Origin of the sequence: Pseudomonas oryzihabitans (genome assembly GCF_007665395.1) — a bacterium.
GTDB lineage: Bacteria > Pseudomonadota > Gammaproteobacteria > Pseudomonadales > Pseudomonadaceae > Chryseomonas > Chryseomonas psychrotolerans_C.
The window spans coordinates 283,075-339,569 of sequence record NZ_VDND01000001.1 but is presented as its reverse complement, the minus strand read 5'-3'; the positions used below and the strand labels follow the sequence as shown (position 1 = coordinate 339,569).

At 65.9% G+C, this 56,495-nt stretch carries 50 protein-coding genes (2 of these 50 only partly in view); 16 read left to right on the top strand and 34 right to left on the bottom strand.

All coding sequences use genetic code 11. From position 1 onward, the window contains the following. On the top strand, positions 1-596 hold the 3' portion of the coding sequence (locus tag FSV73_RS01540) for a helix-turn-helix domain-containing protein (RefSeq protein WP_186309135.1). Its footprint begins 289 nt before the window's first position; 596 of the gene's 885 nt are visible here — the last part of the coding sequence; its start codon lies off the left edge, out of view; it ends in the stop codon at positions 594-596. Here the strand turns inward: FSV73_RS01540 and FSV73_RS01535 are convergent. Continuing rightward, positions 556-3,627: a hybrid sensor histidine kinase/response regulator gene (locus FSV73_RS01535; protein WP_145002869.1), complete on the bottom strand. Its 3,072-nt coding sequence runs from the start codon at positions 3,625-3,627 to the stop codon at positions 556-558. The two genes, FSV73_RS01540 and FSV73_RS01535, sit on opposite strands and share 41 nt — an antisense overlap. A 33-nt stretch (positions 3,628-3,660) precedes the next feature. After that, on the bottom strand, positions 3,661-4,932 hold the full coding sequence (locus tag FSV73_RS01530) for a 3-phosphoshikimate 1-carboxyvinyltransferase (protein ID WP_145002866.1): 1,272 nt from the start codon (positions 4,930-4,932) through the stop codon (positions 3,661-3,663). Between the two features lie 203 nt (positions 4,933-5,135). Between FSV73_RS01530 and FSV73_RS01525 the strand changes: the two genes are divergently transcribed. From FSV73_RS01525 to FSV73_RS01515, 3 genes are all read left to right on the top strand, one after another. After that, positions 5,136-6,713: an alkaline phosphatase D family protein gene (locus FSV73_RS01525; RefSeq protein ID WP_145002863.1), complete on the top strand. Its 1,578-nt coding sequence runs from the start codon at positions 5,136-5,138 to the stop codon at positions 6,711-6,713. Between the two features lie 95 nt (positions 6,714-6,808). Further along, positions 6,809-7,753 carry a DNA replication terminus site-binding protein gene (locus tag FSV73_RS01520; protein WP_145002859.1) on the top strand — a complete coding sequence of 315 codons (945 nt, stop codon included), beginning with the start codon at positions 6,809-6,811 and terminating at the stop codon, positions 7,751-7,753. 577 nt (positions 7,754-8,330) lie between these two features. Further along, the gene (locus FSV73_RS01515) at positions 8,331-8,924 is read left to right on the top strand and encodes a DUF1349 domain-containing protein (protein ID WP_145002856.1); all 594 of its coding nucleotides are present in this window, start codon (positions 8,331-8,333) and stop codon (positions 8,922-8,924) included. Positions 8,925-8,935: 11 nt separating this feature from the next. On the opposite strand, the gene FSV73_RS01510 is transcribed toward FSV73_RS01515, so the two are convergent. Further along, positions 8,936-9,709 carry an L-iditol 2-dehydrogenase gene (locus tag FSV73_RS01510; RefSeq protein ID WP_145002853.1) on the bottom strand — a complete coding sequence of 258 codons (774 nt, stop codon included), beginning with the start codon at positions 9,707-9,709 and terminating at the stop codon, positions 8,936-8,938. A gap of 69 nt (positions 9,710-9,778) precedes the next feature. Further along, positions 9,779-11,086 (bottom strand): ABC transporter substrate-binding protein, encoded by a 1,308-nt coding sequence (locus FSV73_RS01505; protein WP_145002850.1) that lies wholly within the window; start codon positions 11,084-11,086, stop codon positions 9,779-9,781. A gap of 259 nt (positions 11,087-11,345) precedes the next feature. Between FSV73_RS01505 and FSV73_RS01500 the strand changes: the two genes are divergently transcribed. Then, entirely contained in the window at positions 11,346-12,272 is a 927-nt protein-coding gene (locus FSV73_RS01500) for an AraC family transcriptional regulator (protein WP_145002847.1), read from the top strand. Positions 12,273-12,355: 83 nt separating this feature from the next. On the opposite strand, the gene mgrA (FSV73_RS01495) is transcribed toward FSV73_RS01500, so the two are convergent. Together mgrA (FSV73_RS01495) and FSV73_RS01490 are read right to left on the bottom strand one after the other, a co-directional pair. Next, positions 12,356-13,393 carry an L-glyceraldehyde 3-phosphate reductase gene (gene mgrA / locus FSV73_RS01495; protein ID WP_145002845.1) on the bottom strand — a complete coding sequence of 346 codons (1,038 nt, stop codon included), beginning with the start codon at positions 13,391-13,393 and terminating at the stop codon, positions 12,356-12,358. Between the two features lie 517 nt (positions 13,394-13,910). Beyond that, positions 13,911-14,930, bottom strand: coding sequence for a LacI family DNA-binding transcriptional regulator (locus FSV73_RS01490; RefSeq protein ID WP_145002843.1), 1,020 nt, complete (start codon positions 14,928-14,930; stop codon positions 13,911-13,913). A 149-nt stretch (positions 14,931-15,079) separates the two neighbouring features. Between FSV73_RS01490 and FSV73_RS01485 the strand changes: the two genes are divergently transcribed. The 5 genes from FSV73_RS01485 (at position 15,080) to FSV73_RS01465 (ending at position 21,081) form a co-directional block, all read left to right on the top strand. Further along, entirely contained in the window at positions 15,080-17,296 is a 2,217-nt protein-coding gene (locus tag FSV73_RS01485) for a TonB-dependent receptor (protein ID WP_145002841.1), read from the top strand. Positions 17,297-17,298: 2 nt separating this feature from the next. Beyond that, on the top strand, positions 17,299-18,621 hold the full coding sequence (locus tag FSV73_RS01480; protein ID WP_145002839.1) for an LLM class flavin-dependent oxidoreductase: 1,323 nt from the start codon (positions 17,299-17,301) through the stop codon (positions 18,619-18,621). An 11-nt stretch (positions 18,622-18,632) separates the two neighbouring features. Next, the gene (gene mgrA, locus FSV73_RS01475) at positions 18,633-19,670 is read left to right on the top strand and encodes an L-glyceraldehyde 3-phosphate reductase (protein ID WP_145002837.1); all 1,038 of its coding nucleotides are present in this window, start codon (positions 18,633-18,635) and stop codon (positions 19,668-19,670) included. Next, positions 19,667-20,605, top strand: a complete 939-nt coding sequence (locus FSV73_RS01470) for an aliphatic sulfonate ABC transporter substrate-binding protein (protein ID WP_145002835.1) — start codon at positions 19,667-19,669, stop codon at positions 20,603-20,605. The genes mgrA (FSV73_RS01475) and FSV73_RS01470 overlap by 4 nt, the downstream gene beginning before the upstream one ends. A 176-nt stretch (positions 20,606-20,781) precedes the next feature. Continuing rightward, the gene (locus FSV73_RS01465) at positions 20,782-21,081 is read left to right on the top strand and encodes a cupin domain-containing protein (protein ID WP_145002833.1); all 300 of its coding nucleotides are present in this window, start codon (positions 20,782-20,784) and stop codon (positions 21,079-21,081) included. Between the two features lie 61 nt (positions 21,082-21,142). Here FSV73_RS01465 and FSV73_RS01460 read toward each other — a convergent pair whose 3' ends face one another. From FSV73_RS01460 to FSV73_RS01450, 3 genes are read right to left on the bottom strand one after another with little or no spacing between them, the layout of a single operon-like run. After that, complete coding sequence (locus FSV73_RS01460; protein WP_145002831.1) at positions 21,143-21,544, bottom strand: ExbD/TolR family protein; 402 nt, start codon at positions 21,542-21,544, stop codon at positions 21,143-21,145. Position 21,545: 1 nt separating this feature from the next. Next, on the bottom strand, positions 21,546-22,259 hold the full coding sequence (locus FSV73_RS01455; protein ID WP_145002829.1) for a MotA/TolQ/ExbB proton channel family protein: 714 nt from the start codon (positions 22,257-22,259) through the stop codon (positions 21,546-21,548). Positions 22,260-22,285: 26 nt separating this feature from the next. Next, a complete protein-coding gene (locus tag FSV73_RS01450; protein ID WP_145002826.1) occupies positions 22,286-23,125 on the bottom strand; it encodes an energy transducer TonB in 840 nt (279 codons plus the stop codon). Between the two features lie 465 nt (positions 23,126-23,590). On the opposite strand from FSV73_RS01450, the gene FSV73_RS01445 reads away from it, so the two are divergent. Then, the gene (locus tag FSV73_RS01445; RefSeq protein ID WP_260856017.1) at positions 23,591-24,493 is read left to right on the top strand and encodes an aliphatic sulfonate ABC transporter substrate-binding protein; all 903 of its coding nucleotides are present in this window, start codon (positions 23,591-23,593) and stop codon (positions 24,491-24,493) included. A 6-nt stretch (positions 24,494-24,499) separates the two neighbouring features. Here the strand turns inward: FSV73_RS01445 and FSV73_RS01440 are convergent, their stop codons facing one another. The 4 genes from FSV73_RS01440 to FSV73_RS01425 all read right to left on the bottom strand — a co-directional run bounded on the left by FSV73_RS01440 (position 24,500) and on the right by FSV73_RS01425 (position 28,993). Next, complete coding sequence (locus FSV73_RS01440; protein ID WP_145002820.1) at positions 24,500-25,540, bottom strand: substrate-binding domain-containing protein; 1,041 nt, start codon at positions 25,538-25,540, stop codon at positions 24,500-24,502. Between the two features lie 28 nt (positions 25,541-25,568). Then, a complete protein-coding gene (locus FSV73_RS01435; RefSeq protein WP_145002817.1) occupies positions 25,569-26,600 on the bottom strand; it encodes an ABC transporter permease in 1,032 nt (343 codons plus the stop codon). After that, positions 26,597-28,102, bottom strand: coding sequence for a sugar ABC transporter ATP-binding protein (locus FSV73_RS01430; protein WP_145002814.1), 1,506 nt, complete (start codon positions 28,100-28,102; stop codon positions 26,597-26,599). Before FSV73_RS01430 ends, FSV73_RS01435 begins: the two co-directional genes overlap by 4 nt. Before the next feature lie 429 nt (positions 28,103-28,531). Continuing rightward, on the bottom strand, positions 28,532-28,993 hold the full coding sequence (locus FSV73_RS01425; RefSeq protein ID WP_145002811.1) for a DUF3574 domain-containing protein: 462 nt from the start codon (positions 28,991-28,993) through the stop codon (positions 28,532-28,534). 477 nt (positions 28,994-29,470) lie between these two features. Here FSV73_RS01425 and FSV73_RS01420 point away from each other — a divergent pair, with 477 nt between their 5' ends. The 4 genes from FSV73_RS01420 to FSV73_RS01405 are packed head-to-tail and all read left to right on the top strand — an operon-like array spanning position 29,471 to position 32,409. After that, entirely contained in the window at positions 29,471-30,136 is a 666-nt protein-coding gene (locus tag FSV73_RS01420; RefSeq protein WP_145002808.1) for an amino acid ABC transporter permease, read from the top strand. Further along, a complete protein-coding gene (locus tag FSV73_RS01415) occupies positions 30,117-30,776 on the top strand; it encodes an amino acid ABC transporter permease (RefSeq protein ID WP_145002805.1) in 660 nt (219 codons plus the stop codon). The genes FSV73_RS01420 and FSV73_RS01415 overlap by 20 nt, the downstream gene beginning before the upstream one ends. Next, positions 30,773-31,534 carry an amino acid ABC transporter ATP-binding protein gene (locus tag FSV73_RS01410; protein WP_145002802.1) on the top strand — a complete coding sequence of 254 codons (762 nt, stop codon included), beginning with the start codon at positions 30,773-30,775 and terminating at the stop codon, positions 31,532-31,534. Before FSV73_RS01415 ends, FSV73_RS01410 begins: the two co-directional genes overlap by 4 nt. Then, entirely contained in the window at positions 31,531-32,409 is an 879-nt protein-coding gene (locus FSV73_RS01405) for a transporter substrate-binding domain-containing protein (RefSeq protein WP_145002799.1), read from the top strand. The genes FSV73_RS01410 and FSV73_RS01405 overlap by 4 nt, the downstream gene beginning before the upstream one ends. A 54-nt stretch (positions 32,410-32,463) precedes the next feature. Here FSV73_RS01405 and FSV73_RS01400 read toward each other — a convergent pair whose 3' ends face one another. The 7 genes from FSV73_RS01400 to FSV73_RS01370 all read right to left on the bottom strand — a co-directional run bounded on the left by FSV73_RS01400 (position 32,464) and on the right by FSV73_RS01370 (position 42,599). Further along, positions 32,464-33,663, bottom strand: a complete 1,200-nt coding sequence (locus FSV73_RS01400) for an acyl-CoA dehydrogenase family protein (protein ID WP_145002796.1) — start codon at positions 33,661-33,663, stop codon at positions 32,464-32,466. A 14-nt stretch (positions 33,664-33,677) separates the two neighbouring features. After that, complete coding sequence (locus tag FSV73_RS01395; protein ID WP_145002793.1) at positions 33,678-35,381, bottom strand: dipeptide ABC transporter ATP-binding protein; 1,704 nt, start codon at positions 35,379-35,381, stop codon at positions 33,678-33,680. Further along, positions 35,374-36,228 carry an ABC transporter permease gene (locus FSV73_RS01390; protein WP_145002790.1) on the bottom strand — a complete coding sequence of 285 codons (855 nt, stop codon included), beginning with the start codon at positions 36,226-36,228 and terminating at the stop codon, positions 35,374-35,376. Before FSV73_RS01390 ends, FSV73_RS01395 begins: the two co-directional genes overlap by 8 nt. Next, complete coding sequence (locus FSV73_RS01385) at positions 36,225-37,217, bottom strand: ABC transporter permease (RefSeq protein WP_145002787.1); 993 nt, start codon at positions 37,215-37,217, stop codon at positions 36,225-36,227. Before FSV73_RS01385 ends, FSV73_RS01390 begins: the two co-directional genes overlap by 4 nt. Continuing rightward, complete coding sequence (locus FSV73_RS01380; RefSeq protein ID WP_145002783.1) at positions 37,214-38,938, bottom strand: ABC transporter substrate-binding protein; 1,725 nt, start codon at positions 38,936-38,938, stop codon at positions 37,214-37,216. Before FSV73_RS01380 ends, FSV73_RS01385 begins: the two co-directional genes overlap by 4 nt. Further along, complete coding sequence (locus tag FSV73_RS01375) at positions 38,935-40,425, bottom strand: NtaA/DmoA family FMN-dependent monooxygenase (RefSeq protein WP_222119431.1); 1,491 nt, start codon at positions 40,423-40,425, stop codon at positions 38,935-38,937. Before FSV73_RS01375 ends, FSV73_RS01380 begins: the two co-directional genes overlap by 4 nt. A 95-nt stretch (positions 40,426-40,520) precedes the next feature. Beyond that, on the bottom strand, positions 40,521-42,599 hold the full coding sequence (locus FSV73_RS01370; protein ID WP_145002780.1) for a TonB-dependent receptor family protein: 2,079 nt from the start codon (positions 42,597-42,599) through the stop codon (positions 40,521-40,523). 514 nt (positions 42,600-43,113) lie between these two features. On the opposite strand from FSV73_RS01370, the gene FSV73_RS01365 reads away from it, so the two are divergent. Then, entirely contained in the window at positions 43,114-44,415 is a 1,302-nt protein-coding gene (locus FSV73_RS01365) for an LLM class flavin-dependent oxidoreductase (protein WP_186309146.1), read from the top strand. Positions 44,416-44,458: 43 nt separating this feature from the next. Here FSV73_RS01365 and FSV73_RS01360 read toward each other — a convergent pair whose 3' ends face one another. The 14 genes from FSV73_RS01360 to FSV73_RS01295 all read right to left on the bottom strand — a co-directional run. After that, positions 44,459-45,244, bottom strand: coding sequence for an amino acid ABC transporter ATP-binding protein (locus FSV73_RS01360; protein ID WP_145002774.1), 786 nt, complete (start codon positions 45,242-45,244; stop codon positions 44,459-44,461). Next, positions 45,237-45,887, bottom strand: coding sequence for an ectoine/hydroxyectoine ABC transporter permease subunit EhuD (ehuD, locus tag FSV73_RS01355; RefSeq protein WP_145002771.1), 651 nt, complete (start codon positions 45,885-45,887; stop codon positions 45,237-45,239). Before ehuD ends, FSV73_RS01360 begins: the two co-directional genes overlap by 8 nt. A 3-nt stretch (positions 45,888-45,890) precedes the next feature. After that, positions 45,891-46,559 carry an ectoine/hydroxyectoine ABC transporter permease subunit EhuC gene (gene ehuC / locus FSV73_RS01350; protein ID WP_145002769.1) on the bottom strand — a complete coding sequence of 223 codons (669 nt, stop codon included), beginning with the start codon at positions 46,557-46,559 and terminating at the stop codon, positions 45,891-45,893. A 46-nt stretch (positions 46,560-46,605) separates the two neighbouring features. After that, complete coding sequence (gene ehuB / locus FSV73_RS01345; RefSeq protein WP_145002766.1) at positions 46,606-47,478, bottom strand: ectoine/hydroxyectoine ABC transporter substrate-binding protein EhuB; 873 nt, start codon at positions 47,476-47,478, stop codon at positions 46,606-46,608. Between the two features lie 208 nt (positions 47,479-47,686). Beyond that, entirely contained in the window at positions 47,687-48,508 is an 822-nt protein-coding gene (locus FSV73_RS01340; protein WP_145002763.1) for an NADPH-dependent oxidoreductase, read from the bottom strand. Positions 48,509-48,653: 145 nt separating this feature from the next. Next, on the bottom strand, positions 48,654-48,944 hold the full coding sequence (locus FSV73_RS01335; protein ID WP_145002760.1) for a DUF971 domain-containing protein: 291 nt from the start codon (positions 48,942-48,944) through the stop codon (positions 48,654-48,656). Beyond that, positions 48,941-49,909: a HEAT repeat domain-containing protein gene (locus FSV73_RS01330; protein ID WP_145002757.1), complete on the bottom strand. Its 969-nt coding sequence runs from the start codon at positions 49,907-49,909 to the stop codon at positions 48,941-48,943. The genes FSV73_RS01335 and FSV73_RS01330 overlap by 4 nt, the downstream gene beginning before the upstream one ends. Further along, positions 49,906-50,763: an ABC transporter ATP-binding protein gene (locus tag FSV73_RS01325; RefSeq protein WP_145002754.1), complete on the bottom strand. Its 858-nt coding sequence runs from the start codon at positions 50,761-50,763 to the stop codon at positions 49,906-49,908. The genes FSV73_RS01330 and FSV73_RS01325 overlap by 4 nt, the downstream gene beginning before the upstream one ends. Continuing rightward, complete coding sequence (locus FSV73_RS01320; protein ID WP_145002751.1) at positions 50,763-51,548, bottom strand: ABC transporter permease; 786 nt, start codon at positions 51,546-51,548, stop codon at positions 50,763-50,765. The genes FSV73_RS01325 and FSV73_RS01320 overlap by 1 nt, the downstream gene beginning before the upstream one ends. A 42-nt stretch (positions 51,549-51,590) precedes the next feature. Beyond that, positions 51,591-53,009, bottom strand: coding sequence for an ABC transporter substrate-binding protein (locus FSV73_RS01315; protein ID WP_145002749.1), 1,419 nt, complete (start codon positions 53,007-53,009; stop codon positions 51,591-51,593). 165 nt (positions 53,010-53,174) lie between these two features. Next, the gene (locus tag FSV73_RS01310; RefSeq protein WP_145002748.1) at positions 53,175-53,420 is read right to left on the bottom strand and encodes a 4Fe-4S dicluster domain-containing protein; all 246 of its coding nucleotides are present in this window, start codon (positions 53,418-53,420) and stop codon (positions 53,175-53,177) included. Positions 53,421-53,459: 39 nt separating this feature from the next. Continuing rightward, on the bottom strand, positions 53,460-55,193 hold the full coding sequence (locus FSV73_RS01305) for a fumarate reductase/succinate dehydrogenase flavoprotein subunit (RefSeq protein ID WP_145002745.1): 1,734 nt from the start codon (positions 55,191-55,193) through the stop codon (positions 53,460-53,462). Then, positions 55,190-55,936: a GntR family transcriptional regulator gene (locus tag FSV73_RS01300; protein ID WP_145002742.1), complete on the bottom strand. Its 747-nt coding sequence runs from the start codon at positions 55,934-55,936 to the stop codon at positions 55,190-55,192. The genes FSV73_RS01305 and FSV73_RS01300 overlap by 4 nt, the downstream gene beginning before the upstream one ends. 450 nt (positions 55,937-56,386) lie before the next feature. Continuing rightward, positions 56,387-56,495: the 3' portion of a gamma-glutamyltransferase family protein gene (locus FSV73_RS01295; RefSeq protein WP_186309134.1), read on the bottom strand. It continues 1,511 nt past the right edge of the window; 109 of the gene's 1,620 nt are visible here — the last part of the coding sequence; its start codon lies beyond the right edge, outside the window; it ends in the stop codon at positions 56,387-56,389.

Here is a 56,495-nt window from a genome sequence, read left to right as displayed (position 1 = left end):
TCACGCTGCCGGTACCCCAGGTGGAGCGCCTGAAATTGCGTTGCCAGAGAGCCGGACCAGGGCTGTTCCTCGCTGCCGAATGCCTGGCCCTGGCGGGGGCGGACGCCGTTTGGCTCGAGCAACTGATTGGCCAGCTCGTCGCCGAATACGAGGGCCGCAAGCCAGGGCGCGAAGTGTTGCTCGAAGCCCTGCTCGACAGCCTGGCGATCTGGCTGGTGCGCCAACATCGCCAGCAACAGGGAACGGCCTTGCCGCGGCGCGCCGAGCAGCACCTCGGCCGCTTCCTGGCGCTGGTGGAGCAGCATTACCGCGAGCACTGGAGCCTGGGGCGCTATGCGGCGGCCCTGGGTATCTCCGGGGTCCACCTGAACAGCCTGTGCCGCCAACTCGCCGGCGCCTCGGCCCTGGCCATCGTCCACGAGCGCCTGCTGCTGGAAGCACGCCGGACGCTGAGCTATACCCAGGCGTCGGTAGGCGAAATCGCCGATGCCCTGGGCTTCGCCGATCCTGCCTACTTCGCGCGCTTCTTCCGGCGTGGGACCGGACAGAGCCCGGTCAATTATCGGCGTCTGGCAGGAGCGGACCTGCCGGGGTGAGCGGGTGGTTCTCACCAGCCAGGGTGTCCGCGACCCGGGCCGCCAGGGCATCGAGGTTGAAGGGCTTGGTGATCAGGGTCATGCCCGGCTCCAGATAGCCCTCGAGGTGGGCGCCCTCCGCATAGCCGGTGGCGAACAGGACCTTGAGTCCCGGCCGGCGCTGGCGCGCGATCTCGGCCAGTTGCCGCCCGTTCATGCCCGGCAAGCCGACATCGGAGAGCAGCAGGTCGATCGGCCGGGTGCCCTCCAGGATCGGCAGGGCGCCACGGGCGTCTTCGGCCTGCAAGGTCGCGTACCCGAGCTCCCGCAGCAGATCCACCACCATCTGCCGGACCACGGGTTCGTCCTCCACGACCAGCACGGTCTTGCCGGCGCCATGGGGGGTGAGGGTCGGCGAGGTCAGGCGCGGCGCCTCGACATCGGCACCGAGGTAGCGGGGCAGATAGAGCCCCACGGTGGTACCTTTGCCAGGCAGCGACTCCAGCCGGACATGACCCTTGGACTGCTTGGCATAGCCGTAGATCATCGACAGGCCCAGCCCGGTGCCCTGGCCGATGGGCTTGGTGGTGAAGAAGGGGTCGAAGGCCCGCGCCATCACCTCGGGACTCATGCCCGTCCCATCGTCTTGCACCAGCAGCGCCACGTAGTCGCCGGCACTCACCGCATCCAGGCCATTGCCGCTCTCGGCCAGGTAGACGTTGTGGGTTTCGATGCGGATGGTGCCGCCGTGGGGCAGGGCATCGCGGGCATTGAGGACCAGGTTGAGCAGGGCGCTCTCCAGTTGGTGCGCATCCGTCAGCGCTTGCCAGAGGTGTTCGTCCAGGTCGAGCACCAGGGTGATATCGCCGCGCAGGCTGCGCAGCAGCAACTCTTCCATGGAGCTAACGCAGGCGTTGACGTGGATGGGCTGGAGGTCCAGCGCCTGACGCCGGGAGAAGGCCAGCAGGCGCTGGGTCAGGGCGGCCGCGCGCTGGGCGGAGGTCAGCGCCGAATGCAGGTACTGGTCGAACTTGTCCTGCCGGCCAGCCTTCTGGTGGCGCTGCAGCATGTCCAGGCTGCCCATGATCCCGGTGAGCAGGTTGTTGAAGTCGTGGGCGATGCCGCCAGTGAGCTGGCCGACCGCCTCCATCTTCTGCGCCTGGCGGAGCTGCTCCTGCAGTTCCTGCTGCTCGGTGACATCCCGGCCCACGGCATAGATGAGGTCGTCCTCGGCGCTGGCCGTCCAGTCGAGGATACGGTAGCTGCCATCACGGCCGCGCAGGCGTGCGCGCAGTCCGGCCGAGCCCTGCAGGGCGCCCAGGCTGCGCAGGGTATCGAAGACTTGGCGCTGGTCGTCCGGATGGATCAGCTCGGTCAGCTGGATGCTGGCCAGATCGGTTTCGCGGCGCCCCAGCAGTCGCGTGGCGGCGCTGTTGACCGTCTTCACCTCGCCATCGGCACGGCAGATCACCATCAGGTCATGGCTGATGCGCCACATCCGGTCGCGCTCGCGGGTCCGCAGCTCGATCTGCCGTTCCAGCTCCAGGCGCGAGCGGGTGAGTACCTCGCGGGCGTCGACGATGCTCTGGATATCGGTGCAGGTGCCGAACCACTGTTCGATGCGGCCCTGGGCGTCCCGGACCGGCTGCGCCCGCCCGAGCACCCAGCGGTAGCGCCCTGACCGATGCCGCAGGCGGTATTCGATGTGGTAGGGCTCGCCGGTGCTGAGGCTGTGGTGCCAGACCTTCCAGGTCCTTTCCTGGTCGTCCGGGTGGAAGACGTTGGCCCAGCCTTCGCCCTCGGTGGAGCCCAGGGGGACGCCGGTGAATTCGTACCAGCGGTCGTTGAAGTAGAAGTGATGGCCATCCGGGCGCGTGGCCCAGACCATCTGGTCGATGGAGTTGATGATGGCGCGCAGCTGGGCTTCGTTGCGCGCCAGCTCCTGGGCCTGGCGCCGGTGCCCGCTGATATCGATGAACAATACCGCGAAGCGGTCGCCCGGCAGCCGGTGCGCGCGCACCTCGTACCAGTGATCCCGCTGCAGCTGCAGCGGAATGTCGAACTGGGTGAACTCGGCGTCGGAGTTCATGAAGTCGATGTAGGCGGGTAGCAGGGTCGCTTCCAGCTGGGGCAGGGATTCGCGCAGCGTCCTGCCCAGCACCTGGTCCAGCGGGATGCCGGTGAGGGTCGCGAAGATCGGATTGACCTCCAGGAAGCGGAAGTCTTCCATCAGCCCGTCGCCAGCGCGGATCGCCTGGGCCATGTAGAAGCCCTCGCGCATGCCGTGGTACAGCTCCTGCAGCCAGAGATCCCGCTCGGTGATGGCCGCCTCGTGGCGCTTGCGCTCGGTGATGTCGTAGCACACCCCCAGGTAGCGTCCGCTGCCCTCGCTGGTCATTAATTGCCCACGCCGGCCCAGCCAGCGTTCTTCGCCGGTATCGGCACGGCGGATGCGGTATTCCAGATAGTCGAGGGCATCGTTGTCGGGGGCGGGCGACAGGGTGCGCAGACTGGCGACATCGTCCGGATGCAGCAGCCTGACCAACTCGTCTAGCGGATAGCTGCGTCGCTCCGGCAAGCCCCAGAGCTGGCAGAAGCCCGAGGAGACCAGCAACCGGGCTTCGCCTGGCAGCAGTTCGAAGGTGCCGACCCGGCCCACTTCCTGGGCGAGGCGCACGCGCTCCTCGGACACCAGCTGTTCGGTTCGGTCCTGCAGGATATGCACGAAGCCACGTAGGGCGTCGGCGTCCCTGAGCGCCGAGGTGGCGATCTCCACCCAGCGGGAGGCTCCCCCCTGGACGGCGATCCAGCCGGCGCCACGGCCGTGCTCATCGACCTGGGCCTGATGCTGGGCCGTCGCCAGGAAAGCGGGATCGCGACCGCCCAGCAGCAAATCGGCGAAGTCCCGGCCCCGGGCTTCGCCAGCCGTCCAGCCACAGAGCAGTTCCGCCCCCCGGTTCCAGCGCTCGATAGCCCCATGCCGGTCGGTGATGACCAGGGCATGGGAGGTCACCTGCAGCAGGGCCTGTTGTTCGAGCGAAGACATCGACATGCTGAAATTCCGTTGCGCAGGCGGGAGCCGCCGTTACTGGTCTTCGATACCCTCGGTCAGCTGGACGTTCAGACTGCGCAGGGCATTCCAGTACTCAGGATAGGTCTTGCCCACGCAGTCGGGGTCGAGAATGCGGATACCCGCGACCTTGAGGCCGGCCAGGGCGAAGCACATGGCGATGCGGTGATCGGCATGGGTCTCGATCACGGCGTCGACCTGGGTACCGGCCAGGGCGGGATCGGCGGCGACCAGCAGATCGTCACCCTCCACCTCGGCCAGGCCGGGGCGGATGGCATTCAGGCCATCCTGGAGCGCGGCCACCCGGTCGCATTCCTTGACGCGCAGGTTGGCCAATCCCACGAAGCGCACCGGGGTCTCGTTGAAGGCCGCCAGTACCGCCAGGGTAGGGATGGCGTCCTGCATCTGGGAGCCGTCGATGACCGCCGGCAGGTGCGGGAAGGCCGCGATGAAGTCGCGCGCCTTGGCGTCGGGCTGGGTGAAGCCGTCGTCGGCGACGCCGAGGTCGATGGCGCCCCCGGTCAAGGCCTGGGCGGCCCAGAGGTAGGTGGCGGCGGAGGCGTCCGGCTCGATGAAGTAGTCCCGGGCGACATAGCCGGTGGGCGCCACGCGCCAGGTAGCGGCGTCCAGTTGCTCGACCTCGGCCCCGAAGGCACGCATGGCGGCCACGGTCAGGTCGACGTAGCCACGCGCACCGATCTCGCTGCCGCGCAGCGCGACTTCCACCGGCTCGGTGCCGAGCGCCGCCAGCATCAACAGCGCCGAGACGTATTGACTGGACAGGCCGGCATCCACCTCGAAACGGCGAGCGGTGAGCTGACCCTGGCCGTTGACCGTTACCGGTGGGCAACCGGTGGGGGCGTCGACTTGGATACCGTTGGCGCTCAGGGTTTCCAGCAGGGGCGCGATGGGACGCTTCTGCATGTAGGCGTCACCGGTCAGGGTGACGGCGCCGTCGACCGTGGCGACCGCGGCGGTGAGGAAGCGCACCGCGGTGCCGGCGTTACCCAGGAACAGGGGCTGCGCGGGTTGCTGCAGGCGGCCACTGCCGGTGACCACGAAGGTGGTGCCATCGGGCTCGTCGATGGTGACGCCCATCAGCCGCAGGGCCTCGGACATATGCCGGGTGTCATCGCTCTTGAGGGCACCGGAGAGCCGACTCGTCCCCTTGGCCAAGGCCGCCAGGAGCAGCGCTCTATTGGTGATGGACTTGGAACCGGGCGGAGCGATGCGGCCACGCAACGCGACGTTGGGAGGGGTGACGGTGATACAGGGTCTGGCGGACATGAGGGCTCCAAGCAACTTCGCGACAGCCATGGCGGCGGATCGTAACAGGGGCGCCATGATGCCATTCCAGCCCCCGGTGCCCAAGTACCTCCTGTGTTAATACCACCCCTATAGACGCAGGTAAGTCCGCCGATCAGTCCTGCTGTCACAAACAGGTAATCAAGGAAGGGTAGTGCTAGCTGCTTTCGAAAGGAGCACCTGCCATGTCCTTGTTTCGTCGTGATCGTCGCCGTGTCCTCCAAGGCCTGGGGGCTACGCTGCTGTTGCCAGCGCTCGGCGCGCGCACCTGGGCGGCGCCGTCCGGACGGCCGGGCGTGCCCGATGGGGTCCAGGCCGGTGACGTCACCGAGGGTCGCGCGCTGATCTGGAGCCGTACGGACCGACCGGCGCGACTGCTGGTGGAGTGGGATACCCAGGCCAGCTTTCGCTCGGCCCGCAAGGCTGCCGGCGCGGTCACCACGGCCGCCCAGGATTACACGGCGCGCCTCGATCTGACCGGGTTGCCCGCCGACCAGCGCATCTTCTACCGGGTGCGATTCGAGGATCTGGACACGGGAGCGCTCAGCGAGCCCGTCGCCGGCCACCTGCGTTCGGCACCGACGCAGCGCGGCGACATTCGCTTCGTCTGGGGCGGTGACACCGTCGGCCAGGGCTTCGGCATCAATCCCGACATCGGCGGTATGCGCATCTACAGTTCCATGCGCGAACGCCAGCCGGATTTTTTCCTGCACAGTGGCGACACCATCTACGCCGATGGCCCGGTGCCGGCGCAATTGACCGTCGAGGAGGGGCGTATCTGGCGCAACCTCACCACGGAAGCCAAGAGCAAAGTGGCCGAGACGCTGGACGAATTCCGAGGCAACTATCGCTACAACCTGCTGGATACCCATCTGAAGCGCTTCAATGCCGACGTTCCCCAGGTCTGGCAATGGGACGACCACGAAACCACCAACAACTGGTCGCCGAGCAAGACGCTGGACGAGCGCTACCAGGTGAAGGACATCAATGTCCTCAGCGGCCGGGCCAGACAAGCCTTCCTGGAGTACGCGCCCATGCGTGGCGTCTCGGCGGATGGGGCAGGGCGGATCTACCGCAAGATCGCCTATGGCCCGCTGCTCGACCTCTTCGTACTGGACATGCGCAGCTATCGCGCCGGTAACGACGCCAATCTGGGCGCGGAAGAAGGCGGGCAGGGCGCCTTCATGGGTCGTGAGCAGCTCGATTGGTTGAAACGTGGTCTGCAGGCATCCCAGGCGACCTGGAAGATCATCGCGGCCGACATGCCGATTGGCCTGCAAGTCCCGGATGGCAAGGACGCCCAGGGGCAGGCCCGCTGGGAAGCCATCGCCAATGGCGACCCGGGCGCGCCCAAGGGGAGGGAACTGGAAATGGCCGATCTGCTGGGCTTCATCGCCCGGCAGAAGATCGCCAATACCCTATGGCTGACCGCCGACGTGCACTACTGCGCAGCCCATCATTATCACCCGGACCGGGCCGCCTTCCAGGAATTCGAGCCGTTCTGGGAGTTCGTGGCGGGCCCACTCAACGCCGGCAGTTTCGGTCCGAATCCCTTGGACGCCACCTTCGGGCCCGAAGTGGTGTTCCAGAAGGCACCGCCCCAGGCCAATACCTCCCCGCTAGGGGGTTTCCAATTCTTCGGAGAGGTGGAAATCGACGGAAAATCAGCCGAGTTGAAGGTAACCCTGAGAGACCAGGATGGGCGTGCCCAATTCACGCAGGCCTTGCAACCTGTACAGGTTAATACCACCCCTATAGTCTAAGTATGTCATCATTTAGCACTGTGCCAAAGAGCAAACATTGAGCCGAAAACTGGTCGAAATGCTACAATCTAGTAGTCAACAGGTTGGGGCTGGCTGTGCACGAAGACATCAAGAGCGCTTTCGAAGACCTCAAGCGGAGCATCGCGACCTTCAACGAGCGTTGGCCTAGCCGAGTCGTGGCGGCACGCGTTTGGCGTCTGCCGTTGCTGACGCAACAGCGGGTACCCGATCACATCCTGGCGGAAAGCTTCGAGGGTAGCGAAGCCGTGGAGCTCACGCGCGAGGCCTTGCTGGCCTTCCACCTGCAGCCTGGCCAGGCGCCGGGTACCGTCAGCCGTCTGCCGGGTTACATCGCCCTGGCCGAGCCGCTGATGGAGGAGGTCCTGGCCATCAATGACAGCAAGGCCGCCTTCAGCGCCGCGATCGAACAGACCCGGCTGGAGTTGGAGCTGGCTCCGGAAGCGCGGCCACGGATCATGCGCAAGGCGCTGGGCGGGGCCTTCAACACCAAGCAGCTAATTCGCAAGGTGCATGGCTTTCCCGACCCGGTCCGGCAGTTGACCTTTACCTGGGCAGGCCACACCGCAGGCGGGGAGAGGGTCAAGGTGTCCAAGGTCCGGGAACAGCTAAAGACGCTCGCCATGGCCCGCGCGGATCGTGAGCGGATCGCCCTGGATCGCACCCCTGAATGGCAGGAGCACCAGGCGCTGAATCGCATGGCGGACGACGACATCCTGGTCCGCCACAAGAAGATCGCACCCCATCCCCGGGCCATGCTCTGGTTCGGGGAGGAGAGCCGTTACGACGCCATGATCCATGCGAATCTACCGGTGTTCGTGGTACCGGCCGAGGATGGCATGGAGGTGGTCGACCTGCGCGACTTCGACCGTACCCAGCGCGGGGCCCTGCGACCGGACATCAAGCCACGGCGGGAGGTGCTGGCTACGCGACTGCTGTACCTGCCCACGGAGAACCCGGAGCGACCCAGCGCTCCGCGTAACAACGAGGCTACGCTCAAGCGATCGACCTACAGCCGCTAGGGGCGGCGGGCATCCGCCGCGTTACCGCGCCGGCGGTTGTCGTAACCGGATACATCCCTGACCGAGTGAAAAGGTAACGAAAATCTGCGGCGTGACGGGTCGTAGCTGTAGCGTAAAATAAAAAACCCATACAAATCAAAGGCTTATAAATGTTGGCACAGTGCCTGCTTTATTATTGGCACAAGAACAACAAGATGCGCCGCTAACGCCCACAACAAAAACAATACGGCCAAGGCTCGCGAACCGATCATTTTGGAACTCCTCGGAGCCACCAAAGTAATCTGTTCACTTCCCACCTCCTGGTGGGGCGTACTCGACATCGATGACGCTGACGTCCAACAATAACAACAAGAGGACAGCAGCGTGTTTGGATAAGGGAGCCTAGGCTCCCTTTTTTCATGCCTGGTGGAAAGGGGCGATGGCATTGGCTGCCCGCTCAACCCTCCTGTTCATGCTCATCGAGCGCCGTTCCTGTTGGCTTTTGGCTTACCACCTCCGGTATTCCACCGATCCGCTTTGGCGCCTTTCCCGCCCTTGATCTATGGTGTTGGCAGCCCCTTCCTGCGGATGCCAGTCCATGAACCTTGCGAAGTCCTTACCCGCCCGATGGCTGAACGAGCCGAGGCACTGGTCCGACACGGACGGCCTGCTGCACGTGCGTACCGAGCGCAACAGCGATTTCTGGCAAAAGACCCAGTACGGCTTCGAACGCGACAGCGGGCACTTCCGCGGCTACCAGGTGGGAGAGGAGTTCACCGCCCAGGTGCGGATCACCGGGACCTTCACCGAACTCTATGACCAGGCCGGATTGCTGGTCCGCCAGGACAGTGCGCACTGGTGCAAGACGGGGCTCGAGATCAACGACGGTATCGCTCATCTGGGCAGTGTGCTGACCCAGGGGCATTCGGATTGGGCCCTGGGGCCCATGCCCGATGCGCTGCGCGGTTTCTGGCTGAGGATGACGCTCCAGGCCCAGGTCCTGCGCCTGCAATATTCCCTCGACGGGGTGGTCTGGCCGTTGTTGCGGCTGTGCCGATTCGCGGCGGAAGAGGGCGCGCCGCTGGAGATCGGTCCCTATTGCTGTTCCCCGCAGCGCGAAGGCCTGGAAGTCAGCTTCACCGACCTCCAGATCGGCCCGGTGGTGGCCAAGGCCTTGCACGACCTGAGCTAGCCGCCGCTTGCTCAACTCATCCAGTTGCCGCCATCCACATTGTAGGTCTGGGAGACCACGAAATCGCTGTCGCCGGACGCCAGGAACACCGCCATGCCGACCAGGTCTTCCGCCGTGCCCATGCGGCCATAGGGCACGGCTTCGCCGACCAGGCGTTTCTTCTCGCCCAGCGGACGCTGCTCGTAATGGGCGAAGAGGGCGTCGACGCCTTCCCAATGCTCTCCGTCGACCACACCCGGGGCGATGGCATTGACGTTGATGCGGTGCTTGATCAGGTCGAGGCCGGCCGACTGGGTGAGGCTGATCACCGCGGCCTTGGTCGCGCAGTACACGGCTACCAGGGCTTCGCCACGGCGGCCGGCCTGGCTGGCCATGTTGATGATCTTGCCGCCATGGCCCTGGGCGATCATCTGCCGGGCCGCGGCCTGCAGGGTGAAGAGGGTGCCGGCCACGTTGATCGAGAACAGCCGCTCGTAGCTTTCACGGGTGATCTCGACGATGGGCGCCAGGTCGAAGAGGGCGGCATTGTTGATCAGGATGTCGAGTTTACCCGCGGTGGCGACCACCTGGGCGATGGCCGTGTCGATGGAGGTCTGGTCGGTGACATCCATGGCCAGGGCATAGGCGCCTTCGCCCAGCTCCGCCGCGGTCTCCCGCGCTCTTTCGATGTTGATGTCGGCGATGGCCACCGTCGCGCCTTCCCTTATATAGGCCTGGGCGAAGGCCTTGCCGATGCCGCGGGCGGCGCCGGTGATCAGGGCGCTTTTGCCTTCCAGTCTGTTCATGCTCGTTGCTCCGCTCGGTAGGGTGCGGCTGCCGATACCCTCAGGGCATCAGGCAGCCGCTGCGTATCGTTACTTCAAGTAGCCCGCGCGTTTCATCTCGCGCGTGGTCGACGTCTGGGCCGCTTCCAGGGCTTGCTGGACGCTCATCTGTCCGGTGAGGGCAGCGGAGAACAGCTTGCCAACCGAGGTACCGATGGCCTGGAATTCGGGAATGGTCACGTACTGGATGCCGACATAGGGCACCGGCTGGGCCGAGGGATGCGCCGGGTCGGCGTGCTGCATCATCTCGAGGGTGATCTTGGCGAAGGGCGCCGCGCTCAGGTACGCCTGGCTGTAGGTGGATTGGCGAGTGCCCGGCGGCACGTTGCTGATGCCATCCTGGTCGGCGACCAGCTGGATGTATTCCTTGGAAGTCGCCCAGGTGATGAAGGTCCTGGCGGCGTCCTTGTGCTTTGCACTCGCCGGGATGGCCAGCGACCAGGCATATAGCCAGGAGGAGCCCTTGTCGGTCACCTCGCGGGGCGAGGCGGCGAAACCGACCTGATCAGCCACCTTGCTCTGGCTCTTGTCCGTGGTGAAGGATCCGGCCACGCTGGCATCGACCCAGAGTGCGCACTTGCCACTGTTGAACAGGGCCAGGTTTTCGTTGAAGCCGTTGCTGGACGCACCCGGCGGCCCGTATTTCTTCAGGGTGTCGACATAGAAGGTGGCCGCAGCCGTCCATTCGGGGCTGGTCAATTGGGGCTGCCAGCGCTCGTCGAACCAGCGCGCGCCGAAGGCATTGCCCATCAGGCTGAGCAGGGCGACGTTCTCGCCCCAGCCAGCCTTGCCTCTCAGGCAGAGGCCGTACTGATCCTTTTCCGGCTGGTTGAGCTTGCCAGCGAACTCGGCGAGCTGCGACCAGGTCGGTTTGTCCGGCATCTGCAGGCCGGCGGCCTGGAACAGGTCCTTGCGGTAATAGGTCACGGTGCTTTCACCATAGAACGGCAGGGCATAGAGGCGATTGTTGACCGATAGCCCCTGGCGGACCGCCGGGAAGATGTCGTCGACGTCATAGCTGGCCGACAGATCGTCGAGGGGCTCGAGCCAGTTCTTGGCGCCCCAGAGCGGCGTTTCGTAGGTCCCTATGGTCAGCACGTCGAATTGGCCGCCCCCGGTGGTGATGTCGGTGGTCAGGCGCTGCCGCAGGACGTTCTCCTCGAGTACGACCCAGTTCAACTTGATGTCGGGATGCTGCTTTTCGAATACCTGGGACAGCCGCTGCATGCGGACCATGTCGCTGTTGTTGACGGTGGCGACGGTGACCGATTCGACGGCCTGGGCCACGCCGGTCAAACCGAGGCCAGTGCAAAGCAGCAAGGCGAGGGGGTGCTTCATCGAGGTCTCTCCGTGACTGCCGCGGCGGGCAGCTTGTTGTTGTTATGGCTGGTACACCGCCGATGGAAATTTGATTCGGCCCCGACGGCTGAGGATGATTACAGCAGGAGCCCCGATGCCTTTGCTAACCTGCCATTGACCAGGCGCCGATACTTTTTTGATCTCCAGCGGTCGCCTGGCCCAGGTCAAAAAAGCATCGATGGGACCTCAACGCCGAGTAGCCCGGCCAGAACAAGCCAGAACACCTTGAGGTAACGCCATGAAGGCCACCGCCTTCCTCGAAGCCCGGCCGGCGGAGCTGGAAGTCATCCTTGCCGAACCGGAGCAGAGCTTTCGCTGGTACGAGCACGACTATCCCTACGCCTTGGCGCGCTGGAACCACCACCCCGAATACGAGATCCATCTGATCCGTCAGGGTAGCGGACGGTTACTGGCCGGGGACTATGTCGGGCCTTTCGCGGCCGGCCATGTCGCCATGATCGGGCCGGACCTGCCGCACGACTGGATCGGCGATCTGCCTCAGGGCGAGGTGCTGAGCGGCCGCGATGTGGTCATCCAGTTCAACGGCGAGTTGCTGCGTTCGCTCAGCGCCCTGGCTCCCGAACTTGGCGACTATCTGCCGCTGCTGGAGCAGGCCAGACGCGGACTGGAGTTCACCGGCGACACCGCGCGGCAGGCCGCCGCGCTGATCGAGGCGATCGGCAGGGTCCAGGGCGCCGAGCGCCTGCTCAGGCTTTTCGCCTTGCTTGGCTTGCTGTCCCGGGCACCGAACGGCGAAAAGCGCGTGCTGGCCAGTGCCTGTTACGCGCCGGCATTGGACGACCGCAGCTCCGCGCGCGTCCATCAGGCCTTCGACTATCTGCTGAGCGAGCTCACCGAGGACATTCGGCTGACCGTGATCGCCCAGCGCGTCGGCATGAGCGAGGCCGGCTTTTCTCGTTTCTTCAAGAAGATCACCGGCCACGGTTTCATCGAATTGGCGCGCAAGCTGCGTATCCAGCGGGCCTGTCGGCTGCTGCTGCAGGCGGAGCTGTCCATCGCCGCCATCTGCTTCGAGGTGGGTTATTCCAATTTGTCGAACTTCAATCGGCATTTTCGCAACGAGACGGGACAGACGCCGAGCCAGTATCGACGTGAAGCGCTGACGACCAGGCGGCAGCCGGAACCGAAGGGTGAGGGCGGGTGAGGGTGGTCGTACCCGTCAAGGGCCAGGCGAGCGGATGACTGGCGTGCCCGACGTCGATGACGTCAGGCACGCCAGCGAAGGCCTTACTCGGCGCTCGACGGCTTGGCCCAGAGGTTGATGTCGCCTTCGACCGCATGGGTATCGATCTCGGCCAGTTCCTCGGCGGTGAAGGCCAGGTTGTCCAGCGCGGCCACGTTCTCGACGATCTGCTCGGGTCGACTGGCACCGATCAGGGCACTGGTGATACGCGGATCGCGCAGGGTCCAGGCCAGCGCCAGCTGCGCCAGGCTCTGGCCACGGCGTTGGGCGATGGCATTCAAGGCACGGACCCGTTCGAGGTTTTCGGCGGACAGGTGGCCTCGCTGCAGGGACTGGCCACCGGGCTGGTTGACCCGCGCCTCGGCCGGCACGCCCTTGAGGTACTTGTCGGTCAGCAGTCCCTGGGCCAGCGGCGTGAAAGCGATCACGCCGCTACCGACTTCCTCGGTCGCGTCTAGCAGATCCTTTTCGATCCAGCGATTAAGCAGGTTGTAGGCTGGTTGATGGATCAGCAGCGGGATCTTCCAGTCGGCCAGCAGCCTGGCCATCTCGCGGGTCTTGGTCCCCGAGTAGGAACTGATGCCTATATAGAGCGCCTTGCCTTGTTGGACCGCGCTGGCCAGAGCGCCGGCGGTTTCTTCCAGCGGCGTATGCTCATCGAACCGGTGCGAATAGAAAATATCGACGTAATCGAGACCCAGGCGTTGAAGGCTCTGGTCCAGGCTGGCCAGGACGTATTTGCGCGAGCCGCCACCTTGGCCGTAGGGACCGGGCCACATGTCCCAGCCGGCCTTGCTGGAGATGATGAGTTCGTCGCGGTAGGCAGCGAAATCTTCGCGCAGCAGCCGACCGAAATTGATCTCGGCGCTGCCATAGGGCGGCCCGTAGTTGTTGGCCAGGTCGAAATGGTTGATACCCAGGTCGAAGGCAGTCCGCAGCAAGGCGCGCTGGCGATCCAAGGGCGTGGTGTCGCCGAAGTTGTGCCACAGGCCAAGGGACAGCGCCGGCAGCACCAGGCCGCTGCGGCCAACGCGGCGGTAAGGAATACGGTCATAGCGATCGGAAGCGGCTTGATAAGCCATTGAACACTCCTTGGGATGGAATACTTGTTGGAAGCCCAGGATGGTCGCGCAGCCTGGCGCAGGCAGAGACAGGCGACCACCGGAAAGAGATTTGGGAAAAGACGCCATCCGATTAAAGCTGCCGGCGACGTCTTGTACAAACAGCTGCTGCGGATTTTGCGGTGCAGGTGTGCGGTTGGCGGCGATCCGGATCTCTGAAGCCGTGAGGTCGGGCAAACTGGCAGGTCGTAGCGAATTGGAGAAAGCAGCCAGCGTGAAAAGGCAGACACTCGGTGCAGCGCTCCATAACCATAACTTCGCATAATGTATATTATGTTAAATAGGATATGGATGATTCCCTGGGTCTGCCCTTTGCCTCCTGACCAGGATGATTAGCCAACGGGCTACGCCAGGCAATCAAGGCGTAACTGGTAGCTGTGTTGGCGACTCTGCGGCAGCACCTGTGCAGCCCTACCCGGCTACTCCTCGAATTCTGCCGCCGCAACCCGAGCAGTCACCGCGACAGCGACTGCTGGTCCTACAGGCTATCGCGCTTGATCAATTCACAGTGAAGCGGTCCCGTCATGCTGGAAACCTGAGCGCCGCCGACTGCCTCAAGTATCTGCTGAGCCGCCAAGGTGCCAATCTCCAGCGCTGGCGGTCGTATGGTCGTGAGCCGCGGCATCAGCATCCGCGCAAAGGGATAGTCGCCGAAACCCAACACCGCACAGTGCTCCGGGACGCGGATGCCGGCATGCTGGGCCGCCAGCAGTCCGCCTGCCGCGAGGTTGTCGTTGGCGAAGAAGATGACGTCCACCGGCGCCGATCCAGCGAGCAACACCTGCATCGCCTGCTCGCCGGCTTCGAAAGGCGCCAGTTCCGCAGCGGGTGCATGGACCTGAATAGTGATGCCCTTGGCTGACAAGCCGTCCTTGAATCCCTGGCAGCGCTCCAGGGCGCTCAAGTCGCCCGTCGCACTGTTGAGGACGAACGCCGGCCGGCCATAGCCTGCCGCGTGCACGGCTGCCGCCGCCAGCATGCCGACGTCGTAGTGGGAAAAACCGATCTGCACGGGCTGGCGTTCCGGTCGATAGTCCCAGGTCTCCAGCACCGGCAAGGCGGCCTGTTCGAGCATCCGCTCGGTCGCCTCGGTATGGAAATGGCTGGTCACCACCAGTGCCGCCGGGGCCCAGCCGAGAAAGGCCCGCACCGCGCGTTCTTCCTGCTCGGCGGAGAAATAGCTGGACGCCAGCAGTACCTGGTAGCCGTGCTCGCCGAGGGTATCGCTGAACGCCTGGATGGTCGGCGCGAAGATGGGGCCGGAGATGTTGGGTACCACCATGCCGACGATGCGGTTATGGGCCGATGCCAGGCCGCCGGCCGCCTGGTTGGGCACGTAGCCCGTCTCGGCGACCACCTGGGCGATGCGTTCACGCTGGGCGGGCGAGACCTTGTCGGGGCTGTTGAAGAACCGCGAGACGGTCATGGTGGAGACCCCGGCGCTCGCCGCCACCTCGGCCAGGGTCACGCGCCCTGCCCCGCGTCTTTTGCGTGCCATTCGTTATAACCACCTGACTTTTCAATATTGGACCGCCACGACGGCGACATCGGAACATAGTGATGTTAGCGCTAACAAGGAGGCGAGGAAAGCCGGTTGCAGCGCGACCGCCCGCTCAGGGCGCAACGGAATCAGGACCAGAGATCGTCATGTCGACCAGACCCACTGCGCGCTTCACCCTTCGTCCCCTGCCACACGCCATCGCCCTGCTCGCCGCCATCAGCCAGGCGCCCCTGGCCGCTGCCGCCGATACCGATGGCGAGACGGTGACCCTGGACGCAGTCACCGTGACGGCCACGCGCCGTGAGGAAACCCTGCAGTCGGTCCCCGTGGCCGTCAGCGTGGTGGACGGCGAGCAGCTCGAACGCGACAACCGCAGTGGCGTCGCCGGTCTCGCCCAGCAGGTGCCGACGCTCAACTTCCGCACCAATGCCTCGAACAAGGATACCGCGCTGTTCATCCGCGGCGTAGGCACCATCTCCACCTCGCCCGGTGTGGAGCCGACCGTGGCCACGGTGGTGGATGGCGTGGTGCTGGCGCGTCCTGGCCAGGCCACCCTGGAGTTGCTGGACCCGGAGCGGGTGGAGGTGCTGCGCGGCCCCCAGGGCACTCTGTTCGGTAAGAACGCCTCGGCCGGCGTCATCAATATCGTCACCCGCCAGCCGCCCGCGGAGACCCACGGCTACGTGCAGCAGGATTGGTACCAGGGCAACGAGAGCCGGACCCGTTTCGGCATCGGCGGTACGCTGGTACCGGGGGTGCTGCGTGGCTCGCTCACCACCCTGGTCAGCAGCTACGACGGCAACGTCGACAACCAGAGCAACGGCCACGAGGTCAACGGCTATAACCATCGCGGTGCCCGGGGCAAGCTGGAATTCACCCCCAACGACGATCTCACCGTGACCCTGGCGGCGGACTATCTGCAGGCCAACGACGACATCCCCAATGGGGTGGTGGCCAGGACGCTCAATGCCTCCTTCGCCAACGCCCTCGCCCCGGTCAGTGCCAGCGACCACAACCGCGATATCGTCAGCGACTATCGCAGCCGGGTGGAGGATGCCAACAAGGGGGTCTCGGCCCAGGTGGATTACCGGCTGGGCGACTTCACCCTCACCTCCATCACCGCCTGGCGCGGCTGGGACAACACCCAGTGGCAGGACGGCGACCGCCTGGGCACCATTAGTGCGGCTTTTCCCGGCATTGAAGACAAGGGCGACCTGGCCTTCGACCAGTATTCCCAGGAGCTGCGGCTGGCCTCGCCCAAGGGCGGCTTCGTCGAATACGTGGCCGGTGCCTACTATATGCACGGCCATGACGAAGAAACCTATCGCCGGAACCTGCGCAGCCCCACCAGCACCCAGACCGGGGTGGCGGACTATGGCACCCGCAGCGACAGCACGGCGCTGTTCGGCGAAACCACCCTCAACTTAACCGAGCGGCTGCGCGGCATCGCCGGCCTGCGCTACACCCACGACTACCTGAGCTACGACCATCGCCGTACCTCCACCTCGCCAGTGGCGGTCAACGGTATCCAACCGAGCACGGCCAGCAGCGGCTCGGTGAACGAAGACGGCTGGTCCGGCCGCCTGGGGGTGCAGTACGACCTGACCGACGACCTCATGGCCTATCTAACCTACTCCCGCGGCTACAAGGGACCGGCCTACAACGTCTTCTTCAACATGCAGCCGCGGGATACCGATCCGCTCAAGCCCGAGACCTCCAACACCTGGGAGCTGGGCCTCAAGGCCACGGTGTGGAATGGCCGCCTGACCGCCAATGGCGCCCTCTTCCACAGCACCTACGATAATTACCAGGCCAACTTCTTCGACACCGTGGCCAGCCAGGTGGTGACCCGCCTGATCAATGCCGGCAGCGTCACCAGCGAGGGGGCCGAGTTCGACCTGGCGCTGCAGGCGACCCGAGCACTCAAACTCTCGGCGGCCCTCGCCTATACCCACGCCCGCATCGATAGCTTCAGCTGCCCGAGCGGCGCGGCCGCTTCCTGCAACGTCAACGGCAAGACCCTGCCCTTCGCCCCCGACTGGAAGAGCTATGTGCGCGCCGACTATAGCGTGCCACTGGGTAACGGCCTGGACCTGGAGCTGGCCACCGACTACAGCTGGCAGAGCGAGGTGCAATACGACCTGTCGCAGAATCCCGACACCAAGCAAGGCGCCTACGGAATCTGGAATGCCAGCCTGGCGGTGGCCGACTACGATGCCGGCTGGCGGGTGGCGCTGATCGGCAAGAACCTGGCGGACAAGTCCTATTCGCCACTGCTGGCCAGTGGCAGTGGCTATATCTATCGCCAGGTACCACGGGACGACAGTCGTTACTTCGGCGTGCAGCTGCGCAAGGACTTCTGAGCATGAGCCGACACCTGCACCTGGGCGCCTTTCTCATGGCCACCGGTCACCATATCGCCGCCTGGCGCCATCCGTCGGTGCCGCGCGGCGCCGGGGTCGACATCGCCCACTACCGGGCGCTCGCCCGCCTGGCGGAAGCCGCCTGCTTCGACCTGCTGTTCATCGCCGATAGCGTGGCCGCCGCCGAAGGTCCCCAGGCCGCGCGCATGGCCCGCTCCGATCTGTTCGAGCCGCTCACCTTGCTGGCCGCGCTGTCCGGGGCGACCGAGCGCATCGGCCTGGTGGCCACGGTCACCACCAGCTACCACGAACCCTATTCGTTGGCCCGCGCCTTCGCCTCGCTGGACCAGCTGTCCGCAGGGCGCGCCGGCTGGAACCTGGTCACCTCCGATGCCGCCGCGGAAGCCGGCAATTTCGGCCGCGACAGTCATCTGGGACATGCCGAACGCTATGCCCGTGCCAGCGAATTCCAGCAGGTGGTGAACGGCCTCTGGGACAGCTGGGCGGACGATGCCTTCGTCCGCGACCAGGCCAGCGGCCAGTACTACCGCGCCGATGGCGTCCGCGCCCTGGACCACCGCGGCGAGCACTTCGCCGTGCGCGGTCCGCTCAACGTGCCGCGTTCACCCCAGGGGCGCCCGGTGCTGGTCCAGGCCGGCGCCTCGCCCGCCGGGCTCGAGCTGGCGGCCCGCAGCGCCGAGGTGGTCTTCACCGCCCAGCCGGACCTCGCCAGCGCCCAGGCCTTCTACGGCGAGCTCAAGCGGCGCGTGGCCGCCGCCGGGCGCTGTCCGGACTCGCTCAAGATCATGCCGGGTGTCTACGTCACCGTGGCCGCCACCGCCGCCGAGGCTCAGGCCAAGGAAGCCGAACTGCGCGAGCTGGTCAATCCCCAGGTCGGCATCGCCCTGCTCGGACGCATGCTGGGCAACTTCGATCTTTCCGGCTATCCACCCGACGGCCCGCTGCCGGAACTGCCCCTGACCGACAGCGGCCAGCAATCCCGCCAACGCCTGCTGACCGACCTGGCCCGGCGCGAAAACCTGAGCCTCGCCCAACTCGGCCAGCGCATCGCCGGCGGCCGGGGTCATTTGAGCCTGGTGGGCACGGCCAGCGAGGTCGCCGATGTGTTGCAACGCTGGTTCGAACAGGGCGCCGCCGACGGCTTCAATCTGATGGCGCCGCTGCTGCCGAGTGGCCTCGAAGACATCGTCCAGCACCTGGTTCCCGAGTTGCAGCGCCGCGGCCTGTTTCGCAGGGCCTACCAGGGCCGCACCCTGCGCGAGCATCTGGACCTCGCGCGGCCCGCCAACCCCCATTTCACCTAGAGGAGCCCCTTATGGCCTATCACGCCGCGTCTGACCGCTACGACCGTATTCCCTATCGCCGCGTCGGCCGCAGTGGCCTGGTGCTACCGGCCCTGTCGCTGGGGCTATGGCACAACTTCGGTGACAGTACGCCACTGGAGCGCCAGCGCGCCCTGCTGCGCACCGCCTTCGACCTGGGCATCAACTACTTCGACCTGGCCAACAACTACGGCCCGCCCTATGGCAGTGCCGAAATCAACTTCGGGCGGCTGCTGCGCGAAGACTTCGCCGCCTATCGCGACGAACTCATCATCTCCAGCAAGGCCGGCTGGGACATGTGGCCCGGTCCCTACGGCCAGGGCGGCGGCTCGCGCAAGTATGTCCTGGCGAGCCTCGACCAGAGTCTCAAGCGCCTGGGGCTGGACTACGTCGACATCTTCTATTCGCACCGTTTCGATGAGCATACGCCGCTGGAGGAAACCGCTGGCGCCCTGGCCAGCGCCGTCCAGCAAGGCAAGGCGCTGTACGTGGGGATCAGTTCCTATTCCGGCACCAAGACCCGCGAGATCGCTGCGCTGCTGGCCGAGTGGAAGATCCCGCTGTTGATCCATCAGCCGGCCTACAACCTGTTTAATCGCTGGATCGAAAAGGATCTGCTGGACGCGACCGCGGAACTCGGCAGCGGCGTGATCGCCTTTACCCCACTCGCCCAGGGGCTGCTGACGGACAAGTATCTCAATGGCGTACCGGCCGACGCCCGGGTCAACCAGCCGGGTGGTCAGTCGTTGCAGCAAGGCCATCTCTCTGCCGAAAACCTGGAGCGCGTCCGCGCCCTGAATGCCATCGCCCAGCGCCGTGGCCAGAGCCTGGCACAACTGGCGCTGGCCTGGACCCTGCGTGACCCGCGCGTGACCAGCGCCCTGATCGGTGCCAGTCGGCCGGAGCAGATCGTCGAGAACGTGGCGGCCCTGGACAACCTGGCCTTTACCGCCGAAGAGCTGGCCGAGATCGACACCCATGCGGTCGAAGGCGGCATCAATCTCTGGGCCAAGCCATCGAGTGCCGAATGAAGCGTCGCACCCTACTCAAGCAACTGGGCGCCGTCGTCGTGGCGGCGCCCCTGGCCCGCGCCTGGGGCGAAACGGCCAGACCGGCGCGACTGCGGTTGGGTTACCAGAAGGGCTCCATCGCCCTGGTACTGGCCAAGGAGCACCGGCTGCTGGAACGCGCCTATCCGCAGCTCGCCCTGGACTGGCTGGAATTCCCCGCCGGACCGCAAATGCTCGAGGCGCTCAATCTCGACCGCCTCGATGTCGCCTCCACCGGCGACCTGCCGCCGCTGTTCGCCCAGGCGGCCGGTGCCGACCTGGTGTACATCGGTGCCGAGCCGGCCAAACCCAGGGCCGAAACGCTGCTAGTGCCTGCGGGCAGTCCGCTGCACGGCGTGGCCGAGCTCAAGGGCAAGCGCATCGGCCTGCAGAAAGGCTCCAGCTCCCACAACCTGGTGCTGCGACTGTTGCAGCGCGAAGGCCTGGCCTTCAGCGACATCCAGCCCGTCTACCTCGCCCCGGCGGATGCCAATGCCGCCTTCAGCCAGGGCAGTCTGGATGCCTGGGCGATCTGGGACCCCTATTCGGCCCTGGTGCTGCACCAGGGGCAGGCGCGCCTGCTGGCGGACGGCACGGGCCTGGGTCTCAACGGCCCGCTGTATACCGCACGGCGCGACTATGCCCGCGCCCATGGCGCCTTCCTGAACGAGCTGTTGGCCCAGCTCAGCCAGGCCGAAGCCCTGACCCGCAGCGACCGCGAAGGCAGCCTGGACATCCTGGTCCGGGTAATGGGCCTGGACCGGCAGGTGGTGGCTGACTACCTCGACCATCGCCCGCCCTCGCCTATCGGCCCCATCACCCCCGAGATACTGGCCGCGCAGCAGCGGACGGCTGACCTCTTCGTCAGCAACGGACTCTTGCCACGCAAGATAGAGGTGAAGGCCGCGCTTATTTGATAAGAAAGTTCTGACACAGCCTATACAGCGGATCATTATCCCAACGCCGGACGGACAACTTCCGCCCGGCGCTTCAACGCCTGCCTTTTATATCTAGCCAGCGAACCTTCAGTTATTGGGCAAGAGTCATTCGGCGCGGCTATTGTCATGCTCCCGCTGTCCTTTTTGGATTATCCATGTCGTCCCTAGATATCACTGCCTTCGCCAATAAGTTGCCCGCTGCCTGGGAGTCGCGTGTCATCTCGCGAGTAGGTTCTGCCGCCATCAAGATCCTGCGCATGGATGGCCAGGCGCTGCCCGAGGAAGTCCATGGCTATACCGAGGTGCTGCTGGTTATCGACGGTGTCTTGCACTTGGAGAGCGAGGGCCGCGCGCTCGCAATAAGCGCCGGCGAGCTCTTCGAGGCTCCCCCTGGCGTACCTCATCGGGTCTTGCCTGGTAGCCAGGGTACTCTGCTGATCATCGATCAGGATTGAGCTATGCAGACGAAAACGCCCTGGTCGAGGGCGCTCGACCAGGGCGTCGGCTCCATATCGCTCAGCGGGCGGTGATCACCGCCAACTTGGTGATACCCGCCTTCTCGATAGCCGCCATGGCCTTGGCCACCTGGCCGTAATTGGCACTGTCGTCGGCCTGTAGCTGCACCCGTAGCTGGGGGTCTTGCTGCTTGGCGCTCTCCAGGTTGGTGCGCAACAGCTCCGGCTGGATCTCGTCTTTGTTGAGGAACCACTTGCCGGCGCCGTCGATGCTCACCACCAGGGGGTCCTTCTGCTCCACCGGCGCCACGGCTTCGGTCTTGGGCAGGTTGATCGGGATGGCATTGGTCAACAGCGGCGCGGTGACGATGAACACCACCAGCAGCACCAGCATCACGTCCACCAGCGGCGTGACGTTGATCTCGCTCATCACCTCATCGTTGTCTTGGGTCGAAAAGGCCATGTCACACCGCCTCCTTTACCGCGTGGCCAGCCGAGCTGCGCCGGGCATTGGGATGCACCAGCACCTTGAAGGCACTCTTTTGCGCCAGGCTGTAGAAGTCATGGGCGAAATCGTCGAGATCGGCGGCCTTGAGCTTGAGACTGCGCACGAAGTAGTTGTAGACCAGCACCGCCGGCACGGCGACGGCGATGCCCACGCCCGTGGCGATCAGCGCCGCGCCTATGGGGCCGGCCACGGTTTCCAGGCTGGCACTGCCCGCGGCACTGATGCCCTTGAGCGCTTCCATGATGCCCCAGACGGTGCCGAACAGACCGATGAAGGGCGAGGTGCTGCCAATGCTGGCTACCACCGCCAGGCCCGATTCCAGCGAGCGACGCTCCCGCACGATCTGCTGGCGCAGGGCGCGCTCCAGCCGATCCTGGTGATTGATCGCCTGGGCCAGGTCCGCCGGGGTGCCCTGGTCGTTGACCGCGATGGCGGCGTAACCCGCGGCGGCTACCCGTGCCGCGGCGCCGGGCTGGTTATGGCTGAGTTCGGCGCCGGCCGTGAGGTTGGGCGCGGCCCAGAACAGCTTCAGGAAGCGTCTATCCTGCCCGCGTAGGCGGCCGAACTGGGCGCCCTTGAGCAGCGCCAGGCCCCAGGTGACGACGGAGAAGCCGATCAGCAGCCAGATCACGGCGCCTTCGACGGATTGGGTGGGAGACAGTAGCGTCATGATGGATATCCTCGAATGATGGCGGATCAGCGAATCTTGAAGTCGATGGGGACAGTGACCCAGCCTTCGATGGCCTGGTCACCCTTCTTGGCGGGCACGAAGCTCCAGCGCCGGACCGCCGCCACGGCGGCCTCGTCGAGTTGGCTGCGCCCGGCGCTCTTCTGGATCTGGATGTCACCGGGACGCCCGTTGGGCAGCACCCGCACCCGCAGCAATACCGTGCCTTCCCAATTGCGGCGCAGGGCCAGCGCGGGATACTCGGGCGCCGGATTGCGCAGGTAGCCGGCGGTTGCCGACGCTGGGGTTTCCCTGACCGGTGCGGGTGGCGGCGCGGGCGGAGCCGGCTGGGGCGCCGGGGCCGCGGCCTGGGGCGGTGGCGAGGGCGGCGTCTCCTGCTTGGCTACTGGCTTGGGCACCGCTTGGGGTTTGGGCTTGGGTGGATGCCTGACCACGGGTTTGGGCTTGGGCGGCGCCGGCTTGGCCGCCAGCTCGTCCACCACCGGTGGCGGCGGTTCCGGTGCCTCTACCACCGGTTCGGGCAACGGCGGAGGAGGTTCAGGGGGTGGCGTCTCCACTACCGGCGGCGCCGGCGCGGCGAACTCGATGGTCATCGGCGGTATCTGTGGCGGCACTTCCGGCAGCACCGTTTCCGGCTGCCGGGCGAGCCAGTAGAAGACCGCGCCATGCAAGGCCACCGCCAGGGCCAGCAAGGCCAGGGCTTCGGGGCGCTTGAGCGGGGGGCGGGGTCGCTGATCGTGGGTGAACTCGGCCAGCGCCAGCGGGCTGGCGGCGCCGACAACGGGGCTGGGTTCGGGGGGCGTAGCCGACCACGCCGGTGCAGCGCGAGCAGCCTGAAGATTCGCCATGAACGAAGTTCCTTCCTATACGGATTGACCCGGGCAGCCAATAAAGTTGCCAAGGGAGTGCGATGATGCAGAACTCGCTAGCCGTATCGAAGTAACTTATTTCGCGCTCAGGCGAACGAAAAGTTATTAAAAAATGCTATCGCGCATGGAGGAGAGAAATTTGCCGAGCACAGGTGGAAATCGCTGGAAAGGTAAATTAAAAAGGTATAGCGCACGACGTCTAAAGATTGATTTCCAACCGTAGCCTGAACGCCATCCAACTATCCTTATTTCTTTTTTATCTAATATGTGGATGGGCTTTTGATTGACGAAACAAGACACCCGCCTTTACAACCTGCACTCGGTTGAATGCCCCTGCCATAAAGAACTTCTGACCGATTGATTCGTCGATCACCTTTCCCGCAAGGACGCCCCATGACCCCACTCACCCTCCTCCGCCGCCTCACCGTTGCCCTGTTCGCCGTCATGATCTTCACGGGCTCCGCCCAGGCCGAGCAGACCCTGCGCATCGGCTACCAGAAATTCAACAGCCTCAACATCCTCAAGGGTACCGGCGCCCTGGAGCGAGCCCTGGCGCCGGAGGGCATCCGGGTCGCCTGGTACGAATTCGCGGCCGGTCCGCAATTGCTCGAAGCCCTGAGTACCGGTGCCATCGACCTTGGCCATGCGGCAGATGCACCCTCGGTTTTCGCCCAGGCCGCCGGCAAGCCGGTGGTCTACCTGGCCGCCGAACAGCCCTATCCGAAGGGCATCGGTATTCTGGTCAGCAAGGATTCGCCGATTACCGACGTCGCCGGTCTCAAGGGGCAACGCGTCGCCACCGGCCGCGGCTGGAATGCCCAGTATCTGCTGGCAGTGGCCTTGCAACAGGCCGGACTGAGCTACCAGGACATCCAGCCGGCGTACGTGGCCAACGCAGCCGATGCCGTGGCCGCCCTGCAATCCGGCAGCGTGGCCGCCGCTACCCTCTGGGACCCCTTCCTCGCCGCCGCCGAGCAACAGCAGCCGGTCCGTAACCTGCGCGACGGCGAGGGGCTGACCAACAACCGCACCTTCTATCTCTCCACCGCCGCCTTCGCCGACACCCACCACCCCCTGCTGCACACCTTCTTCAGTGAATTGGCCAAGGCCAGCACCTGGGCCAATGCCCATCCAAAGGACGTCGCGCAACTGCTCGCGCCGCAACTGGGTATCGACGCCAGCGTCCTGGAGGTGGCCAGCAGCAGACGCAACTACAACGCCGTGGCCATCACCCCCGCTATTGTCGCGGAACAGCAGCGTCTGGCCGATACCTTCCAGGGACTGGGCTTGATCCCGCACGCCATCCGTATCCAGGACGCGGTCTATCCGGCGACGGTGGTGCCCTAGCGCACCCTACCGCGGCAGCGGAATCCAGGCCGATCCGGCCACCTGGCCGTCGTCGCGGAAGGCCGGTAGCTTCTCGGCCAGTTGCTTGAGGTTGCGCACCTGCAGATCCAGCAGCTGCTGACGGGTGATCAGCGTGGGCGGTACCAGTACCTGGGCGCCCTGCTCTTCACCCGTCAGCCGCCGCGCCAGGGTGCGCAGGCTGATGGCGCCCGCAGTCTCGGCATTCACCGCGGCGCTGGCCACCCAGGCGCTGTCGGGCTCGGTCATGGCCTGGATGTCGGCCGTGGAGATATCGGCGCTGTAGATGCGCGTCGTCTTGTTGCGACCGGCCTCGTCCACGGCGAGCTTCACGCCCTTGGCGAATTCGTCGTAGGGCGCGAAGAACACCGAGATGTCCGGATGAGCGCGCAGCACGGCACCAGCGGCATTGGCGATGGAGTTGGGGATGGGCGCGGTCATGCTGCCGAAACGAGCCTGCTCGACGATCCCCGGGTGGTCACGCTTGAGGGCTTCCCAGATCTCGAAGCGTTGCTCCATGGGGGTAAGGCCGGGTACGTAGGCCACTCCGGCCTGGAACTGCTCGCGGTTGTCCTTGAGCGCCTGACCCAATACCAGGCGCGCCAGTTGCCGATGATCCTGGACGACCTGGGTCACCCCCGGTACCTGGAGGTCGACATCGAAGGCCACCACCTTGATGCCCTTGGCCTGTGCCTTGGCCACGGTATCGCGCAGGGTCTCGGGCAGGCCCAGGCCGACCAGGATGCCATCCACCCCGAGGTCGATGGCTTGCTCCAGTTGCTCGCGCTGGCGTACCGCGTCCTGGCGCGCGTCGAATACCCTCAGGTCGGCCCCCACGGCCTTGGCTTGGCGCTCGACGCCACGCTGGAAGGCCTGGAAGAAGTCACCGGCGGTCAGATAGGCCACCAGGGCCAGCTTGACCTGCCCCTTGTCGAAGGGTGGCGGTGCCCCGGGTACACCCGTGGCAAAGGCTGGCACGGCGGAAAAGCAGGTGAGACTGAGGACGAGGGGGCGAAGCCATTTGCGCATAGCGGGTGTTCCTTTGTCGTAGGCGAGGCTAGCGGCGTTCGCGCGCGAAGCCGAAGGTGAAGACCAGGGCCAGGACCAGGACCAGTCCCTTGACGAAATCCTGGGTGTAGTAAGGGGCGTTGAGCATGGTCAGGCCGTTGAGCAGCACGGCGATCAGCAAGGCGCCGATCAAGGTGCCGAAGGCGTTGGGCTTGCGTGCGCCCAGGACCGCGAAGCCGATCAGCGCCGCGCCCAGGGCATCGAGTACCAGGCTGTTGCCCGAGCTGACATCGCCACGCCCGAGGCGCGCCGCCAGTAAGATTCCGCCCAGGGCGGCGAGCACCGCGGAGAGCACGTAAGCCAATAACCGGTAACGCCCTACCGCAGCGCCGGCCAGGCGCGCCGCCTGTTCGTTGCCGCCGATGGCATAGAACAGGCGCCCGTGGCGGGTCCGCTCCAGCAGCAGCCAGATCACCAGGGCCACCGCCGCGGTGACCACTACGGGCACCGGGATCAGGTCGAACCAACGGGCCCGGCCGAGGGCGAGGAAGGCCGGCGGAAAGCTGCCAGGCGCCTCGTCGCCATTGGCCAGGGTCATGCCCACGGCGATGGAGTTGCCGGCACTGGGGATCAGCTGCAGGCCGAGCACCAGGAACATGCTGCCCAGGGTGGCGAGGATGTCGGGAATGCGCATCCGCACGATCAGCCAGCCATTGAGCAGGCCCACCAGGGCACCGCCGCCCAGCGCGAGCAGGAGCGCCGCGGTGGTGCCCCAGTCGAGCACCACCAGTACGTAGCTGGAAATCATCAGGCTCATGGCCGCCACCGCGCCGATGGACAGGTCCAGGCCGCCGGCAGCCATGGTGACGGTCACCCCCAGGGCGAGCAGCGCGACGACGGAGACCGACAGCAGGATGCTGAACAGATTGCCAGGGCGCAGGAACGCGGGCTCCAGGGCGCCAAACAGGATCAGCAGCAGACCCAGGATCAGCAGCAGCCCGTAGCGCGTGGCCAACTGGCCCAGCGCGAGGGCGCGCGGGGTGGTTGGCGCCGGGCGGGCGGATTCGACGAGATCGCTCATGCGCGCTCCAGTTCGGTGAGTTGAGTGAGTTGCTCCACCAGGGTGGCTCTATCGACCCCCTGGCGGTTGAAGTGGGCGACCACCCGCGCGTCGCGCATCACCAGTATCCGGTCGGCGATCTCCAGGGCCTCATCGGGATCGGTGCAGATCACCAGGGTGGCGCGTGCGTCAGCCGTGGCGCGGATTCGGGCGCCGATGTCGCGCCGCGCCTGGACGTCCACGCCCTGGAAGGGTTCGTCCAGGATCAGCAGGCGGGCCGGCGCCAGCAGCCAGCGCGCCAGGACCACCTTCTGCTGATTGCCGCCGGATAGCGTGGCGATGTCTTGTTCGACGTCGGCGGTCTTGATGCCCAGCGCCCGGACCTGGGTCCAGGCGGCAGCGGCTTCGTCGCGGTGACGGAGCAGCCCGCGCCGGGAAAAACGACGCAGGAAGGGCAAGGTCATGCTCTCCCGCACTGTGAAGCCGGGGACCAACGAGCTGCGCCTACGATCTTCGCCAGCGAAGAACACGCCCTCGGCGATGGCGGCGCCCGGGTCCTTTGGGTGCCAGGGTTGGCCATCCAGCTCCAGTCGCCCGGCGACGGGGCGCCGCAGCCCGACCAGCGTTTCGGCGAGCCGGCTCTTGCCTGCGCCAAGCAGTCCGGTCAGGGCGACCACCTCGCCCTGGGCCAGGTGCAGATCGAAAGGTGCGGCGTCTGGCACCAGCTGCAGCACCTGCGCCGTCAGCACCACGGGACCGGCCGCGCGTGGGGTTGGCAGGCGCTGTTCCAGGGGCTGGCCCAGCATGGCCTCCAGTGCGGCAGCGAAGTCCAATGGCCTGGCGAAGTCGCCGGTCAGTCGGCCGTCCCTCAGCACCAGCAGCCGATCGGCAAGGCGCTGCAGATCGGTCAGCCGATGGGAAATATAGAGAATGGCGACGCCCGCCTCACGCAGGCGGTTGAGCAGGCCGAACAGCCGCCCCGCCTCCTGGGACGACAAGGCCGCGGTGGGTTCATCGAGGATCAGCAGGCGCGGCTGGGCGGCGACGGCGCGGGCCAGTATCAGCAGCTGCCGATCGGCCTGGCCCAGTTGATCCACGGATGCGGCGAGCGGCAACTGCAGGTCAAGGGTGGCGGCGATGGCCGCCGCTTCCCGCTGCAAGCGACGACGATCATGACCCAGGCCCGGCCCCTGGCAGAGCCGATCCAGGCACAGGTTTTCGACCACGCTCAGGGTGGGGACGATGCCGTCGTCCACGCTTTGTTGCACCGCGACGATACCGGCGCGGCGCGCGGCAGCTGGCGAGGTGAAACGCTGCACGGTTCCGTCGACGAGCAATTCACCCCGGGTCGGTCGATAACCACCGCAGAGAATCCGCACCAGCGTGGACTTGCCGGCGCCGTTGGCACCGAGCAACCCGGTCAGGGTGCCAGCCCGCAGGTCGAGGTCGAGGCCGCGCAGGATCGGTGTGTCGGCGAAACTGAAATGCAGATCGCGCAACGCAATCCTGGAGGGTTCAGCCATGCCCTACTCCATCGACGAGGTGGCACACCTTAATTCACCGTCGACGAGCTCGCTAAATAGTCAGTGGGAATATCGTCATGCGCTTTTTTTCAATTGAAAAAGCAAACGAGGTAATTGCCTGGGCAATTGACACTCTTGGTCAGGGAGCAATAGAACGGATTGTGCCGACACCAATATTCGTCCGAAGTCACCGGAGCAAAGCAATCAAACAGCGTCTTTACCTTGCTGTTGCAATAACAACAGTTGTCCTTCGCCAAACAGCTGTTGGCAATATAATCGACTCGCTTCTCGCTATTCACCTGTCACCCGGAACGCTCCAGCGCCGAGAGCAACTACGGCGGTAACCTGCCCTACGACGTGCTCTCGCCGATCGGCAGCAACGGCGCCTACTACTACACCCGGGCGACCTACAGCTTCTGACGCGGAGCGTCAGAAGGACACGGCGGCCGGCTGCGAAACGGCGAGCATGGAGAGATCGCCGGTCAGCCGCTTCCAGGCCAGGCGGACGGCGGCCAGGTCCCGCCGTCGCGCCGCCGTATCCTCGTGCAGGATCACCAGCACCTTGGTGGCGAGCCGTTCCGGCTCGGTCGCGTCGTGATCGCGCCATTGGCCATAGGCATCCAGCACGGTGAAGCCATCGGGAAAGCGCCTAGTGACCTCCTGGTCCAGAAACGCCTGCCAACGCTGAGCGGATACCTGACGCTCGACCGGCTGTTGCGGCCCCAACGACAGATACAGCTCGGTACGGACCCAACGGGCCTCGGGTGGTCGCGAGCTATCCCCGACCAGGGTGGCGCCAGGCTCCTCGGCCCGGGGAGCTGCCGGAAGATGACTATCGGCGCAGCCAAGCAGATGAAGGCACAGCGCGGCAACGAGCAGCGGGCGATACATACGAAAGTCCGTCCTTGCAAGTGAGAGTGAGGAACGACGCTGGCCCTGCCAGCCGCTTACAGATGCCGGCGCGAGTTGGAACGGCAATCAGGTGCCGGCGAGTTTATAAGGCGCCCTATGCCAACGTAATCCAGGCGACTTCGCGCGAACTTCCGCGCCATGAACAGGCATGAGTCAGGGGACCATCCAGCCACAGGAGGTCATGACAAGCACCTATCCCCCTGGCACTTCAGGGGCAACTTTCACCCCTACTAACGAAGTGCCTCCGGCTATATGGATTCGCGCGTTACTGTGCGTGATCCGCAGTACCGGACGCCAGCCTGGCACTCTTCTAAGTTTATGCCTTAGAAATCTTAAGCGAAGCAAAAGTCTGCCTTTAGGCTATAAGGCCTTTTACGTAGAGATCACCGCAGTGCCTCAGGTATGGTTTGTTTCAAGGAAGGTTTGCCTTTGGCTGGATGCCCGCGAGGCCCGACCATGACCTTCGATTATGCCTTCGCCCTCTCCACCCTACCCGCCTTTGGCCGTGCGGTACTGGTCACGCTGGAGGTAGGCCTGCTGGCCAGCAGCGCCGCGTTGCTGGTGGCCCTCGTCACCAACGCCGCGCTGGTCCTGGGCATTCCCGGGGCGCGGGTAGTGGTCCGGGGCTACGTCGAGCTGGCGCGCAACACGCCGCTACTCATCCAGCTGTTCTTCATCTACTTCGCTCTGCCCAGCCTGGGTATCCAGGTCTCCGGTCTTGCCGCTGCGTTGATCGCCATGACCTTCCTCGGCGGCGCCTATCTCACCGAGGTGCTGCGCGCCGGGATCGAAGCGGTACCCCATAGCCAGCTCGAATCGGGCCGCGCCATCGGTCTCTCACGGCTTCAGCTATTGCGCTTCGTGGTGCTGCCCCAGGCGGGAATCTTCAGTCTGCCGGCGCTGTGCGCCAACGTCATCTTCCTGCTCAAGGAAACCACGGTTGTGTCGGCGGTGGCGGTACCGGAACTGCTGTACACCACCAAGAGCTATATCGCCCTCTACTACCGTACCTACGAGATGTTGGCCGTGCTGACCGGCATCTGCCTGTTGCTCTTCCTGCCGCTGTCGTTGCTGCTCGGTGCCCTGGAACGGAGGCTGCAGCGTGGCCATTACGGGTTTTGAACTGCTGTGGCAGGCCGCGCCGCAACTGGCGGTGGGAGCAGGCCGTACCCTGGCCATCGCCGGTGGCGGCATCCTGCTGGCCAGCGTCCTGGGCCTGGCCTATGGCATCGGGCGCAGCCTGCGGCGGCCCTGGCTGGACCTCCTGCTCCGCGGCTACCTGGAGCTGTTCCGCGCCATCCCGGTACTGGTCTGGCTGTACCTCGGCTTCTTTGGCCTGCCTTTGTTGCTCGGCATCGACTTGCCGGCGTTCTGGTGCGCGGTGCTGGTACTGGGACTGTGGGGAGCCACCGAGATCGGCGAGGTGGTTCGGGGCGCCCTCGCCTCCTTGCCGCCTGGCCAGCGCGAAGCGGGACTGGCCATAGGACTCGATACCCCCCAGCTCTATCGCTGGGTACTGCTGCCCCAGGGCCTCAAGCGCCTGACGCCCGGTGTCATCAATGTGCATACCCGGATCATCAAGACTAGCTCACTGGCCGTGCTGATTGGCGTGGTCGACGTCACCAAGGTCAGCCAACAGATCATCGAGCGCACCTACGAATCGGTCACCCTTTACGGCTTCCTGTTCGTCTTCTTCTTCCTGCTCTGCTATCCGCTGTCCAGCGCCTCGCGCGCGCTGGAACGGCGTTGGAACCACGCATGAATCCGTTACTCCAGCTGTCCGGCTTCAACAAGGCCTTCCAAGGTACCCCGGTACTCAAGGACATCGACCTCAGCGTCCGCGAGGGCGAGGTGGTGGTGATCCTCGGGCCCAGCGGCTGCGGCAAGAGCACCCTGCTGCGCTGTCTCAACGGGCTGGAACAGGGTGACAGCGGTAGCCTCGCCTTCGCCGGCCGCCCGCTGGACGCCCGCAGTGACTGGCGTGAGGTCCGTCAGCAGGTGGGCATGGTGTTCCAGAGCTACCACCTCTTCCCGCATCTGCGGGTGCTCGACAACCTGTTGCTGGGGCCGCTCAAGGTGCAGCGGCGGCCCCGCGCCGAGGCCGAGGAACAGGCCCGCGCCCTGCTGGCGCGAGTGGGCCTGGGGCACAAGGCCGAGGCCTGGCCCCGTGAGCTCTCCGGCGGCCAGCAACAGCGGATCGCCATCGTCCGCGCCCTGTGCATGAACCCCCGGGCGCTGCTGTTCGACGAGGTGACCGCGGCGCTGGATCCGGAAATGGTCAAGGAGGTGCTGGAAGTCATCCTCGACCTGGCCGGCGCCGGCATGACCCTGCTCATCGTCACCCACGAACTGGCCTTCGCCCGTGCGGTGGCGGATCGCATCCTGTTCATGGATGCCGGACGTATCGCCGAAGAGAGCGACCCCGAGAGTTTCTTCAGTGCACCGCGCAGCCCCAGGGCCCGCCAGTTCCTGGAGCGATTCTCTTTCATGGAAAACCTGCCCAGAAGGAAAGTCTCGTGACCTTGAGATCCACCCTAGCCCTCCCCCTGCTCGCCCTTGGCCTGCTCGCCGGTTGCGACAACGCCTCCACTGCCAAGGCGCCAGCTACCGCTTCCGCCACCAAGGGCGCCTTGGAAACCATCAAGGCCCGCGACAAGTTGATCGTAGGGGTCTTCAGCGACAAGCCGCCCTTCGGCTTCGTTGATGAGAAAGGCCAGTACGTTGGCTTCGATACCGATCTGGCCAAGCGTTTCGCCAAGGACTTGCTGGGCGACGAGCGCAAGGTGGAATTCGTCAGCGTCGAGCCGGCGAGCCGGATTCCCTTCCTGCAGAGTGACAAGGTGGATCTGATCTTGGCCAACATGACGGTCACCCCCGAGCGCCAGCAGGTGGTGGATTTCACCAATCCCAATCTGAAGGTCGCGGTCCAGGCGCTGGTACCCGCGGACAGTCCGGCGCAGAAGCTCGAGGATCTGAAGGACAAGACGTTGATCGTGACCACCGGCACCACCGCGGATCTCTGGCTGACCCGCAACCACCCGGACTGGAAGCTGCTCAAGTTCGAGAAGAACTCCGAGTCGCTGCAGGCACTGGCCAACCACCGCGGCGATGCCTACGCCCAGGACAACCTGGTGCTCTACGGCTGGGCCAAGCAGCACCCCGGCTATCGCCTGCTGCCGGACAAGCTCGGTGCCGAAGCCCCCATCGCCCCGGCGGTGAAGAAGGGCAATACCGAGTTGCGCGACTGGGTGAACGGAGAGCTCACCCGACTCGGGCAGGAGCGCTATCTGCTCAACCTCTACGACCAGTACGTGCGTGCCCAGCTACCAGAGGGTACCGATCCCCAGGCGGTCATCGTCGAAGGGGGTGACTGGAAGGCGAGTACCGGGGGCTAAGGTCCTACCGCCGTATGGCACATCCGCAGTACGGGCGTGCCATACGATAACGGGTCAAAACAAGCCAGAAGTCGGCAATGGCGTACCCTTGAGCCGCCAGGCGCCCACTGCCGCGGCCTTCCAGTGCCGCGGATTGTGATTGGCTACGGTGCGGGCATTGCGCCAGTGGCGATCCAGGTTATGACTGCGCCCGGTGGTCGAGGCCCCGCCCACGTCGAACAGCGTTTCCGCGGCCTTGAGTGCGAGTTCGGCGGCCAGGTACTGGGCCTGGGCCACGCCCAACGCCGCCTGCTCCACCGATTCGGCGCCGAGTTCGGCCGTCCAGCTGGCATCGATGCTGTCGGCTGCATGCAGAACGGCTGCTTCCGCGGCGAAGGCCCGGGCCGCGATATCACCCACGGCCCATTCGACATAGGGGTCGTCGACCGAACGGCTGGCGCTGCTGTGCTTGATGGGACGAGCGTGTTCGCGGGCGAAGCGCTCGGCATCGAGCTGCGCGTTACGCGCGATACCAGCGAGGACGGTGCCGAGAAACAGCTGCAGGAACGGCGTGACGATGGTGCGGGTGCCCTCTTCCACGGTCCGCGGCCTGATCTCGTCGCGCTCGACGCGGACCTCGTTCAGGCGGGTGGTGCCACTGGCGGTGAGGCGCTGGCCCATGGCATCGAAATCGTCCAGCAACTCCAGTCCGGACCGATCGCGCGGGAGCACGAAGGACACCGGCTGGTCGTTCTCGTCCAGCGCCACGGCGCTGATCCAGTCGGCGAACAAGGCTCCCGTGCTATAGAACTTGCTGCCCTGGGCGCGGTAATGATCGCCGTGATCGACCAGCCGGGCCGCGATGGCGCCGTTGGCGCCGCCCAGTTCCCAGCCGGCGTTGCCCAGCACGGCACCCGCCAGATAGCGCGGGAACCAGCGGGCGCGTTCCGCTTCTGCCTGGTCATGGCGCGCCGCGAGGAGGCCTTCGAGAAAGGCGAACCCCGGCCGTAGCGCCTGGGCGACGTTGGAGTCCGCTGCGGCGATGCGCAGCAGCAGCGCGATGACGTCACGCACGCGGCCCCCCGGACCGCCGTAGCGGGTCGGGATACGCAGGGTATAGACACCGGCCTCGGCCAACTGCCGGATAGCCTCGTACGGCAGTTGCCGTTCGCGCTCACAATTCGCGGCGCCGGCGGCGATTTCAGGTAGCAAGCGGTCGACGCGGGCGCTGATGGCCTGCACCGAAGTGGCCGACTGAAGTTCATGGGCAGTCATAGGTCTCTCCAAGGCTAGATAGCGATTTTCCAAAGACGTGCCTCGTCCAGCAGACTCAGCGCCTCATCCGCCGGATCGAGCGGCGGGACCTGTAAGAGCGCGCCACTGCCTGGTAGGCGGGGCACGGAGCCCAGCAGGCGACGGGTGTAGTCATGCTGGGGGGCGGCGAACAGCCGCTCGGCCGGCGCCCGTTCCACCACCTGGCCATGGCGCATCACCAGCACCTCGTCGCTGACATGGCGGATCACGCCCAAGTCGTGGGAAATGAACAGGTAGGCGAGCCCCAGGGAATCCTGGAGATCCGCCAGTAGGTCGAGGACCTGCGCCTGGACCGACACGTCCAGGGCCGAGACCGGTTCGTCACAGACGATTACCCGGGGCTCGCCGGCGATGGCGCGGGCAATGGCGACGCGCTGGCGCTGACCGCCAGACAGCTGCAGCGGGCGGCGCTGCGCCAGCTGCTCCGGCAGGCGGACCTGCTTGAGCAGGCGGGCGATTCGCGCCGGTCGCTCGCTGGCGGGGATACCCGCCACCGCCAGGGCGTCCGCGAGGATCTGCGCCACGCTCCAGCGCGGATCGAAGGAGCCGAGCGGATCCTGGTAGACGATACCGATCTGGGAGCGCCAGGGTCGGCGCTGGGACTCGTCGATAGGCTCACTGGCCGAATTCCAGGCCCGGCCGAGAAAGCTCACGGCGCCGCTGTCCGGTGTCAATAGACCCAAGGCCAAGCGGGCGACGGTGCTCTTGCCGGAGCCGGATTCGCCGACGATGCCGAGGGTCTGCCCCGCGCGCAACGTGAAGCCGACCTCGCTCACTACCTCCCGGACCTGCCCATCCGGACCGCGATAACGCTTGCTCAGCCCTTCTGCCTGCAGCAGGACCTCGCCCGGCGGACGTCGCGTCGCGATAGCCGTCGCCCCGGGCGACAGCCGACTGCCGCGGGGCTGCTCGGCAGGCACCGCGGCCAGCAGGGCGCGCGTGTAGGGATGAGCCGGCGAACTCAGCACCTGAGCCGTCGGCCCCTGCTCCACCACCTCGCCATGGCGCAGGACCACCACCTCATCGGCTAACTGCGCCACTACCGCCAGGTCGTGACTGATGATCAACAGGGCGGCGCCGCGCGCCTTGATCTGGCGAAACAGCTCGAGGATCTGCGCCTGGACCGTCGCATCCAGCGCCGTGGTCGGCTCGTCGGCGATGACCAGCGCCGGATCCAGGGCCAAGGCACTGGCGATCAGCGCGCGCTGACGCAAACCGCCGGACAGCTGATCGGGTCGCTGCCGAGCGCGCAACGCCGGCTCTGGCACGCCGACCCGGGTGAGCAACTGCAGCACCTGGGCGCTACGGGTATCCCGCCGTCCATGGGCATGGGTATCCAGGACCTCGAGGATTTCCTTGCCGACCTGACGTAACGGATCGAGGGAGACCAGGGCATCCTGGAGCACGAAGCCGATGTCCCGCCCCCGCACCTGGCGCCATTGCCGCTCGCTCAGGCCGAGCAGGTTACGACCGGCGAACTGCAGCCGCCGGGCCTGCACCTGCGCCCGAGCCCCGGCCAGCCCGACCAGGCTGCGGGCACTCACGCTCTTGCCGGAGCCGGACTCGCCGACCAGGGCGACGCAGCGCCCGGGTGCCAGGGTGAAATTCAGATCCCGTACCACGGGCTGGTCGCCGAAGGCGACGCTCAGCCCTTCGACGATCAAGGTCGTGTCATTCATGGCGGCCCTCCAGGCGACGCTGCAGATAACGGCCGGCTACCGTGGTCGACAGGGTCGTCAGCACGATGAACAAGCCGGGAAAGAAGGTCAGCCACCAGGCATTGGCGATGAAATCGCGGCCCATGGACAGCATGGTGCCCCACTCCGGCGCCGGCGGCCGCGCGCCCAGACCGAGAAAGCTCAGCGCCGAGGCCCAGACGATGGCCTGGCCCACGCCCATGGTCACGGTGACGACCAGCGGGCGCATGGCGTTCGGCAGCAACTGACGAATGATGATGCGTCGCGGTGAATGCCCTAGCGCCTTGGCAGCTTCCAGATAGCCGGCCTGGCGCACCGCCAGGACCTGGCCGCGGACCAGACGTGCATAGCCGGGAGCGGCGCCAAGACCCGTGGCGACGATCAGCGGACCAACGCCACTGCCGAACACCGCTACGAAGAGCAGCGCCAGCACCAGGCTGGGAAAGGCGAACAGCACTTCCAGCACACCGCTGATCAGCTGGTCCAGCCGACGTCCGCCCAACCCGGCCAACAGACCGAGGATGATCGCCAGCGTGAAGGCCAGCGCGGTGGCAGCGATACCGATGGCGAGGCTCTGCCGCGCGCCATGGACGATCCGGGCATAGATGTCGCGCCCGGATTGGTCGGTACCCAGCCAGTGCGCCAGACTCGGGGCTTGGAACGCCTCCCGCGGCGTGATCGCCAGGGGGTCGAGTCGGGTGAACAGCTGCGGCGCCAGGGCGGCCAGCAGCACCGCCAGCAGAAAACCCAGGGCCAGCAATGCACCGACCGGTGGCAATCGCCACGAACGATGCTGGCTTAGGCCACTATCGAGGACGAGACCGCTCATGGCTGCTGCTCCTGTTGGCGCGGATCGAGCCAGAGATGCAGCAGGTCCACCAACACATTGGCCAGGACGTAGACGGCCGCTACCACCAGGCTGATGCCGATGGTAAGGGGCAGATCCTGCATCTGTACGGCCTGATAGAGCTGACGCCCCAGGCCCTTGCGGGAAAAGATCACCTCGACCACCACCGCGCCGCTGATGAGCGCGCCGATCGCCCAGCCCGAGAGCGAGACGCCGGGTAACACCGCGTGTCTTAGCGCATGACGAAAGCGCACCTGCAGCTCGCCGAGTCCGCGGGTGCGCGCCGTGAGGATGAATGGCTGCTCCAGGGTCAGCTCCAGCGCTTCGCGGGTGATCTGGGCGATGAAGCCGGCCAGGGGGATGGCCAAGGCCAGGGCCGGCAACACCAGGGCCGCCAGGCTGTCGCTGCCCGCCGGAGGAAACCAGCGCAGGCCGAAGGCGAACACCGCCAAGAGCACCACGCCCAGCCAGAACTGCGGAATCGACGCCGCCACGGTCTCGCACAGTGAGGCCAGGCCGCCGAGCCAACGGCCACGACCGGCAGTCAGCACGGTCAGCAGCAGCACCAGCAGCCAGGCCAGCACCAGCGCCGCCATGGTCAATTGCAAGGTAGCGCCGCCCTGCTCCGCCAGTACCTGGGTCACCGGTTGGTGCTGCGAATAGGAGATCCCCAGGTCACCGTGCGCCAGGCGTTGCAGATAGAAGAGGTACTGCACGCCGAGCGGTCGATCCAGCCCATACTCGCGGCGGGTGGCCTCGAGGGTCTCGGGGGTCGGATTGGCGCTCGCCCCGCCGAGGATCGCCAGGGCCGGATCGCCCGGCATCAGGCGCAGGACGAAGAAGGTCAGGGTCGCCACGGCCAGCAGCACCAGGGCAGCGCCGAGCAACCGCACGAGGGCGCGTCGGCCGAGGCGCGCCAGGCGTTGCCGGCGCGGATCGGGTGGCAGAACGACGGGTAGCGTGGTGGTCATTTGTTCACCCAGGCGTCATAGAGATAGGTCACCGCCAGCGACGGCTCCAGCCGTACGCCATGGGCGGTCTTGTAGATACCCAGTCGGGTACTTTGCGGGTAGGTCGTCAGCTCCAGGTACTCACTGGCGATGCGGGCCTGGGCCTGACGATAGAGCTCGCGGCGGATCACCGGATCCTGGGTCGCGAGAGCCTGGTCCATGAGCGCATCGAAGCGGGCGTCGCTGTAGCCGGCACTGTTCTGGTGATAGCCGCCAACGCCCGCCGGCTGGATGAAGGCCGAGCCGAAGATGATGCGGAGGACATCGGGCGTATTGGTATTCCAGTAGCCCAGGCGGATGTCGTAGTCCCAGGCCGCCTGGCGCGCCGTGACCTGGGCGTCGCTCATCTGCTCCAGCACCACCTCGATCCCCACCGCGCGCGCCGTGGCCTGCACCTGCTCCCAGAGCGTCTGCTCGGACGGCGAGGTGCGATTCCCCACCAGGGTGACCACCCGCAGACGCTTGCCGTCCCTGGTTCGATAGCCCTCGGCATCGCGCCGGGTCCAGCCGGCCTCGTCGAGCAGCCGCGCCGCACGGACCGGATCGTGATCCTGCAGGTGCTCGAAGTCCGGACTGTAGAAAGGCGTCGCCACGCTCAGCGGTCCGCCAGCGCGGGGAAACTCGCCGAAGTAGACGCTTTTCAGCGCACCCTCGATGTCGGCGCTGCGCACGAAGGCCTCGCGTACCCGGCGGTCGTCGAAGGGTGCGCGGCGAAGGTTCAGGGTGCCGTTGGTGGGATTGCCGGGCCGCTGGGCAACGATCACCTTGAGCTCGGGGTTGCGCCGCGCCGCCTCGTGGGACTCCGGCGGCAGCGTCTCGATCACGTCCACCTCACCCGCCTGCAGGGACGCGAAGCGCACCGAGGGCTCCTGGATGAATTTCCACAGAATCCGGTCGAGGTACGCCGGACCCTGGTGTTTGGCGGTGGGCGGGGCCCAGTTGTAGTCGGGATTGCGCACCAGTTCGACCTGGCTCTGGCGCTCCCAGCGCACGACCTTGAACGGGCCGCTACCCACCGGACTTTCGCAATTGACATCGCGCGGTCGCTTGAGCGCGGTGGGTGACTGGATACCGAGAAAGCCCTGGGCCAGGACTTCGAGAAAGGCAGCGTAGGGACTGCTCAGGTGGACGACGGCGGTGTGGGCATCGACGATATCGGTACCGCGGTACTGACGGATGTAACCACCTGCCGTGCTCGACTGGGTCTTGGGGTTAGCCATGTGGTCGAGGTTGGCCTTGACCGCCTCGGCATCGAATGGGGTGCCGTCGGTGAAGCGCACATCGTCGCGGAGGTGGAAGGTGTAGCTGAGGCCGTCCGCGGAGACTTCCCAGCGCGTGGCCAGCCAGGGACCGATACGGCCCTGCTCGTCCATCGACACCAGCGAATCGAGATACTGCTGGGCCACGAACACCTGGGGCATGTCGCCGGCCACATGGGGGTCCAGGCAGGTGGGTTCACGATCGGTGGCATAGACCAGGGTGCCCCCGTGGATGGGTTTGCCTTGGTCAACCTGCCGCGGCGCCTGGCGTTCGCAACCGGCCAGGGCGAGGCTCAACAGGGTGGCGGTGAACAGCGTCGGGGCATGGCGGAGCAGCGGTGTGATGTCTTTCAAGCAGGCCTCGATGGCAGCCGGATGAGGTGAAGGTCGAGGAGACTTTTGCGAAAAGCGTGCCGCGCTCATTTGGCCGCCAACGCGGCCGTTTGAGGGTCGGTGCTGTCGCCTGGCGGGCAATCTGGCTGACCGTTGTCGCGCCGGGAACAGTGGGATTCCGCTGCGAAGCGCAGCGGCGCCTGCGGCTCGCGTAGCGCGGCGGGATCGCGATAGCGCGCACCGGGATGGTCGGCGGGCAGCCGTGCCGCGCCCGCCCCGAAGAGCCGCTCCCGCAAGGTCTCTCCAGGCTCGTAACGCTCGCGAAAGCGCCCGCGGCGGCGCAATTCCGGGATCACCAGCTCGATGAAGTCGCGGGCGGTCTCGAAGCTCAGGTACTGGCGCAGATTGATCCCGTCGATACCATCCACATCCAGCCAGCGCTCGATCTCGTCGGCCACCTCACGCGGCGTGCCCGCCGCGAAGAAGCGATCCTCCAGCAGGCCGCCGAAGCTACTCAGGGCCTCTCCCACCCTGGTCTGGGGACCAAAGCGATTGACCAGCCCCCAACCGGCGTCCCCTTCGCGAAATATTTCCTGCAAGCGGGCGTGCGGCGGATAGGCGCGCAGATCCACGCCGAGCTGGGCATGGGCCATGGCGCCGTCGGCGCTCACCAGCTGTCGATAGCTGGCGAGCTTGTCGGCCACCTCCAGATCGGTGCGGCCGACTACCACACCGGCCTGGACGATGAATTTCAGCGCCGCCGGGTCGCGTCCCTGGGCCGCCGCGTTGGCCCTCATGGTGGCGATGTTGCGGCGTACGTCCGCCGGGGTGGCGCCGCCAGTGAAGACGACCTCGGCGTGGCGACCGGCGAAGGCGCTGCCGGCCGACGAGCCGGTGGCCTGAAACAGCAGTGGCGTACGCTGGCGCGAGGGTTGGCACAGGTGCGGGCCCGCCACCCGGAAGTGTTCACCCTGGTGATCGATGTAGCGCACCTTGGCCGGGTCGGTGTAGACCCGCCGGGCGCGATCCTGAACCACGGCGTCGTCGTCCCAGGAGCCTTCCCAGAGCTTGTAGAGCACGTCGAGGTATTCATCGGCGATCTCGTAGCGACGATCATGGGGGACTTCTTCGGTGAGGCCGAAATTGCGCGCCGCGTTCGGCAGGTAGGAGGTGACGATGTTCCAGCCCACCCGCCCGCGGGTCAGGTGATCGAGGGTGCTCATACGCCGAGCGAAGGCGAAGGGCGGCTCGTAGGTGGTGGAAAAGGTCACCCCGAAACCCAGCTCCCGGGTGACTGCCGCCATCGCCGGCACCAGCAGCAGCGGATCGTTGCTCGGTACCTGCAGGCCCTCGCGCAGGGCCGTTTCTGGTCCATCGCGAAAGCGGTCGTAGACGCCCACCACATCGGCCAGGAAGACCCCGTCGAAGGTGCCGAATTCCAGCAGCTGAGCCAGCTCCAGCCAGTAGTCCAGATCGTTGAAGCGATGGCGCTGGTTATCCGGGTGCACCCACATCCCGTGCATGATGTGGCTGACGCAATTCATTTCGAACAGATTGACGTGCAGTGACTTGGCCACGTGGGTTCCTCTTGGCAAGCGAGTCGGCCCGGGGGCGCGGGAGCATCCGCCCCCCAGGCGTGACGGGTTCGGTGCCCGACTTGGGCAGCAGGCGTTCAAAAGCGGAAGGCCACGCCCGTGGTCAGGCTCAGGGCATCGCCCGGATAGAAATTCGCCGAATCGCGACCGCCGGCGTCATAGGCGGTGTTGGCCGCCGTCGCGTAGCGCTGGTCGGTGAGGTTGCGGACATCGGCGAAGACCTCCCAACGCTCGCCTGGCGCCTGGTAGCCGACCTTGGCGCCCCAGATCACGTAGGACGGTGTCTGCCAGGTATTGGCGAAATCCACGTAGTAACTCGACGCGGCACGAACGTTGAGCGAGGCATAGAAGCCGCTGCCCTGGCGATAGGCCAGTTCGGCCTGGTAAACCTGCCGCGGTATGCTCGGCAGCTCGTTGTCGCCGAAGGTGGCATCGTGGCGGTAATGGAAGTCGTTGAGGGTGTAGGCCTGGCGCAGAGAGAGGGTGTCACCGCCCTCGCCTTCCCAGAGCAGCGCATTGAGTCCGGCCTCGATGCCCTGGTGGATGGTCGGGCTGGAGTTGCCGGTGGCCGTGAGCTGATCCTGGCTGGCGCTGGCCTGCTGGACGACCACCGTCAGCAATTCCTGCTTCACCCAGGACCGATAGAGGGTGAGGCTGCCATCGAAGATGCCGTGGCCGCCGCGGATCCCGACCTCGAAGGTATTGGCCTTCTGCGGGCGCAGGTCGTACAGGTAGGGATTGCCGGTGCTGCCCATCTGCCAGGTGACCGGGGGATCGATGGAGCGGCTGAGGTTGGTGAAGATCTGGAGTTCCGGCGTCAGGTCGTAGCGCAGTCCGATCCGCGGCGCCACGGCGTTCTCGGTGAAACCCACGCGGTCGGGAAAGTCGGTCCGGTTGACGCTGGTGGTGGACTCTATCTCCGCCTTGCGCTTGATGTTCACCAGCGACACTCCGGTGGTCAGCCAGAGGTCGTCGGCCAACTGCAGGTCGTTGCCCAGCGCGAAGACCGTGTCACGCGAGCCGGTGTAGTTGGTTTCCTGAAGCTTGGCGCCGGTCGTCTGGCTGTGGGACTTGACGTCGGCCAGGTAAGCCCGCGTGGTGCTGAGGATCACGCTGCTGTCGCTGGGTAAGCCGAACAGCGTATCGCCCGTGCGCAGGTACCTCAGGGTGAGATTGAGGTCCTTGGAGCGCCAGTCCTGCGGCGCCACCGCATATCGCCAGCCGTTGAGCAATGGATAGTCGTTGTAGGCGGCGCCGACCTCCAGCTTGGCACCGTCGTCGAAGGTATAGGTGGTCTGGTTGCCGATGAAATAGGTGCCGTCCTTGCGCCGGCCGGTGGGCACGGCGTTGCTGCGTGGATCTTGCTTGAGCTGGTAGCGCGTCAGGGTATTGCCGTTGGTGAGCTGCTCTTCGCGATAGCGAAAGAAGAAGCGCGTCTGTAGCTGCGGACTGAAGACGTGACCGACGTTCGCCGCCACCCCGCGACCCTCGTTGGGGGTGTTGTCCTGGTAGCCGTCGCGTTCGTTGTGCACCAGGTTGACGTAGTAGTCGCTGTCACCCACGACTCCACCCGTGCTCAGCTGCTGCTTGCGATAGCCATAGCTGCCCAGTTCGAAGCGTGCGTAGTTGCCCGGATCGGTACGACCGGTCTTGCTGACCATGTTGATGGCGCCACCCAGCGACAGCGCCGCGTATTCGAAGGCGTTGGCGCCGTAGAGCACCTCCGTGTGGTCGACGGCCTGCATGTCCAGGAAATCTTCCTGGGTACCCCCGGGACCGCTGATGGGCAGGCCGTCGAAGAGGAACTTGGTACCCAACACATAGCCTTGGTAGAAGGTGTTGAGCCCGGAGCCCCGGATCGAGATCTTGTTGGCCCCCGTGCCACTGGTGGCCTGGGCGAACACGCCCGGCTGCAGCGCGAGCACGTCTTCGGCATTGGACGCCCGCCCCTGCTCGACCTGGCGGTTGTCGACCACGGCGGTACGTCCGGCGACCTGCTCCAGGCGGATCTGGTCCCGTTGCGCATCGCTGACGCTGGCAGCACCGCTGACGGTCACGGTGGACAACCGCGTGCCCTCCTCGCCCTCGTCGGCCGTCGCCGCGAAAGCGGCTTGGCCGAGCAGCAGCGTCAGCGTCGGGACGCTGGCCAAGGTCATCAGCGTGGGGCGATACGATCCTTGTCGAACAGAAAATGGCACGAGTCATGTCTCCGCGGCGCCGGGCGCCCTTACAGGTGAGCGCTGGCTAGAGCAGGCTTCGTGCCATGGCACGAAAGGCTCTGGACTGCGGATTTGCCGCCATCCTCGATTACCGATTTCAAACAGTTTGACTATTCACTGTTGATGAGCAGGCAGTCAAAGGGATCACCTCCCAGGCTGCGGAACCTGCCATCGACTAGCCTCGAGGCCGGGGCCAGGGCAACGCCGCTCCGCTCAACCGCGGTCTGGTTTCTCGCCAAGATCACTGGCATATCCCGTAAAACCAGACCTTTCACTACAGGCATCGACTGCTGGTAGGTCCCCCGGGATCGCGGTGGTTATATCCCTCGGCTAAGGGCTCATAGCTTTTCGGCTGTTGGTGCTCGCCCGCGTGGCTGAAAGACTGTCCAGAAGCAGGTCCATTTCCGAGGTCGTCTTCGTGAGCTCAAGGCAACTCAAACTCGGCGCCTTCATGCGCCCCGTCAGCATCCACACCGGCGCCTGGCGCTATCCCGGCGCGCAGCGGGATGCCAACTTCAATCTCCAGGCGCTGACGCGCTATGCCCAGACCCTGGAAAGGGGGTGCTTCGATGCCTTCTTCATGGCCGATCATCTGGCCTTGCTCAACATGCCGCTCGAAGCGCTCAAGCGCAGCCATACCGTCACCTCCTTCGAGCCCCTGACGCTGCTCGCGGCCCTCAGCCAGGTGACCGAGCGCATCGGCCTGGTGGCCACGGCCTCCACCAGTTTCGAGGAACCCTTCCACATCGCCCGGCGCTTCGCCTCGCTGGACCACCTCTCCAACGGCCGCGCCGGCTGGAACGTGGTCACCACGGCCAATCCCGACGCGGCGCGCAACTTCGGCCTGGACGACCACCTCGAACACGACCGCCGCTACGCCCGGGCCCGTGAGTTCCACGAGGTCGTCACCGGCCTCTGGGACAGCTGGGCGGACGATGCCTTCGTCCACGACCCGGAGAGCGGGCTGTTCTTCGATCCCGCGCGCCTGCGCCGGCTGGATCACCACGGCGAATTCTTCAAGGTCCAGGGCCCCCTCCATATCGCGCGGCCCCCGCAGGGCTGGCCGGTCATCGTCCAGGCGGGCGCCTCCGAGGCCGGACGCCAACTGGCCGCGGAAACGGCCGAGGTGATCTTCGTTGCGCCGGGCACGCTGGCCGATGGGCAGGCGTTCTATCGCGACATCCGCCAGCGCATGGCCTTGCTCGGCCGCCCGGCCGACCACCTGAAGATCCTCCCAGGCGTGCTGGTGGTGGTCGGCGACAGCGAGGCCGAAGCCAAGGCCATACGTGCCCGGCTCGACAGCCTGGTGCATTACGAGAGCGCCATCGCCTCGCTCTCGGTGGCGCTGGGGGTCGATGCCAAGGGCTTCGATCCGGATCGACCCTTGCCACCCATTCCCGAGACCAATGACAGCCGCAGCAGCCGCCAGCGCGTCCTGGAGCTGGCCGAGCGTGAAGGCCTGACCGTGCGACAGTTGGCCCAACGGGTCGGCGGCTATGCTGGCTTGAGTTTCGTGGGTACGGCCCAGACCATCGCCGACGAGATGCAGGAGTGGCTGGAAAACGAAGGCTCGGACGGTTTCAACGTGATGTTCCCCTGGCTGCCCGGCGGGCTGGACGCCTTTGTCGACCAGGTCGTGCCGGAGCTGCAACGCCGCGGTATCTTCCGCCGCGCCTACAGCGGTACCACCCTACGTGAACACCTGGGACTGCCGTGGCGGCCGAACCGACATTTCAGCCCTGCGAACCCATAGGGAAGACGTCCATCGCCTTTGTCGAGGCCCGGTGAATTGGGTATCAGCGCTGCTCGACCAGGTTGAGAAAGCGCCTGGTGCGCTCGTTGCGCGGATTGACCAGAATCTCCTCGGGCGTGCCGTCGGCGATGATCCGGCCCTGCTCCATGAACAGCACCCGGTCGGCGACGTCCCGGGCGAACTTCATCTCGTGGGTCACGACCAGCAGGGTGGTCCGCTGCTCGCTGGCGATGGCACGGATGACCGCCAGCACCTCGCCGACCAGCTCGGGATCCAGCGCGGACGTCACCTCGTCGAACAGCAGCACCTCGGGGCGCATGGCCAGCGCCCGGGCGATGGCCACCCGCTGTTGCTGCCCACCCGACAATTGCCTGGGATAGGCCTCCGCCCGTTGTGCCAGGCCGACCTGGTCGAGATAGTCGAGTGCCCGTTGGCGGGCCTCGGCTGCGGTCAGCTTGAGGACCCGCCGCGGCGCCTCGGCGACATTCTCCAGCACCGTCATGTGCGGGAACAGGTTGAAGTGCTGGAACACCATGCCCACTCGATGAATCCGTGCGGTCGGCCGAGCCCAGGGCCATTGCCAGCGAGCACGGGGGTCCGGTACGGCGGCGCCCGCCACGGTGATGGCGCCTTGCTGATAGGACTCCAGTCCCTTGATCAGCCGCAACACCGTGGACTTCCCCGAGCCGCTGGGACCGATGAGGGCGATCCGCTGGCCCTGCTCGATGCGCAGGTCGAGCTGGTCGATGATCCGCAGCTCGCCGATTTCCTTGACGACGCCTTCGAGCAGGATGTGGGCGGGCGCGGACGGGATTGCCTGATCAGCCATGGCGACGGCGCTCGAGATAGCCGAACAGCGCCGAGGTGGGCACGCTGATGGCGACGAACATCAGCGCCATCAGGGTGTAGGGTTCGTTGTAGTGGTAGGTCATGCCGGACACCTGTTTGGCCGCTTGGAACAGCTCGGGAATGCTGATGACCGCCAGCAAGGGTGTTTCCTTGAACATGCCGATCAGGTAGTTGCCCAGCACCGGCAGCAGGGGCCGGTAGGCTTGCGGCAGGATCACGCGACGCCAGACGGTCGAGCGATCGAGATCCAGGGCAAAGGCTGCCTCCCACTGCCCGGGCGGGATGTCGTCGATCACGCCGCGGATGGCTTCGGCGATATAGGCGCCGTAGTAAAGGCCCAGGCCGATGACCCCGGTGGTGATCGCCGGCAGGCTGAGGCCCGCCAGCGGCAGGGCGAAAAATAGGGCGTAGAGCTGGACCAGCAGCGGCGTGCTGCGGAAGAAGCCCAGGTAGGCGGCGCAGAGGCCACGTACCAGCCTGAGCGCGCTGCGCTGGGCGAGCGCTATCCCCAGGCCGATCAGGACCGCCAGCATGAATCCGAGCAGCACGACCCGCACCGTCACCGCCAGGCCGGCCAGCAGGTCGGGCAGGATCGACCAAGCCAGGGCGAAATCGAAATCCACGGATCAGGCCCTCGCACGCCGCCAGCGCGTGAGGCGGCGCTCATAACGCCGAACCAGCAGGGTGAGCGGCCAGGCCAGGATGAAGTAGCAGACCAGCACCAGCCCCCAGATCAGCGGCTGGTGGCCCAGGCTGGTGATGAGCTGACTCCCGGAGAACGTCAGGTCGGTCAGGGTGATCAAGGAGACCAGCGAGGTGGTCTTGAGCAATTCCACCAGCTGATTCCCCAGCGGCGGCAGCATCATCGGGAGCGCCTGTGGCAGGATGATGCGGCGAAAGGCGCTGACCGGGCCGAAATCCAGGGCGCGCAGGGCATCGTGTTGGTCGCGACCGACCGCACTCAGGGCCGCCCGCACGATCTCCGCGCCATAGGCCGAGAAGGTCAGCCCCAGCCCCAGGACGGCGGTACCGATCGGCGGCAAGGTGATCCCGAACAGCGGCAGTACGAAGAACAGATAGAACAGCAACACCATCGCCGAGATGCCACGCAGTACCTCGACATAGACCCGCGCCAGGCCACGCAGCAGTCGATAGGGCGACAGGCGCAACAAGGCGACGGCGAACGACAGCACCAGCACCAGCAACTCCGTGAGCACGGTGATCTGCAGGGTCATCCAGGCGCCCTGCAGCAGTTCGCGCGCGATGAACAGGTAGGCTTGCGGATCGAGGGGCATGAGACTCAGGACTCCAGACCGGGCACCCTATTCAGCGCTCGTCCGTTCATGCGCCGCAGCGCTGCTCGGCGGTGACGTCGGCTGGCGGCAACTCGTTTTCGGTATAGCCGTACTTCTGCAGGATCTTCAGCAGTTCACCGGACGCCCGCAAACGGGCCAGTTGCTCGTTGAAGGCCTGGGCGAACGCCGGGTCGCCCTTGGGCAGACCATAGGCGTGGTAATTCCAGGTGGGCTGGCCCTGCGCATCCGGGATCTGCTGGAACGGCAGCGCGCGCTCGACCGTCGCGCTGTTGGCTTTCTTCAGCAGGCCGATGATTTCGGCGTCGGGAAAGTACACCACCTCCACCCGCCCCGCTTCCAGGGCGGCGAGCGCCTCGTTGTCCTTGTCGAACAGCACGACATTGGCCGTGGCGATGCCGCTGTCCTTGGCCTCCTGGACCTGGTGGCTGCCCGGTTGGGTCGCCAGGCGCACCTGGCCGTTCTCGGCGACGTCCTTGAGGCTGTGCAGCTTCAACGGATTGCCGGCCTTGACGATGAAGGCACCGCCGGAACGCGTGACCGGATTGGAATAGGCGATGACCTTGCAGCGGGCGGGCGTGATGAACAGCCCCGCGCCGATCAGATCGAAGCGCTTGGCGGCGAGACCCGGCACCAGGGCGCCGAAATCGGTGATCGGGGTACTGATGCGGGTGATACCCAGGGGTGCGAGTATCGCCTTGAGCACCTCGATATTGGCGCCGGTCGGCTGGCCATCGGTGCCCAGGTAGGCATAGGGTTGCTCGTTGGCGATGCCGGCGGTGAGACCTTCGCTACGGCCCTTTTCCAACAGCCCCGCTGTGGCGGAAAGAGAAAAGAGTCCGCTTGCCAGCAGCGCGGCACCGCAAACGACGGCACGGGATCGTTGAAAAAGGGCGGTCATGGATACGTCTCGAAAACAGATCACTGATGAGGAGTGCAGCCAGCAGTCACCATCAGCGGCTGCATGAACCGCCTGGGAGGGGTCGAGCGAGCGGTCACTATAGGAGGCTGGCAGAAGGCCGCTAAATAACAAATTGTCATATTTTCATCGCGATAAGTGGCTTGACGTCTGCCCGCTCACTCGCATTAGCGACCAACATCTTGCCCACTCAGCGCAAACCGAAACCCCGTTTCTTCAGCGCCTCTACCAGATGCTCGCGGCCGTGCAGCGCGGCTACGCGCCCAAGCCGCGCCAGCACCTGCTCCGACCAATTGGCGGCCGTGAGTCCTTCGCTGCGATAGAAGGCGCCCAGGCTCTGGTCGTAGGCCTCGATGGCCGCCGCCTCAGGGGCAGTGCCATAGGTTTCCCGGTGCAGCACGGCGGGCTGGGGCAGGCGCGGCTTCACCTTCGCCGGTCGTTGCGGGTCCGGGTGACCAATCGCCAAGCCGAACACCGGATAGACGTCGGCCGGAAGGTGCAGCTCCGCCGCCACCGCCTCGATGTCGTTACGGATCGCGCCGATATAGACGCTGCCCAGCCCCAGGGACTCCAGCGCCACGACGGCGTTTTGCGCGGCGAGTGCCGCGTCTATCGTCCCCAGCAGCAGACTTTCCAGGAAGGGCACCGCTTCCAGCTCCACGTCGGCGCGTTCGCCGAGGCGCCGTACCCGCGATAGATCGGCCAGCCAGACCAACAGCAGCGGCGCCTCTACGATGTGCCGCTGGTTGCCTGCCAGCGCTGCCAGACGTGCCTTGCGCGCCGGCTCCTCGACGGCGACGAGGCTCCAGACTTGCAGATTCGAAGAGCTTGCGGCCGACTGGGCCGCGGCGACCAGGGTCTCCAGCGTGCCCTCCGGCAGTGGCTGGCTCAGAAAGGCGCGGACGCTGCGATGTGCGAGCAGGCCTTCGAGCACCGAGTTGCTCAGCACCCCGTTAGGAGCGGCGGCGCTGCCATAGCGCTCTTGCAGTCGATCGGCGAAGGGGGCGCTCATGCAGTTCTCCTCGAAATGAATGGGGTTTACCGTCGGTCATGACCTGCTGGCAGCGCTTTCCTGCCACGCGGGGGAAACGGACCGGCCGGGTTTTATACGTACAAACGCAGGCTGCGGACCAATTCGATTTCAACCTAAGGTTAGGTCAGCCACCTTGGGTCTCCAGGCTGATTTCCCGCAGGTAAGCCCAAGGATAGATACCGCGATCGTGGCCGTCGCTGAAAACCAGCTGCACGCCATAGCCGAATGGCTCGATGCGTTCGATATGCACGTCGGCCGGCGCACTGTCGATACGGCCCGCCAGACGGCCCGCTCGGCAGAAGGCGCAGGGGCACAGCGCCCGCAGACGCGCATGGCCCAATTGCTGCTCGCTCCCGTCAGGCCATTGCAGGCTCAGCACGCCAGCCTGGCTGTGCAGGTGCGCCGGCGCCTTCAAGACCGGGACTCGCCAAGCTGGGTCAAGGCCAGCCGAGAGGCCTTGCGCACTTCGGGGTCACCGTCGCCAGCCGCTGTACGCAGCGCCGGCAAGGCCGCGCGGTCACCCAGCTCGCCGAGCGCCAGCGCCGCCTCTTTGCGCAAGTTGCTGATGGGATGGACAAGTACCTCCAGCAGCGGCTCCAGCGCCTCCGCAGAGCGCAGGCGGCCCAGCGCCCGAGTTGCCCGCAGCCGTACCTGCCAGTAGTCGTCGCTCAGCGCCGCGATCAGGGCAGCGCCTGCGCCAGGCATGCCAAGCTTGCCCAGGGTGGTCGCAGCCTCTTCCCGCACCTGCCATTCACGATCGGCCAGGGCACCGACCAGGCCGGCCAGGGCCCCGTCATCGCGGGCCATACCCAGGGCGCCCGCGGCCGCGCGGCGCACCTCGGCGTCCGGGTCATCGGCGAGCAGGCGCGCCAGGGTGGGCAAGGCCTCCCGGGCCTTGAGCCAGCCGAGGATGCCGACGCCTTCGCGCCGCACGGCGGCATCGGGATCGGCCAATGCCCGCAGCGCCTGGGGGGCGCCCTCGCCCAGGCGCAATTCACGCAGGCCACGCAAGGCCGCAGCCCGGACGAAGGGATCGGCATGCGCGGTCCAGGGCAGCAGCAAGCGACCCAGTTCGGGATCACGCAATTCGCTCAGGCTCTGGGCGGCCGCGGCGCGCACGGAGCCCTCGGCGTCCGCCAGGGCGGCACAGAGCGCCTCGACCACCGCGCCCTCCTCCCAGGCTTCGAGCAATCGCGCCGCCTCGGCGCGGACCGTGGCCGCGGCATCGTCGCGCAGGGCGGCCAGCAACCAGGGCAGACCCGCCGGCTCTTCGAGGTCGGCCAGGTCGATCAGGGCGATGCGTCGGATGCCTTCGTCAGCACTGGACAGTCGAGCGGCTAGCGCCTGGATGGCAGGATGATCGATGACAGGGCTACTCACAGGGCGATCCTCAGCGGTGAATGGATGGAGGTTGGTAAACCGAGCGGTGTCAGCCGGGGTAGCTGGCGGCCTTCTTCGTGGCGCAGCAACTCCAGGCAATGCCGCTTGAGATGAACGAAGTCGGGACGGGTGAGCAGCTCGGCCTGACGTGGCCGGGCGAACTCCAGACGCAGGTCGGCGATGAAGCGCCCGGGCCGCGGACTCATGACCAGCAAGCGGTCGGCGAGGAACAGGGCTTCGTCGATGTCGTGGGTGACGAACACCACGGTGGTGCGGATGCGCTCCCACAGCTGCAGCAGGAGTTCCTGCATGCGTGCCCGCGTCTGGGCGTCCAGGGCGCCGAAGGGCTCGTCCATCAGCAATAGCCGCGGCTGGTTGATCAACACCCGGGCGATCTCGGCGCGTTGCTGCATGCCCCCGGAGAGCTGGTCGGGCCAGCGCTCGGCGAAGTCGGCCAGGCCGACTTGGGCGAGCAGCTCGCGGGCTTGCCGCAAGCGCTCGGCCTTGGGTACGCCGCGCATCTTCGGACCGAAGGCGACGTTGTCCAGCACCCTGCGCCATGGCAGCAGGGTGTGGTGTTGGAAGACCATGCCGCGGGAAGCATCCGGGCCGCGCACGGGCGCGCCATCCACGTGCAGCTCGCCGCCATGCGGTGACAGGTGCCCGGCCAGGGCGCCGAGCAGGGTCGACTTGCCACAGCCGGAAGGACCGAGGATGCAGACGAACTCGCCGGGCACGATGTCCAAGTCCACGGCCTGCACGGCGTCGAACGCCTGGTCGCCCTCCCCCAGGCGGATGGTCAGGCGGCGGGCCTCGATACGTCCGCTGGCGGGCAAGGCTTCGAAACGAGTCATCAGCGGGCTCCTGCGTGGCGATACCAGGGTGTGGCCAGCGTCCCGAGGTATTTCACCAGGGCGCTGCTACCCATGCCCAGCAGGCCGATCAGCAGCATGCCCACCAGGATGTCGGGGTATTTCTGCACGGTGTAGGCCTCCCAGGTGTAGTAGCCGATGCCGTACTGGCCGGCGATCATCTCGGCGGTCACCAGGCAGAACCAGGAGGTGCCCATGCCGATGGCCAGCCCGGTGACGATGCTCGGCGCGGCGCCGGGCAGCACGATCTCCCGCAGGATGGCCAGGCGACCCGCGCCCAGGCTGCGCGCCGAGGCCACCAGGCGCGGGTCCAGGGCGTGCACGCCGTGAATGGTGTTGAGCAGCACCGGAAACAGCGCGCCGGTGAAGGTGATGAAGATCATCGAGGCTTCCGACGAGGGAAACATCAGGATGGCCAGGGGAATCCAGGCCACCGCCGGGATCGGTCGCAAGACCTCGAGGGGCGGCAGCAGGCCGTCCCGCGCCCAGCGCCAGCGACCGATGGCCAGGCCGAGACCGACGCCGCAGAGGCTGGCGGCCAGGTAGCCAGCGAAGACCCGACCGAGGCTGCTCAGCAGGTGATTCCACAGGGTGCCCGACTCCAGCAGGTCGACCGCGGCGCGCACCACCGCGGCCGGTGTCGGCACGTAGGCGAACGTGAGCAGGCCCAGATCCAGGCGCTGGCTGGCGGCCACCTGCCAGAAGGCCAGGCAGCAGAGCAACGACGCCACGCGGAGGGGCCAGGGATGCAGAGCCTTGAGCGTCATGATGCATCTCCCACGGGCGCCACCCGGCGCCCGCTATCCAAGCTAGCGATCGGCGACCAGGCGCTGGTTGACCGTGGGGAAATCCAGGACGTCCCCACCGTGCTCCCGCGCCTGGCGTTCGGCCTGTTCCTTGAGCAGGAAGGCCGTCAGCTCGCCCTGCGCGTTACGCACGAACCAGGCCTGATTGGCTAGCAGCTTGATGCCGCTCCCGGCATCCTGGGCATAGAGGGCGCGGATGTCCTTGCCCTCCTTCTCCAAGGCGGCCAGCGCCTTGAACGCGGACTCGGGCGAGGCGTAGTGCCGGACCTTGGGTTCGCCGCGCACCCAGATCTGCGCCAGGCGCCTGGTGTCGGTGAGGGGCTGGCCGGTCAGGGCGTCGCGGGTGTCAACCGGCAGTGGCAACGGCGCGTAGTTGGCCAGGGCCTGGTCATAGTCGCGGCCCGCCTGCTTGAAGGCCGCCCTGAGGTACTGGTCATCGACGAAGCGGTCCACGTCCAGTCCGCGATCGGTGCGTTTGAGCAGCTTGAGCGTGGCGATGGAGGTGGTGATCGCCTGGCGGTACTCGGGTTTCCAGGTCAGGTCACGGGTCTGCAGCCCCAAGGGACCATGGAAGAGGTAGCTCACCTCGGCCTCGATGCCGGTGACCTTCTCGATCAGCTCGCTGTACTTCTCCGGCTCGGCGGCGAACAGGCGGTCGGCTTCCAGGGCGGCGCGCAGGTAGGCAGTCACCACCTCGGGATACTTGCGGGCATAGTCGGCATCGACCAAGGTGCCGTGGAAGGTCGGGGCGTTCGCCTGGGAGCCGTCGTAGATCTTGCGGGCGAAGCCACGGTTGGGGAACAGCTCGGCGAAGGGCACGAAGTCGGCGTGGGCATCGATGCGGTTGCTGCGTAGCGCCGACCCGGCGATCTCCGGCGCCTGGGCGATGATGCGCACGTCCTTCTCCGGGTCCCAGCCCTGGGCCGCGACCGCGCGGAGCAACATGCCGTGGGCGGTGGAGGCGAAGGGCACCGAAATGGTCTTGCCCTTGAGCTCGGCCAGCGACTGCACGGGCGACGTCGCCGGGACCACGATGCCGTTGCCGTTGCCGCTGCCACGCACGCTGCCCGAGAGGACCGAGATGAACAGGCTGCGCTTGCCGGCATCGAGGTGGGCGACGCCATTGAAGGAACCGGGGAAGTCGGCCATGGCGCCGAAGTCCAGCTTGCCGGCCACCATCTCGTTGGTCAGGGGTGCGCCGCTGGTGAAATTCTTCCACTGGATGTCATAGGTGACGTTTTGGTACTTGCCGTCCTTGGGCAGGTAGCGATCCAGCAGGCCCAGCTCGCGGATGAGTAGACCTCCCGTGGCGCAGTTAATGGTGGTGTCCTGGGTGCCGATGGCGACGCGGAGGGTTTCCGCCCGGGTGACCAGGCTCAGGGTAGCCAGCGCGAAGCCGGCCAATGCGAGATGCAGGCGCATGTTGGGATGTCCCCTCGAATCGATGAAGTGAGATCGTCTCCGCCGCCAGGTCCTGTGGTGGGAAACGAGGGGTGTAGCGACAGGTGCCCGGTGTGAGCGGGCAGCGCGTCCGGGGTCACCGGATGGCGCGATGTCTTCGCGGTAGGAAGACCGGAAAGCAGCGGCTCAACGCAGCAGGTAGGGAATCTCCACCCGCACGGCACCGGTTGGGCAATCCTTCTCGCAGGGCATGCAGTACCAGCATTCGTCGAAGGCCATGTAGGCCTTTTGGGTGGCTGGATTGATGGCGAGCAGGTCGAGGGGGCAGACGTCGACGCACACGGTGCAGCCCTTCTCGGCGATGCAGAGTTCTTCGTCGATGGTCACCGGGGCGTTGCTACGCAGCAGGATGTCTTGGGGACGATAGGCCATGGCCCGGTTCTCCTTAAATCGTCAATTCAAGCGGTACGGCTAGGCGACGTCGCGGCGGACCCGCAGCTGGTCGTAGGCCTGGTTGTCCGTGCCATCCAGCGGAACGACGTAGGGCTCCACCGGCCGGGTGAAGCTGCGCATGGTTCCGTCCGCCGACTTGTGCAGGTGGCAGTGCTGGAACCAGTCGGCGTCGTTGCGTTCGGGGTAGTCGACCCGATGGTGATAGAGCCCCCAGCGGCTCTCCTTGCGGAACAAGGAGGCGCGCGCGGCCATCTCGGCGCAGTCGCGGATCACACTGACTTCCAGGGCGCGCATCAGCTCGTGGGGATTGTGCGCCTTGAGCTGATCCAGGTCGGCACCGATGGCCGCGATGCGTTCCAGGCCGATCTCCATCTTGCGTGTCACCTTGGGCGGTTGCAGGTAGTCGTTCACCATCCGCCGCAGCTTGTATTCCACCTGGGCCGGCGGCAGTCCGTGGCTCCGCTCCAGCGGCGCATAGACCCGCGCCCGCTCGCGGCTCACCTGGGCGTCGTCCACCGGGGTGAAGTCCCGATCGGCCACGTAGTCGGCGGCGTTCTCGCCGGCGAACCAGCCATAGGCGAAGGCGCCGAGCATGTAGTTGTGCGGTACCGCCGCCATGTCGCCGGCGGCGTAGAGGCCCCGCACCGAGGTCTCGGCGCGCTCGTTGACCCAGACCCCCGAGGCGGAATGGCCTGAACAGAAACCGATCTCGGAGATGTGCATCTCCACCATGCGGCTGCGATAATCGGTCCCGCGCCCGGCGTGGAAGCGTCCACGGCTGGGCCGCTCGTTGCCGTGGAGGATCTGCTCGATGGTCTGGATGGTCTCCTCGGCCAGGTGATCGAGCTTGAGGAACACCGGACCGTTGCCACCTTCCAGCTCCTGGTGGAATTCCCACATCATCTGCCCGGACCAGTAGTCACACTCGATGAAGCGCTCGCCCCGGCCGTTGGCCGTGTACCCACCCAGGGGACCGGTTACGTAGGCACAGGCCGGGCCGTTATAGTCCTTGATCAGCGGGTTGATCTGGAAGCACTCCAGGTTGGCCAGCTCCGCCCCGGCGTGGTAGGCCATGGCGTAGCCGTCGCCCGCATTGGTCGGGTTCTCGTAGGTGCCCATGAGGTAGCCGGATGCCGGCAGACCCAGACGGCCCGCCGCGCCGCAGCAGAGAATCACCGCCTTGGCACGGATGACGTGGAAGTCCGCCGTGCGACTGTCGAAGCCCAGGACGCCATTCACCGCACCCTCCGCATCGGTCAGCAAGCGGGTAGCGATGACCCGGTTGGTGATCTCGACCCGGGCGCGCTTGAGCTGCCGGTAGAGCACCTTCTTGATGTCGTGGCCTTCCGGCATGGGCAGCACATAGGCGCCCAGGTGATGGACCTTCTTCACCGCGTAGTCGCCGGTCTCGTCCTTCTCGAACTTCACGCCCCAGCGGTCGAGCTGTTCCAGCGTGGCGAAGCTGCGCCGGGCGTAGGCGTAGACAGTGGCCTGGTTGACGACGCCATCGTTGGCCAGGGTGATCTCGCGGGTGTACTGCTCGGGAGTGGCGTACCCCGGGATGATGGCGTTGTTCAGGCCATCCATGCCCATGCTGATGGCGCCGCTGCGCTTGACGTTGGCCTTGTCCAGCAAGAGCACCCGCAGGTTGCGGTCCTTTTCCTTGGCCTTGATGGCCGCCATGGGACCGGCAGTGCCACCGCCGATCACCACGATGTCGTATTCGCGTTCCAGGGTTGGGTTGTGGCTCATGGCTGGCTCCGCTGGCGGTCGGTACGCAGGCGATACTGGAAGGCGTCGCCGCGGTAATAGAGGTGTTCGAAATCCAGTGGGGTGCCGTCGGCGGCATGGGTGAGGCGCTCGATACGCATCACCGGTGCGCCCTCCTCCACGTCCAGGGCCCGGGCCAGCTCGGCGTCGGCGAGGACCGCATCGATGGCGAGCTCGGCGTGGCCCAGTTCGATGCCGCAATCGTTCTCCAGGATGAGGAAGACATCGCGGGTGACCAGGTCGGCCTGCTCCAGCCGCTCGCCGAGTGCCCGCGGGACATAGGTCACCTCGAGCGAGATGGGCGCCCGGTTGACCAGGCGGACCCGCTTGAGCTGGGTGATGGGAGCGCCTTCCGCCAGCCCCAGTCGCTGCGCCACCAGGGTCGAGGCCTCCAGGTGTTTGCAGCTGATCAGCCGATTGATGACCTCGTAGCCCCATTGCGACAGGGATTCGCCCAGGCCCTGCAAGGTGCTGACGTTCTGGAAGGCCTTGGGCTTGGCGACGAAGGTGCCCTTGCCATGGATCTTGAAGATCAGGCCCTCCTTCTGCAGATCACCCAGCGCCTGCCGCACGGTGATACGGCTGACGGCATAGGAGGTGCCAAGCGCGGCCTCTGAAGGCATGCGACTCAGCGGCGGAAAGGTGCCATCGAGAATCTGCCCACGCAGCCGTTCTTTGAGCTGTTGGTAGAGCGGGACGGGTGAAAGGTTCAGAGGTTCGGACATGGCCTGGGCTTACTTGTCATAACGAGTTATGACGTGCATCTAACCATCCAGGCCCTCTTGAGGTGAAAGATCGTTGGGCTATATCCATAAGATATTAACGATGGTTGGACGGTCCAAGGCATTCCAGACGCTGGTCCAGCGTGGCCTATCTGACAATGGGTATCGGGTGCGGACGGGCACCGCGCTCAGCGCTTGGCGCTTGGCGCTTGGCGCTTGGCGGTTTTCGGTTTTCGGTTTTCGCGGCGGACTGCGGCTAGCCCCGCCCTCTTCCGCTTTCGGAACCGTTCCTTCGACAGGCCGAACCTTGACAACGGTTGTTTCTGGGCGGCCGGCTCGCTCCTCTCTCTTGAGGCACCTGGTCACCTTTAGGCCAAACACGCCTGCCATGGCGGCGCACCAACTGCTGGGCCAGCTCCGCCGCCGTTCGCAGGTCAATTGGTCGGTGAGCTGCTAGAAGCCAACGGCATGTCCATCCCTCCGACTATCGCTGGCCGCAACGTAGCCATGATCGCGATCCTCCGACAGCCGCCAGATGAACTGACCCGAGCCAAAATCCATA

Excerpts from the sequence above, each read along its gene's own strand:
- FSV73_RS01535 (WP_145002869.1), bottom strand. The coding sequence starts at position 3,627 with ATGTCGATGTCTTCGCTCGAACAACAGGCCCTGCTGCAGGTGACCTCC.
- FSV73_RS01530 (WP_145002866.1), bottom strand. The coding sequence starts at position 4,932 with ATGTCCGCCAGACCCTGTATCACCGTCACCCCTCCCAACGTCGCGTTG.
- FSV73_RS01525 (WP_145002863.1), top strand. The coding sequence starts at position 5,136 with ATGTCCTTGTTTCGTCGTGATCGTCGCCGTGTCCTCCAAGGCCTGGGG.
- FSV73_RS01515 (WP_145002856.1), top strand. The coding sequence starts at position 8,331 with ATGAACCTTGCGAAGTCCTTACCCGCCCGATGGCTGAACGAGCCGAGG.
- FSV73_RS01510 (WP_145002853.1), bottom strand. The coding sequence starts at position 9,709 with ATGAACAGACTGGAAGGCAAAAGCGCCCTGATCACCGGCGCCGCCCGC.
- FSV73_RS01505 (WP_145002850.1), bottom strand. The coding sequence starts at position 11,086 with ATGAAGCACCCCCTCGCCTTGCTGCTTTGCACTGGCCTCGGTTTGACC.
- FSV73_RS01500 (WP_145002847.1), top strand. The coding sequence starts at position 11,346 with ATGAAGGCCACCGCCTTCCTCGAAGCCCGGCCGGCGGAGCTGGAAGTC.
- mgrA (WP_145002845.1), bottom strand. The coding sequence starts at position 13,393 with ATGGCTTATCAAGCCGCTTCCGATCGCTATGACCGTATTCCTTACCGC.
- FSV73_RS01490 (WP_145002843.1), bottom strand. The coding sequence starts at position 14,930 with ATGGCACGCAAAAGACGCGGGGCAGGGCGCGTGACCCTGGCCGAGGTG.
- FSV73_RS01485 (WP_145002841.1), top strand. The coding sequence starts at position 15,080 with ATGTCGACCAGACCCACTGCGCGCTTCACCCTTCGTCCCCTGCCACAC.
- FSV73_RS01480 (WP_145002839.1), top strand. The coding sequence starts at position 17,299 with ATGAGCCGACACCTGCACCTGGGCGCCTTTCTCATGGCCACCGGTCAC.
- mgrA (WP_145002837.1), top strand. The coding sequence starts at position 18,633 with ATGGCCTATCACGCCGCGTCTGACCGCTACGACCGTATTCCCTATCGC.
- FSV73_RS01470 (WP_145002835.1), top strand. The coding sequence starts at position 19,667 with ATGAAGCGTCGCACCCTACTCAAGCAACTGGGCGCCGTCGTCGTGGCG.
- FSV73_RS01465 (WP_145002833.1), top strand. The coding sequence starts at position 20,782 with ATGTCGTCCCTAGATATCACTGCCTTCGCCAATAAGTTGCCCGCTGCC.
- FSV73_RS01460 (WP_145002831.1), bottom strand. The coding sequence starts at position 21,544 with ATGGCCTTTTCGACCCAAGACAACGATGAGGTGATGAGCGAGATCAAC.
- FSV73_RS01455 (WP_145002829.1), bottom strand. The coding sequence starts at position 22,259 with ATGACGCTACTGTCTCCCACCCAATCCGTCGAAGGCGCCGTGATCTGG.
- FSV73_RS01450 (WP_145002826.1), bottom strand. The coding sequence starts at position 23,125 with ATGGCGAATCTTCAGGCTGCTCGCGCTGCACCGGCGTGGTCGGCTACG.
- FSV73_RS01445 (WP_260856017.1), top strand. The coding sequence starts at position 23,591 with ATGATCTTCACGGGCTCCGCCCAGGCCGAGCAGACCCTGCGCATCGGC.
- FSV73_RS01440 (WP_145002820.1), bottom strand. The coding sequence starts at position 25,540 with ATGCGCAAATGGCTTCGCCCCCTCGTCCTCAGTCTCACCTGCTTTTCC.
- FSV73_RS01435 (WP_145002817.1), bottom strand. The coding sequence starts at position 26,600 with ATGAGCGATCTCGTCGAATCCGCCCGCCCGGCGCCAACCACCCCGCGC.
- FSV73_RS01430 (WP_145002814.1), bottom strand. The coding sequence starts at position 28,102 with ATGGCTGAACCCTCCAGGATTGCGTTGCGCGATCTGCATTTCAGTTTC.
- FSV73_RS01425 (WP_145002811.1), bottom strand. The coding sequence starts at position 28,993 with ATGTATCGCCCGCTGCTCGTTGCCGCGCTGTGCCTTCATCTGCTTGGC.
- FSV73_RS01420 (WP_145002808.1), top strand. The coding sequence starts at position 29,471 with ATGACCTTCGATTATGCCTTCGCCCTCTCCACCCTACCCGCCTTTGGC.
- FSV73_RS01410 (WP_145002802.1), top strand. The coding sequence starts at position 30,773 with ATGAATCCGTTACTCCAGCTGTCCGGCTTCAACAAGGCCTTCCAAGGT.
- FSV73_RS01400 (WP_145002796.1), bottom strand. The coding sequence starts at position 33,663 with ATGACTGCCCATGAACTTCAGTCGGCCACTTCGGTGCAGGCCATCAGC.
- FSV73_RS01395 (WP_145002793.1), bottom strand. The coding sequence starts at position 35,381 with ATGAATGACACGACCTTGATCGTCGAAGGGCTGAGCGTCGCCTTCGGC.
- FSV73_RS01390 (WP_145002790.1), bottom strand. The coding sequence starts at position 36,228 with ATGAGCGGTCTCGTCCTCGATAGTGGCCTAAGCCAGCATCGTTCGTGG.
- FSV73_RS01385 (WP_145002787.1), bottom strand. The coding sequence starts at position 37,217 with ATGACCACCACGCTACCCGTCGTTCTGCCACCCGATCCGCGCCGGCAA.
- FSV73_RS01380 (WP_145002783.1), bottom strand. The coding sequence starts at position 38,938 with ATGAGCGCGGCACGCTTTTCGCAAAAGTCTCCTCGACCTTCACCTCAT.
- FSV73_RS01370 (WP_145002780.1), bottom strand. The coding sequence starts at position 42,599 with ATGACCTTGGCCAGCGTCCCGACGCTGACGCTGCTGCTCGGCCAAGCC.
- FSV73_RS01365 (WP_186309146.1), top strand. The coding sequence starts at position 43,114 with ATGCGCCCCGTCAGCATCCACACCGGCGCCTGGCGCTATCCCGGCGCG.
- FSV73_RS01360 (WP_145002774.1), bottom strand. The coding sequence starts at position 45,244 with ATGGCTGATCAGGCAATCCCGTCCGCGCCCGCCCACATCCTGCTCGAA.
- ehuC (WP_145002769.1), bottom strand. The coding sequence starts at position 46,559 with ATGCCCCTCGATCCGCAAGCCTACCTGTTCATCGCGCGCGAACTGCTG.
- ehuB (WP_145002766.1), bottom strand. The coding sequence starts at position 47,478 with ATGACCGCCCTTTTTCAACGATCCCGTGCCGTCGTTTGCGGTGCCGCG.
- FSV73_RS01340 (WP_145002763.1), bottom strand. The coding sequence starts at position 48,508 with ATGAGCGCCCCCTTCGCCGATCGACTGCAAGAGCGCTATGGCAGCGCC.
- FSV73_RS01325 (WP_145002754.1), bottom strand. The coding sequence starts at position 50,763 with ATGACTCGTTTCGAAGCCTTGCCCGCCAGCGGACGTATCGAGGCCCGC.
- FSV73_RS01320 (WP_145002751.1), bottom strand. The coding sequence starts at position 51,548 with ATGACGCTCAAGGCTCTGCATCCCTGGCCCCTCCGCGTGGCGTCGTTG.
- FSV73_RS01315 (WP_145002749.1), bottom strand. The coding sequence starts at position 53,009 with ATGCGCCTGCATCTCGCATTGGCCGGCTTCGCGCTGGCTACCCTGAGC.
- FSV73_RS01310 (WP_145002748.1), bottom strand. The coding sequence starts at position 53,420 with ATGGCCTATCGTCCCCAAGACATCCTGCTGCGTAGCAACGCCCCGGTG.
- FSV73_RS01305 (WP_145002745.1), bottom strand. The coding sequence starts at position 55,193 with ATGAGCCACAACCCAACCCTGGAACGCGAATACGACATCGTGGTGATC.
- FSV73_RS01300 (WP_145002742.1), bottom strand. The coding sequence starts at position 55,936 with ATGTCCGAACCTCTGAACCTTTCACCCGTCCCGCTCTACCAACAGCTC.